Source organism: Candidatus Limousia pullorum (genome assembly GCF_057405065.1).
The window spans coordinates 57672-115342 of record NZ_CM171614.1 but is presented as its reverse complement, the minus strand read 5'-3'; the positions used below and the strand labels follow the sequence as shown (position 1 = coordinate 115342).

The 57671-nt window shown below is 40.0% G+C and carries 35 protein-coding genes (1 of these 35 only partly in view); 21 read left to right on the top strand and 14 right to left on the bottom strand.

What is annotated here, in order from left to right; translation table 11 throughout:
- Positions 1-377 precede the first annotated feature (377 nt).
- Together CGICJO_RS00455 and CGICJO_RS00450 are read left to right on the top strand one after the other, a co-directional pair.
- On the top strand, positions 378-6053 hold the full coding sequence (locus CGICJO_RS00455) for an endo-alpha-N-acetylgalactosaminidase family protein (RefSeq protein ID WP_486499237.1): 5676 nt from the start codon (positions 378-380) through the stop codon (positions 6051-6053).
- Positions 6054-6478: 425 nt separating this feature from the next.
- Positions 6479-6826: a hypothetical protein gene (locus CGICJO_RS00450; RefSeq protein WP_486499236.1), complete on the top strand. Its 348-nt coding sequence runs from the start codon at positions 6479-6481 to the stop codon at positions 6824-6826.
- Between the two features lie 48 nt (positions 6827-6874).
- On the opposite strand, the gene hcp is transcribed toward CGICJO_RS00450, so the two are convergent.
- Genes hcp through CGICJO_RS00435 form a run of 3 tightly spaced genes read right to left on the bottom strand, consistent with a single transcriptional unit; the run spans position 6875 to position 9576 of the window.
- Complete coding sequence (gene hcp / locus CGICJO_RS00445) at positions 6875-8470, bottom strand: hydroxylamine reductase (protein ID WP_486499235.1); 1596 nt, start codon at positions 8468-8470, stop codon at positions 6875-6877.
- A 38-nt stretch (positions 8471-8508) separates the two neighbouring features.
- The gene (locus CGICJO_RS00440) at positions 8509-8850 is read right to left on the bottom strand and encodes a cupin domain-containing protein (RefSeq protein WP_486499234.1); all 342 of its coding nucleotides are present in this window, start codon (positions 8848-8850) and stop codon (positions 8509-8511) included.
- A gap of 12 nt (positions 8851-8862) precedes the next feature.
- Complete coding sequence (locus CGICJO_RS00435; protein WP_087379366.1) at positions 8863-9576, bottom strand: 4Fe-4S dicluster domain-containing protein; 714 nt, start codon at positions 9574-9576, stop codon at positions 8863-8865.
- Positions 9577-9686: 110 nt separating this feature from the next.
- Between CGICJO_RS00435 and CGICJO_RS00430 the strand changes: the two genes are divergently transcribed.
- From CGICJO_RS00430 to CGICJO_RS00380, 11 genes are all read left to right on the top strand, one after another.
- Positions 9687-10346 (top strand): Crp/Fnr family transcriptional regulator, encoded by a 660-nt coding sequence (locus CGICJO_RS00430; RefSeq protein WP_486499233.1) that lies wholly within the window; start codon positions 9687-9689, stop codon positions 10344-10346.
- Positions 10347-10499: 153 nt separating this feature from the next.
- Positions 10500-11375 carry a L,D-transpeptidase family protein gene (locus CGICJO_RS00425; RefSeq protein WP_486499232.1) on the top strand — a complete coding sequence of 292 codons (876 nt, stop codon included), beginning with the start codon at positions 10500-10502 and terminating at the stop codon, positions 11373-11375.
- A gap of 108 nt (positions 11376-11483) precedes the next feature.
- Positions 11484-13379 (top strand): fructose-1,6-bisphosphatase, encoded by a 1896-nt coding sequence (locus tag CGICJO_RS00420; RefSeq protein ID WP_486499231.1) that lies wholly within the window; start codon positions 11484-11486, stop codon positions 13377-13379.
- A 40-nt stretch (positions 13380-13419) separates the two neighbouring features.
- Positions 13420-14037: a hypothetical protein gene (locus CGICJO_RS00415; RefSeq protein WP_486499230.1), complete on the top strand. Its 618-nt coding sequence runs from the start codon at positions 13420-13422 to the stop codon at positions 14035-14037.
- 24 nt (positions 14038-14061) lie between these two features.
- Complete coding sequence (locus CGICJO_RS00410) at positions 14062-14733, top strand: hypothetical protein (RefSeq protein ID WP_486499229.1); 672 nt, start codon at positions 14062-14064, stop codon at positions 14731-14733.
- A 579-nt stretch (positions 14734-15312) separates the two neighbouring features.
- On the top strand, positions 15313-16083 hold the full coding sequence (locus CGICJO_RS00405; RefSeq protein ID WP_087379384.1) for a DeoR/GlpR family DNA-binding transcription regulator: 771 nt from the start codon (positions 15313-15315) through the stop codon (positions 16081-16083).
- Positions 16061-16987, top strand: coding sequence for a 1-phosphofructokinase (gene pfkB, locus CGICJO_RS00400; RefSeq protein WP_087379387.1), 927 nt, complete (start codon positions 16061-16063; stop codon positions 16985-16987). Before CGICJO_RS00405 ends, pfkB begins: the two co-directional genes overlap by 23 nt.
- Positions 16988-17048: 61 nt before the next feature.
- Positions 17049-19070 carry a PTS fructose transporter subunit IIABC gene (locus CGICJO_RS00395; RefSeq protein ID WP_486499228.1) on the top strand — a complete coding sequence of 674 codons (2022 nt, stop codon included), beginning with the start codon at positions 17049-17051 and terminating at the stop codon, positions 19068-19070.
- Positions 19071-19127: 57 nt separating this feature from the next.
- Positions 19128-19385: an HPr family phosphocarrier protein gene (locus CGICJO_RS00390; protein WP_486499227.1), complete on the top strand. Its 258-nt coding sequence runs from the start codon at positions 19128-19130 to the stop codon at positions 19383-19385.
- A 213-nt stretch (positions 19386-19598) separates the two neighbouring features.
- Positions 19599-20996, top strand: coding sequence for an AAA family ATPase (locus CGICJO_RS00385; RefSeq protein WP_486499226.1), 1398 nt, complete (start codon positions 19599-19601; stop codon positions 20994-20996).
- A complete protein-coding gene (locus CGICJO_RS00380) occupies positions 20980-21678 on the top strand; it encodes a hypothetical protein (RefSeq protein WP_087379404.1) in 699 nt (232 codons plus the stop codon). The genes CGICJO_RS00385 and CGICJO_RS00380 overlap by 17 nt, the downstream gene beginning before the upstream one ends.
- A gap of 46 nt (positions 21679-21724) precedes the next feature.
- Here the strand turns inward: CGICJO_RS00380 and CGICJO_RS00375 are convergent, their stop codons facing one another.
- The 7 genes from CGICJO_RS00375 to CGICJO_RS00345 all read right to left on the bottom strand — a co-directional run bounded on the left by CGICJO_RS00375 (position 21725) and on the right by CGICJO_RS00345 (position 28874).
- The gene (locus CGICJO_RS00375) at positions 21725-22525 is read right to left on the bottom strand and encodes an ABC transporter permease (RefSeq protein ID WP_486499225.1); all 801 of its coding nucleotides are present in this window, start codon (positions 22523-22525) and stop codon (positions 21725-21727) included.
- The gene (locus CGICJO_RS00370; protein WP_486499224.1) at positions 22515-23336 is read right to left on the bottom strand and encodes an ABC transporter ATP-binding protein; all 822 of its coding nucleotides are present in this window, start codon (positions 23334-23336) and stop codon (positions 22515-22517) included. The genes CGICJO_RS00375 and CGICJO_RS00370 overlap by 11 nt, the downstream gene beginning before the upstream one ends.
- Before the next feature lie 87 nt (positions 23337-23423).
- Positions 23424-23846 (bottom strand): ACT domain-containing protein, encoded by a 423-nt coding sequence (locus CGICJO_RS00365; RefSeq protein ID WP_087379414.1) that lies wholly within the window; start codon positions 23844-23846, stop codon positions 23424-23426.
- Between the two features lie 55 nt (positions 23847-23901).
- Complete coding sequence (locus CGICJO_RS00360; protein WP_087379417.1) at positions 23902-25200, bottom strand: phenylacetate--CoA ligase family protein; 1299 nt, start codon at positions 25198-25200, stop codon at positions 23902-23904.
- Between the two features lie 44 nt (positions 25201-25244).
- Complete coding sequence (locus tag CGICJO_RS00355; protein ID WP_486499223.1) at positions 25245-25811, bottom strand: indolepyruvate oxidoreductase subunit beta; 567 nt, start codon at positions 25809-25811, stop codon at positions 25245-25247.
- 1 nt (position 25812) lies between these two features.
- The gene (iorA, locus tag CGICJO_RS00350) at positions 25813-27561 is read right to left on the bottom strand and encodes an indolepyruvate ferredoxin oxidoreductase subunit alpha (protein ID WP_486499222.1); all 1749 of its coding nucleotides are present in this window, start codon (positions 27559-27561) and stop codon (positions 25813-25815) included.
- Between the two features lie 2 nt (positions 27562-27563).
- Positions 27564-28874 carry a phenylacetate--CoA ligase family protein gene (locus tag CGICJO_RS00345; RefSeq protein ID WP_486499221.1) on the bottom strand — a complete coding sequence of 437 codons (1311 nt, stop codon included), beginning with the start codon at positions 28872-28874 and terminating at the stop codon, positions 27564-27566.
- A 471-nt stretch (positions 28875-29345) separates the two neighbouring features.
- Between CGICJO_RS00345 and CGICJO_RS00340 the strand changes: the two genes are divergently transcribed.
- Entirely contained in the window at positions 29346-30056 is a 711-nt protein-coding gene (locus tag CGICJO_RS00340) for a hypothetical protein (protein ID WP_486499220.1), read from the top strand.
- A gap of 109 nt (positions 30057-30165) precedes the next feature.
- Here CGICJO_RS00340 and CGICJO_RS00335 read toward each other — a convergent pair whose 3' ends face one another.
- Positions 30166-31347, bottom strand: a complete 1182-nt coding sequence (locus CGICJO_RS00335; protein ID WP_087376648.1) for an IS110 family RNA-guided transposase — start codon at positions 31345-31347, stop codon at positions 30166-30168.
- A 297-nt stretch (positions 31348-31644) separates the two neighbouring features.
- On the opposite strand from CGICJO_RS00335, the gene CGICJO_RS00330 reads away from it, so the two are divergent.
- Genes CGICJO_RS00330 through CGICJO_RS00315 form a run of 4 tightly spaced genes read left to right on the top strand, consistent with a single transcriptional unit; the run spans position 31645 to position 35186 of the window.
- A complete protein-coding gene (locus CGICJO_RS00330) occupies positions 31645-31908 on the top strand; it encodes a PqqD family protein (protein WP_486499219.1) in 264 nt (87 codons plus the stop codon).
- Complete coding sequence (locus tag CGICJO_RS00325) at positions 31905-32348, top strand: S24/S26 family peptidase (RefSeq protein WP_087377777.1); 444 nt, start codon at positions 31905-31907, stop codon at positions 32346-32348. The genes CGICJO_RS00330 and CGICJO_RS00325 overlap by 4 nt, the downstream gene beginning before the upstream one ends.
- A 2-nt stretch (positions 32349-32350) precedes the next feature.
- Positions 32351-34018 (top strand): ABC transporter ATP-binding protein, encoded by a 1668-nt coding sequence (locus CGICJO_RS00320; protein WP_486499218.1) that lies wholly within the window; start codon positions 32351-32353, stop codon positions 34016-34018.
- Positions 34002-35186 carry a nucleotidyltransferase domain-containing protein gene (locus CGICJO_RS00315; protein WP_486499217.1) on the top strand — a complete coding sequence of 395 codons (1185 nt, stop codon included), beginning with the start codon at positions 34002-34004 and terminating at the stop codon, positions 35184-35186. The genes CGICJO_RS00320 and CGICJO_RS00315 overlap by 17 nt, the downstream gene beginning before the upstream one ends.
- A gap of 66 nt (positions 35187-35252) precedes the next feature.
- Here the strand turns inward: CGICJO_RS00315 and CGICJO_RS00310 are convergent, their stop codons facing one another.
- The 3 genes from CGICJO_RS00310 to CGICJO_RS00300 are packed head-to-tail and all read right to left on the bottom strand — an operon-like array spanning position 35253 to position 38333.
- Positions 35253-35852: a hypothetical protein gene (locus tag CGICJO_RS00310; protein ID WP_486499216.1), complete on the bottom strand. Its 600-nt coding sequence runs from the start codon at positions 35850-35852 to the stop codon at positions 35253-35255.
- A gap of 37 nt (positions 35853-35889) precedes the next feature.
- Positions 35890-38145 (bottom strand): autotransporter outer membrane beta-barrel domain-containing protein, encoded by a 2256-nt coding sequence (locus tag CGICJO_RS00305; RefSeq protein ID WP_486499215.1) that lies wholly within the window; start codon positions 38143-38145, stop codon positions 35890-35892.
- A 29-nt stretch (positions 38146-38174) separates the two neighbouring features.
- Entirely contained in the window at positions 38175-38333 is a 159-nt protein-coding gene (locus CGICJO_RS00300) for a hypothetical protein (RefSeq protein ID WP_486499214.1), read from the bottom strand.
- Between the two features lie 690 nt (positions 38334-39023).
- Between CGICJO_RS00300 and CGICJO_RS00295 the strand changes: the two genes are divergently transcribed.
- The 3 genes from CGICJO_RS00295 to CGICJO_RS00285 form a co-directional block, all read left to right on the top strand.
- Positions 39024-42446 carry a discoidin domain-containing protein gene (locus tag CGICJO_RS00295; RefSeq protein ID WP_486499213.1) on the top strand — a complete coding sequence of 1141 codons (3423 nt, stop codon included), beginning with the start codon at positions 39024-39026 and terminating at the stop codon, positions 42444-42446.
- Positions 42447-43026: 580 nt separating this feature from the next.
- On the top strand, positions 43027-55245 hold the full coding sequence (locus CGICJO_RS00290) for a discoidin domain-containing protein (protein ID WP_486499212.1): 12219 nt from the start codon (positions 43027-43029) through the stop codon (positions 55243-55245).
- 205 nt (positions 55246-55450) lie between these two features.
- On the top strand, positions 55451-57671 hold the 5' portion of the coding sequence (locus CGICJO_RS00285; RefSeq protein ID WP_486499211.1) for a discoidin domain-containing protein. 1052 nt of this gene lie beyond the right edge of the window; 2221 of the gene's 3273 nt are visible here — the first part of the coding sequence; the start codon lies at positions 55451-55453; its stop codon lies beyond the right edge, outside the window.

Genomic DNA, 57671 nt, shown 5'->3' with positions numbered 1-57671 from the left:
TAGAATAATCATGCAGGTAGCTTTTAATTATCTTTAAAAAAATCTAAGTTTTTAAAAAGAATAAGAGAAAGATAGATAAATTTTATTATAATAAAAATAAAATAAATGTAAAAAAGAAAGGAATTGAGTTAAAAATGAAAAGCTAAAAAGAAAAAGTAAGCAATATGTGGTTTGAACTTTAAGTGTTTTTATCTGTGTGGACGTTGCTGGTATATTCAAAATGATTTTTTAAAAAACAGTAATCAACTTTTATTTGATTTAAAGGAAGAAACTACATATTTATGCAGACTGTAAAAAGGAGGAGATTTAAAACAAGAAGAAATTTATTTGATTAAAAAAGGAAAAGAAGTATTTTGTTGTATTGGAGGTTAATAAAAATGAAACGAATAGTAAACAGAGGTCTCGCTGTTCTGTTGTCGGTTATTATGCTTGTAGGAATAATCCCTGCCGGTATATCATCGGCAGCTGCGGCAGATACCGGCAAATGGAAATTTGCTGAATGGCCTACAGGAGCTCCTGTAGAAGCTCAGGACGGCTGGATAACACCAGACGAGGACGGAAACGGATTTGTCCTTGATTTTGAAAAAGTTATAGCTGACAGAACTGACGGAGGAGACAGCACAAGCATAGTTTTGTACGACTCTGAAGCAGAGCCTTATAAAAACAGCATATTAGAATTCGACATTACTCAGGAGTCCGAAAAGTGGCCTGACTTTTTCAATGTTGGATTCTTCTCACGTTTTGATATTACAGACAACGTGCTGAACTGCGATGGATTTGCAGTTGATACACCGGAAAAAATTCAGCATAGCGCAGCCACAAACGGTCAAGAGGGATGGGCTAATGTTGATAATCTTGCCGGTTACAATTTTGAAACAGGTAAAACACACCATGTAAGAATTGAAACCTATAACGATACTATAACAGTATATGTAGGAAATGGTGCTGAGCAAAAGAAGCTCACTTCCTTTACATCTTCTTCATCAGTACAGGAAGGCGGATACGGTTTCCGTATTTGGAGAGGAGCAAAAACAATTACTGTTGACAATATCGTAAGAAAAGATTTTTCAAAGTCATACTTGCTTGAAAACGAAGCCAAGATTATGGATTCACAGTGGACAACTGCAAGCGTTGATATTCCGGTTGATCTTAAAGAGGGCGACAATGTGGCATCAATAAATGACGGAACAATGGATTTGACTCCGGGAAGCCACTACAGCATAGCTGATGGAATTATCAATATCACACCTGACTATATGAAAAATTTGGGAACAGTAAGTGAGGTTACTCTTACAGTTAATTTTGAACAGGGTGATAAAGATACATTTAAGCTTATTCGTCAAGGCGAGGATGACGGCGGATGGAAATTCTATCGTCATAATGCTACAGAACCTTTTGAAAGCCAGGAAGGCTGGATAAATGTATTAAACGGCGGAAGCAAAGTAGTTATTGACTACGATAAGCTTATTACAGATACAGGTGAGCAGGGATTGGTTATTCTTAATGAGAGTGCTCCACAGTATCAGGATAGTATACTGGAATATGACCTTACATTTACTAATCCTAATGACGGTACATGGATAACTACTGCCCCTGTTGTAAGAGGATATGACGGTGCAAACTATGAGGGCTTTGCTATAACTCAGGGCACAGGACTTGAACGTACAGGTCGTCTTAACGGAAGCGAAAGCTATGCAGGTATAGACAATAAGCTGGGTATTTCATTTGAGTACAACAAAACCTATCATTTCCGTATAGAAACAATAGGCAACCATATTACAGTTTATCTTACAGTTGACGGCGAAGAGAAAAAACTTACAGAATTTGACAGCCCAATAGGACTTGAAAAGGGTACATATGGTTTCCGTATTTGGCGTGGCGGAAAAACTATCACACTTGATAATATAAAGCGCACAGAGATTATCACATCTAAGTTTGAAAACGGTATTCTTCAGGTTAATAAAGACGACTGGGGAAAAACTGATGTAACAACAAATGTATCCTTTGGTACAGGTGACTCTATTAAGACAATTAAAAACGGTGATACAGTTCTTGAAAACGGCAAGGACTACACAGTTGAAGGCAATGTATTTACTCTTAAGAAGGAATACGTAGCCACACAGTCAGGAAACTTCAGACTTCAGGCAGAGTTTGCTATGGGCAGTAATGTTGCATTATGGGTTATGAAGTTTGACCCTGATAATGCCCAGGAATACACATGGACTCCTGACCAGGGTATGGACATGTGGAAGAAAATGGAGGGCGACGGAACCTTTGAGATGACAGAGGACGGAAAAGCACTTCATATTAAAGGAAACAATCTCCTTGTAAACGAGCTTGCACCAATCGCTGCAAACGGTGAAATTGAAATGACATTTGATATTTTGCAGGACCCGAAAGGTTACGACGCAGGTGCAGTATTCCGTACAGATGATATATTAGGCAACTGGCAGGGTGTTGTCAGCAACGATACTCTCAATGCAGAAGGCCTTTGGGATTTCATGAGTAACGGAAGCGCAACCCGTATAGTTTGGGACGGCGGCAGAAATATGAGCCGTAACGGCATAATAGATATAAAAGTAAAAATCCGTTATGTAGATAATTCCATGACAATTTGGCTTGATGACCAGTTTGCACACACAGCAAAGATGACCCAGTCAGAGCCGGGCGTAGGCGGAATGGGTATATTTGTAGGCGACCAGGGCGATCTTTTGCTCAAGAAAGTTGTATTCCGTGAGGTTGTTCCTTATCAGGAGGCAGAGGGTGAGCGTGAACCTGTAACAATCGAAAACGACGGATTGTCAGTGCGCCTTGACAGCGACTTCCCGCACGTTATTGACTATACTCTCAACGGAAAAGTCATGAACGGCGCAGAGCTTCGCTATAACTATGTAACAATCAATACAACAGATTATAAAGCAACAGCTGAAATCACAGAGCAGACAGAGAATTCTATAACTTACCACGTTACACCTCAGGGTATTGACGTGCCATTTGATGTAGTATTTACAGTTAAGGAAGAACAGATTGTTGAAATGCTTATCAAGAATATTGATGAAAGCAATGTTACAGTAAATTCAATCGGCTTCCCGGTTCAGCCTTTGATTTCTGCAAACAGTGCTCAGGCTGACGCATCTCTTGACGCTGCTTGGGTAAATGAAAACAGCAGAAGCATTGTTGACCTTCACGAAACAATCGGAGATAAAAATGTTTCTACAGTAGCTCCATTCTCTGTAAACACTCCATATATTTCAGCAGACGGACTTTCAGCTTCAATGTTTAACAACTGCTATCTTGGCGGTGAAGAGTTTATTTACCGTGGTTTTGAGCTTCCAAACGGCGAAGAGTCAGTAGGTGTTTGGAATCAGGACTTCATGTACAGAGGCGTTGACGGAGAAAAGATTCTTCCGTTCCCATCAGAGCCTGATGAAAATGATTTGTACTGCCGTATAGTTATCACAGAGGACAACAACGGCGATGGTATTGCTAACTGGCAGGACGGCGCAAATGCACTTAGAAAGCTTACAAAGAATATGGTTCCTGGCAGTGATGACGCAGCAAGAAGCTTCTTCCATGTTGGTTATAACTTCGCCAGCGGCGTACAGCAGCCATTCCTCAAGGTTGCCGACAACATGAAGCGTCTTTCAAACTATATTGACGGATTCAGTCAGCAGCTTATCTTCAAGGGCTATGCAAACGAAGGACATGACTCTGGCCATGCTGACTATTCAGATATAAATGAGCGTGCAGGCGGAGCAGAGGATTTTGCAATTGCTATTGCTGAAGCAGACAAAATAAATTCTAACTTAGGTATTCACATTAACGTTCACGAAGCTTATCCGGAAGCTAAGATGTATGATGATTATGTAATGAGCGATTTGCTTACATGGCACTGGATGGATCAGGCAAAAGCTATCCGACGTTATGTATTTATGCTGACAGGCGGCTTCGATTCAGAAATGGACGGACTCTTTGAGCAGGTTCCTGATTTGGATTTCATATATGTTGACTGCTGGGGCGAAGACCGTTGGGGCGAGAAGAAGCTCATCGGTACACTTCTTGACCACGGCGCAGAAATGTTTGTAAACGAGAATGCTGCTGACTTTATGCGTTTCGGTGCTTGGGTACATTCAACTGCTAACAACAGCCAGATTCATCAGTTTACATACAACTCACAGAAAGACATTTATCCGGGAAGCTCAATTTACTGGGGCGGCTACAGCCGTGCAGCTTCCATGATGTCATGGCAGCACAACAACAATATCAATACTCTTGTTGAGCAGTTCTATACTAACCAGCTTCCACAGAAATACCTTATGTGCCATGAGGTACAGCGTGTAGCTGACGGAGTAGGTTATTTCTCAGACAATATTACATCAGGAAATTACACAATCACAAAGGACGGCAAAAAGCTTACAGACGGTAACGGTAAAATCTTTATTCCTTGGTACGACGAGGATACAAGTGTTGACCGCAACCCGGACGAGGCAGCAAAGATTTATCACTGGAATTCAAACGGCGGCAAGACAACATGGGATCTTCCGGACTCATGGAGCGATGTAACAACAGTTTACCTTTACAGAACAACTCAGACTGGTAAAACAGATGAAACACCTATAAAGGTTGAAAACGGTCAGGTTACAATAGACGCTCAGGCAAAGACACCTTATGTTCTTTATAAGGAACCACAGGAAGCTGACGTAACAGAGTGGAGCGTTGGCAGTCCTCTTAAAGACACAGGATTTAACAGCCGTGATTTCTCAATCTGGCAGAACAGCGGAGACGCTGATATCTACTACGAGGACGACGGAAACGGCGTTTCTATCCTTAACATCAAGGGCTCTGAAGAGGGTCAGGTTAGCCAGACAATGGAAGGCCTTGTTCCTGGACAGAAATACAGAGTTGTAGTTCATGCAGGAGCAGAGAACGGCAAAACTGCACGTCTTACAGTTGACACAGGAACAAACACATATGAAAACTATCTTGAAAAGGTAGGAATGACCAACCAGTACTTTGACAGCTATGTTAAGGGCAAGAACATGCAGAGAATGTGGGTTGACTTTGTTGCAGAAAGCTACACAGCAACAGTTACACTTTCCGGTGACGCATGCGAAAGCGCAGACGGAAAGACCACATTTATGGAAACTCGTATTGTAAAGACAGCAGAGCCCGATCTCCCAGAGGGTTATGTTGCAAATGAAACATTCGAGTATGTTGAGCAGGGCGCTTATGGCATATTCAATCCTGAGCGTTCCGCAGACGGTGTTCCTCACCTTTCAGAAACACACAGACCATATACAAACGATACAATCACAGGTGATTGGTCACTTAAATTGTACGGTCATTATGGTCAGGGCGACGTAACAGTACGTACAAGCCCGGCAACAATGCGTCTCGAGCCTAACACAACATATACAGTTGAGTTTGATACTCTCGGCGACGGTAAAGTATACATTCAGTCCGAAGCAGACGGAAACGATAAGGTTCTTGAAGAATCCTACAGCGCAGGACATCACAAGTATACATTTACAACAGGTGACAAAAATGACTATATCGCACGTATTGAGCGCAGCTCCGTACTTGATAACTTCAAAGTATATCTCACCGATGAGGTTACAGAGGTTACAGGTATAGATATAGAGAATAAAGAAATCGAAATGAGCGTAGGCGATACACTTACACTTAATCCAACAATTCAGCCAGTAGAGGCAAACAACAAGCAGGTTGTATGGAATACAGATGAAAACGATATAGTTTCTGTAGACCAGACAGGAAAGCTCGTTGCAGTTGCAAAGGGAACTACAACAATCACAGGAACAACTGTTGAGGGCGGATACACAGTTACTGTTACAGTTACAGTTACCGATAAAGAATATGCAAAGGGCGACGTAAACCACGACGGAACTCTTAACATCGATGATGCCACATTGATACAGCAGTTCCTGGTAGAGCTTAATCCTGATAACTTTGATCAGACACTTGCAGATATGAATGATGACGGTGTAATCAATATTATTGATGCAACTCTGATACAGCTCGCTATAAAAGCTTAAAAAACTACTTTTAGTTCTAATTATAACTCCTTTTTCTAACAATCAATGGCGGTTACTGAAAAGTAACCGCCATTGGTGTTTTGTGTTTTTATGTTATTAAAAATTTATATTGACTTTTAAATATAAAGTAGTATAATAATAACGTAAACATTTACCAAGTGAAGTTTACGTATAGTATTTTCAAAATTGCATTGAGTTGGCTAAGAAGTTATTCAGTAGCCGGGTCAGTGCGTCATTTTTTAGGTTTTACACTGCGCTCCGGCAACAGGGCGCAGTTTTTTGCGTCTTGGCTGAATTTTCTCAGCCGGGTGGAAACGGCTCAGAGTTTTTCCACAGGGACGCATTGCCGCTGAATACAGTGCGGGACGGTACCCTATAACCGAAAGAAAATGCAAAATGAAAATACTTATCGGAGGTAAATGTTTATGAAAATGAATTATAATGCTGTATCCTGTGAAATCACACTCTCTAACAATTTTTATGCCGTATCCCATGTTCCCTGCGATTACCAGAATGATGTAATCGGTTACGGCGTATGCCGTTTTATTATGAAGTCAAACGATATTCGCAGACACTGCGTGTTTCAGAGCTGGAAGCTCCGTGTGTCAAAAGGAAAGGAACGCAAAAATCGCCGTTTCTTCTATACAATTCCTGCAGTTCTTGCAGAGCTTCCCGGACAGTGGATTCAGATAAGCGGAACTATAGACCCAAACGGAGTGACGCTAAAAAAGGCGGAAATCTTTTCCCAGCATCCCTGTTTTAACAAAAGATAAATCAAGCCGGTTCAATCTGTGTAATGCAGAGAGAACCGGCTTTTTATATTACTTATTTAAAATAGCTTTTAAATCTTCCTCAGGTGTGGTTATAGGGGCGATGTTGTAGTTTTCTACAAGGAAGTTCAAAACATTTGGTGAAACAAAGGCCGGAAGTGTCGGGCCTAAGCGGATGTTTTTAATTCCAAGATAAAGCAGTGTGAGAAGAATACATACAGCCTTCTGCTCGTACCATGAAAGAACAAGTGAGAGAGGAAGTTCGTTTACACCACAGTTAAAGGCTTCTGCAAGGGCAATTGCTACCTTGATTGCGCTGTAGGCGTCGTTGCACTGTCCCATATCCATAATGCGTGGAAGCCCCTCTATTGTGCCGAGGTCAAGGTCGTTAAATCTGTATTTACCGCAGGCCAAGGTGAGAACTACTGTGTCCGCAGGTGTGTTCTTTACAAAATCTGTGTAGTAATTGCGTCCTGTCTTTGCTCCGTCACAGCCTCCCACAAGGAAGAAGTGCTTTATTTTTCCTGCTTTTACTGCCTCGATAACCTTGTCGGCAACAGATAAAACTGTTCCGTGGCCGAAACCGGTCATAACTGTGTTGCCGCCGTTTATTCCGGTAAACTCTCTGTCCTGTGTATATCCGCCAAGCTCAAGGGCTTTTTCAATTACAGGTGTAAAGTCCTTGTCCTCGCCGATGTGTACAAGCTCAGGATATGAAACAACCTCTGTTGTGAAAACTCTGTCCTTGTAGCTGTCCTTAACAGGCATGAGGCAGTTGGTTGTGAAAAGCACAGGAGCCGGAATGTTGTCAAACTCCTTTTGCTGGTTCTGCCATGCTGTGCCGAAGTTTCCCTTTAAGTGGCTGTACTTTTTGAGGAGAGGGTAAGCGTGGGCAGGGAGCATCTCGCCGTGGGTGTAGATGTTTACGCCCTTGCCTTCGGTTTGCTCCAAAAGCTTTTTAAGGTCGTAAAGGTCGTGACCTGAAATTACAATAAACGGACCCTTTTCAACGGTGAGAGGAACAGATGTGGGAACAGGAGTTCCAAAGCTTTCTGTGTTTGCCTTGTCCAAAAGTTCCATGCACTCAAGGTTTACTTCACCGGTTTCCATAACTATTGGGAGAAGCTCATCCATACCGTAGTCCTGGGAAAGACTGAACAGAGCCTTGTAGAAGAAGTTATTTACCTTTTCACTGGTAAAGCCTAAAACATAGGCGTGATAAGCGTATGCCGCCATACCTCTTATTCCGAAGAGGATAAGTGATTTAAGAGAACGGATGTCCTCGTCTGCGTTCCATATATTTGAAAGAGGATAGTCCTCTGTGCTTGCACAGCGTGAAGCGCAGCCGGCACAGCCCGGAGCGGCAAGGTTTTTCTCATTGTGAACCTGATTGATAAGGTCATTAAGTGTTTTTTCGTTAAAGCTTACATTTGTTACTGTTGTGAAAAGTCCCTCTAAAATAAGCCTGTCGGAATTTTCTGTTTTTCCGTTGTTCATGCAGGCTTTGGCAAGACCTATAAGAGCGGCTGTTAAATCGTCCTGAAGATTTGCAACAGGAGCTGATTTTCCGCAGACACCTGCAGAGCCTTTGCAGCCTGTACATCCGGCTGTTTGTTCACACTGAAAGCAAAACATTTTATTAGTCATGATTGTTCTCCTTTTTCTAGTTGATATGTTGATATTTTTTACTTTTCTACGGGAAATATTACAGTTAAAAGCATTTTAAAATCTTCTTGTGAAAAAACCGCATGTGGTTTTTGTGCCGGCATAACCAGTGTTTCGCCTGATGAAACAAAGTATTCCTTGCCGTCAACGGTGAATTTTCCCTGTCCCTCCAAAACAGTTACCATTGCGTCGCCCTTTGACTCGTGGGTGCTTATCTCTTCACCCTTTGAAAATGCGAAAAGTGTTAGGCTTACAAAATTATTTTGTGCAAGAGTTTTGCTGACAATCTGTCCGGGCTGGGCAGATATTTCCTTTGCAAGACTCAAAACCTCTTCGTGATTGATATTTTTAATATAGCTCATAATTTCCTCCTGTTATATGTCCAGTATTCTTCCGTCTGTTGAGATTGTGACAACCTGCCATGGGATAAACTTTCCGCTGTTCTTTAAAGCGGTGACTGCGGCGTGCTCAATTCCTCCGCAGCAGGGAACCTCCATTCTCACAACTGTGACGCTTCTTATGTCGTTGTTTGCAATAATCTGTGTAAGCTTTTCAGAATAGTCAACTGCGTCAAGCTTCGGACATCCTATCAATGTGATTTTTCCTTTTATAAATTCCTCGTGGAAGTTTGCATATGCATAAGCGGTGCAGTCTGCGGCAATAAGAAGCTTTGCTCCGCTGAAATAAGGTGCGTTTATTGGCGCAAGCTTTATCTGTACAGGCCACTGCTGAAGTCTGCTGACAGGTACAGTTTTTGCAGAAAAGCTTTCTGTTTCGGAAATATTTTCTCTGTTAAAAGCTTTTGCCTGACTGCCGGGACATCCGCAGGGAATTTTTGCCTTTTGTGCTTTCTTTTCCATATTGGCTTTTACAGCCTGTTCATCATATGCGGCGGCTTCACGTTCTACAAAGGTTATTGCTCCTGTGGGACAGGTGGGCAGACAGTCGCCCAAACCGTCGCAGTAATCGTCACGCAAAAGCTTTGCCTTTCCGTTTACCATGCCGATAGCACCTTCGTGACAAGCCTTGGCGCAGGCTCCGCATCCGTTGCATTTTTCTTCATCTATATTTATTATTCTTCTAATCATAGTAATCTGCCTCCTGTTTAGTCTTCAATTTTCTGTTGAGTTTATGACTGAATTATAGTACAATCAAAAAATAAAGTCTGTTGTAATTCCAACAAAGGAGATTTTTTAAAATGGAAAAATATTTTGAAGCTATTAAGAGATGTCCAATCTTTGCCGATATATCATCAGAGGAAATAAAAGCAATGCTCAACTGTTTACAGGGCAAAAAAGAAAGCTATGAAAAAGGAAGCTGTATTTTACAGATAGGCGATAAGCTGGAAGCTGTGGGTTTGCTGTTATCGGGAAAAGGAATGATAGTTCAGGAGGATTTCTGGGGAAATAGAAATATCCTTTCGGAGATTTTGCCTGGTCATATTTTCGGCGAGGCTTTTGCCTGCTCGCCGGGCTCGGTTTTAAATGTCAGCGTTTTTGCTGAAAAGGAAAGTGAGGTGCTTTGGCTCAGCGTCGGAAGAATACTTACCACCTGTCCCACCGCCTGCCCTCATCACAGCAGAATGATAAGAAATCTCCTTTCAGATTTGGCAGAAAAAAATCTGCGTTTAAATGAAAAGCTCACCCATATGGGACAGAGAAAGACAAGGGAAAAGCTAATGTCCTATTTGTCGTCCCAGGCTCAAAAGTCCGGAAAATCACAATTTGAAATACCCTTTAACAGACAGCAGCTTGCAGACTATCTTTCAGTGGAGAGAAGCGCCATGTCCCTGGAGCTGAGCAAGCTTAAATCCGAGGGGATAATTGATTTTGATAAAAACAGATTTAAATTATTATGATTATATTGAATGATAAATCTATAATACATTATATAAATTTTATTAGCGGATAGTAAGGAGAAAGGAATGCTGTCCGCTTTTTAATTGTAATTTATATTTTTATGTGATAAAATTAAGTAAAAATAATTGATTATTCAAAAATGAGGAGCAGAAATGAGTAAGAAAGAAAAAATAAAGTTGATTTCCGTATTTGCCGCTTGTTTTATAGTGGTTTTGATAACTCTTATAGTTGTATTTTCTCCAAAATATGACGATGATTTCACATCTGCGCCAACCGCTGACACAAGCGAAGCTAAAGTTACAACAGAGGAGCTTACAACCGAAACATCCACAACCGAAGAGGAAACAACGGAGCCGGAAACAGAGGAGATATCTTCAGAGGAAACATCATCGGAAACAGCGGAAAGCACGGAAGTACAGCAGGTTTCTCAGCCTGAGGAGTTTATAAGACTTATGAGCAAGTGCGGAATTGATATCAACATGGTGGATTGCCGCCAGCTTGTGGTGGTGGAATCCTCGGGAAACGAAGCGGTTGTGTCATTTTATGAAAAACAGGACAGCGGATTGTGGCAGGACACAGGACTTACTGTTTCCGGATGGGTAGGTGTAAACGGAGTTGACGAGAAATCCCAGGAGGGAGATGGAAAAACTCCTTATGGACTTTTTTCAGTTGGAGAGGCTTTTTACATAGGTGAGGAACCTGAAACAGGGCTAAACAGCTTTCAGGTAACGGAAAACACCTACTGGGTGGATGACCCACAATCTGTGTACTACAATCAAAAGGTAGAGGGAACGGAAAATAAGGACTGGAACAGTGCCGAACATATGATAAGCTATTCACAAAGCTATAAATACGGATTTGTTGTAAACTTTAATATGGACCCTATTGTTCCGGGAAAAGGCTCTGCAATATTTTTCCACTGCGGAACTGCGCCCACTGCAGGATGTGTAGCTGTGCCGGAAAGCAGTGTGCTGAGCTATCTTGAAAAGCTGGACAAAAATAAGAATCCATATATATTGCTTATGTAAAAGAGCTTATTTTATAAATAATTATTAAAAATTTCTTAATCTTTTGGCGGAACTCTTGACAGCTATTCCTGGAAATATTTATAATACTTATATAGGAAGGTGATAAATATGGAAAAGGAATGGTCACCGGAAAAAAGATATTATTTAAATCTTTTGGCGGAGAAATACCCGTCCATGCAGAATGTGTGGACAGAAATAATAAATTTACAGGCTATAATGAACCTACCCAAAGGCACAGAGCATTTTATGAGCGATCTACACGGTGAGTACGAAGCATTTACTCAGATACTCAACAACTGTTCGGGGGTTATCAGAGAAAAGGTAAATATGCTTTTTGAAAATACCCTGAGTTCCTTTGAGAGAAACGAGCTTTGCACACTTATCTACTATCCGGAACAGAAGCTTTCACAGCTTCATGAAAGCGGAAAAATTTCCGACGGATGGTATCAGACAACATTGCAGGAGCTTACAGATTTGGCAAAACTTTTGTCCTCAAAGTATACACGTTCCAAGGTGAGAAAGGCAATGCCTCAGTCCTACAGCTATATAATCGACGAGCTTTTGCATGCCCAGCCTGATGAGGACAACAACCAGCTTTTGTATCATCAGAAGATAATAGACACACTTATCCGTGTGGGAAGCGGCGATTCATTTATATGCGCTTTGTCAGACCTTATAAAAAGGCTGGCTGTTGACCTTTTGCACATAGTAGGAGATGTTTTCGACAGAGGCCCAAGACCTGACAGTATTCTTGATATGCTTTTCAAGTACCACAATGTGGATATAGAATGGGGAAACCATGACATACTGTGGATGGGAGCGGCGGCAGGAAACAAAGCCTGTATCGCAACTGTAGTGAGAAACAGTCTTTCCTATGGAAACACCCAGGTGCTTGAAAGCGGCTACGGAATAAGTTTGCGACCCTTGTATCTCTTTGCGGAGCATACTTACCCGGGAGATGTAAACAGTGCCGCAAGAAAGGCGATTTCCGTTATCCTCTTTAAGCTTGAGGGAAATATAATTATGAATCATCCGGAATACTGTATGGATGAACAGCTTTTGCTTCATAAGATGAACTTAAATTCCGGAACAATAGAGATTGACGGAAAAATTTACGAGCTTAACGACACGTTTTTCCCAACGCTTGATTTTGAAAATCCTTACGAGCTTACAGAAGAGGAAAAAGAAATAATAGAGGATTTGAAGCAGTCATTTACCGAAAGCGAAAGACTGAACCGTCATATTGAATTTTTGTATAAAAAGGGAAGCATGTACCGCTGCTGTAACGGAAATCTTCTTTACCACGGCTGTATACCAATTGACAGCGACGGAAACTTTGACAGCATAGAGCTGGAAGGCGGAAGATACTGGGGAAAATCCTATATGGATTACGCAGACAGAGCCGCAAGAAGAGCGTTTTTACAGAAAGATGATGAAAATGCAGTGGATTTCATGTGGTATCTGTGGTGCGGAGAGAAATCCCCCCTTTCTGGAAGAAGAATAAAAACCTTCCAGAGAATGTTTTTAAACGACAAAACAGCATGGGAAGAACCACGCAACCCTTATTACGAGTTTTATAAGGAAGAGGCGGTCTGCAAAATGATTTTGAGGGAGTTCGGACTTTTCGGAGAAAACTGCCACATAATCAACGGACATACGCCTATAAAGGTTTCAAAGGGCGAAAGCCCTATAAAAGCCAACGGCAGGCTTATTGTAATTGACGGAGGTTTCTGCAAGGCTTATCAGAAAACCACCGGCATTGCGGGATATACATTGATATTTAATTCCCACGGTCTTAGACTGATGTCGCACCAGCCGTTCAGCAGTATAGAAAAGGTTTTAAACGACAACGAGGATATAGAATCCCAGTCTGAAATATTTGAAACAGAGAAAAAGAGGGTAATGGTAGGCGACACGGACACGGGAGTTATAATAAAAGAAAAAATTGCCCAGCTTGAGCAGATTTTGGAGCTGTACAGGCAGGGGAAAAGATTCCCTTTATAAAATTTAGGGAAAGAAAAGCTAAGTAAAGGAGGTATGGACAATGAAAAAGATAATTGCGGTTATGCTCTGTGTTTGTGTGCTGGCTTTTGCCGGATGCTCAAATACGGAGAAAACAACGGACAATGACACAGCGGCTCAGGGTGCTAAATACCTTGAAAAAGAGGGCATTGCCCCATATGACCTTTCCGATGGCGAGGAGTATATTCTAAATGTTATGAATATCAAAAAGGATGCATTGCTTGTTTCCTACAACGCCACAGAGAATTCAAAAATGCTCATGGTAAGAGTATACAACCTCAATGACGGTCAATGGGACGAAACAGGAAATCTTGCTTTTGTGATTGCAGATGACAATAAGCAGGGAACAATTTCAATTATGGAAAAGGACAATTATGTTTTGGAGTTGTCCGCAGGCTTCACATCTTCAAAAAGTGAAAAGATTGATGACGAAAACGAGTATATTCGCAGTCAAAAAATTGTTATCAATGATTTTCAGAATATAGAACTAAACAAGGAAATACCGGTTGCCATATATATAAACGACAGCGATACAGCCGGTGTACCCATTGAACTTAGCGAATTTTCCGATACGTCAAACTTTGAGGGAATAGATTTGGTTCGAGCTGTGACCTTTGAGTTTATGGACGAAACGCTCTGATATCAGAGAAAAGAGGTGTCAGCTATGAATAAAAAGATACTTTCATTAGTGTTTTGCATATGCTTGTTTATATCTGTTTTTGCAGGCTGTTCAGATGAAGATACGAAAAAGGAAACTGAAGAAACTACAAATGAAATTACCTCTGAAACAAGCGGAAAAACAGAACCGGTGGTAGAGAGAGGAACCTTAAAATCCTTTGGAATAGTTCCCGATGATTATGTGTCATTTAGCGCAAAGATGTTTGATATTTTGGGACTTGATACAAAAGAGGATATTTATGTATACAATGTACCTCAGGAAGCGAAAGTTATATATATAGAAGCCTATTCCTTTGACGGAAGCGGATGGAAAAATGTTTGGGATTCCGGAGCAGGCATAACAGCCCCGTCACATATGAGCGGAGAAATCGCCATTGAAATAAAAAAGGACTATTCTCTGAAAATATCAGGTGATTACTTTAGTTCAACAACAAAACCCTTAACATTATCTGAAAATATTGAGAACGTCACAGTTTTAAAGCTTGATGATTTTTGGGAGTTTGAGCTGGACAAGGAAGTACCCGTATATATGATTTTAGCGGACGAAGAGAAAAATGAGTTTTCATATAATCTGGAGGATTATCCGAGTACGGAAAATCTTGACGGAGTAGATATTGCCCAGGTTTTAACCATTGAGTTTTCAAGCGAACCACTCTAAAATTTAATAAGTTTTTTACGGAGCAGGCGGAGAAATCCGCTTGCTTTTTTGTTTGTAACGGTGATGTGACTGAAAATGAAAGATAAATTAAATTTTTGACCGTTTTCAAGTGAGGAGATTAAAAGTGTTTAATTATTAGTTGAATTTTTAGAAAATAAAATTATTTATATTTAAAGTGGCGAATATTATATTTTATACAGAAAAAGTTATTAGTTTGACACGCAATAGTTATCTGGAATAAAAGTATATGATATTGCAGAAGTAAAAAGGCAAATTTGCGTCGGTTATGATTGGCGGAAACATTGAAAACGGTCATGAAAATCAAAAACAATCATTATTTTATGCGAAAAAATGACATATACGCTCGAAATAAAGGAGTACAGGTCGTATTTATTAAAAATAAATATGGATAAATAGCTATTTTATTTGATAATGATACATATTTTTATTAAATATGCACAAAAAATCGGGTGAAAGATTGTAACTGATTTTGAACGAACTTGCTTGACTTGAAGATTTTACCGTGCTAAAATATATACAACAACAAGGGAGAACAAAGTACAAAGGAGGCGAGATTTTATGCTGACACAGGAACGGCACGAAGAAATATGCAGAATAGTTAATGATAAAAAGGCAGTAACTGTTACAGAATTGGTGAAATTGCTGGGAAGCAGTGAGTCAACCATAAGACGTGATTTGAATTATCTTCACGATAAGGGAAAAATTAAAAAGGTTCACGGCGGAGCTACAAGCCTTATCAACAATTACACAACCAGAGAAGATACGGTTGATGAAAAAGCTCTTCTTCATATGGAAGAAAAAGAAAAAATCGGACGATATGCGGCAAGTTTGATTGAACCGGGAGAGCTTATATATATAGATGCAGGAACAACAACAGGATGTTTGGTTTCAAATATTAAAGATAAAGATTGTATTTATGTTACAAACGGCATAAGCCATGCAAAGCTGTTAGGACAAATGGGATGCAGAGTTTTTGTAATCCCGGGAACAATAAGAGGATGTACGGAAGCTATTATCGGAGGAGAAGCCAACGACTATTTGATGCGTTATAATTTTACAAAAGGCTTTTTCGGAGTGAACGGCATAAGTCTTGAAAACGGACTTACAACTCCTGACCCGGATGAAGCCCGTACAAAAACGGCGGCAATGTCAAGATGCAAACAGTGTTACGTTTTGGCTGACTCTTCAAAATTCAGAATTGTTACAGCCGTAACATTTGGCCAGCCGGAGGACGCAAGAATTATTACAACTACACTGGAAGAAAAACAATTCAAACTAAAAACTGAAATTGTGGAGGTTGATCAGTATGATTTATACAGTCACATTTAATCCGTCATTGGACTACATAGTAAGAGTTGACGATTGGAATCAAGGAGAGGTTGTAAGAACCGCAGGAGAGCAGATTTTCCCAGGCGGCAAAGGCGTAAATGTTTCCATAGTTATGCAGAACTTAGGTTTTTCCACAAAGGCTTTGGGCTTTAAAGCAGGATTTACCGGCGAAGCTTTGGAGCAGATGCTCAGACAGTACGGCTGCGAAACAATGCTTATACCTATTGATAACGGCTTTACCAGAATCAATGTAAAGCTTAAATGCCCGAACGAGGAGAAAGAAAAGAGAGAAACAGATATAAACGGCCAGGGCCCGAATATCTCCAAGGAACATATAGATAAGCTTTTCTCCGAGCTTGACAAAATAGAAGAGGGCGACGTGCTTGTGCTTGCAGGAAGTATCCCGAACACATTGCCTGAGGATATTTATCAGCAGATAATGGCAAGAATGGTCGGTAAAAACATCAAGATTGCCGTAGACGCTACAAAGGATTTGCTTTTGAATGTTTTACAGTACAATCCTTTCCTTATAAAGCCTAACAACCACGAGCTGGGAGAAATGTTTGGCGTAAAGATTACAAACACAGGGGACATCGTTACCTATGCCAAGAAGCTCCAGGAAATGGGAGCGAGAAACGTGCTTGTTTCAATGGCAGGAGACGGCGCACTGCTTTTAACAGAAGACGGAGATATATATCAGAGCTTGCCGCCTAAGGGCAAGGTTGTAAATTCCGTTGGCGCAGGCGACTCAATGGTAAGCGGATTTATGGCAGGATACCTCAACACAGGGGATTATATGGAGGCTTTGAAAATGGGTCTTTGCACAGGTTCTGCCACAGCTTTCAAGGATTGGCTTGCAACCAAAGAGGATGTAATGAAGATTTACAATGAATTTAATCTTTGATTTTGTATCTTAACAGCGTGACGCTGTTGCAATATATAGAAAAATGAAAAGGAGAATGGTTATGCGTATTACAGATTTACTCTCACCTAAGGGTATTGACCTGAATGCGAAAGTTTCCACAAAAGAACAAGCCATAGATAAGCTTGTATCATTGATGGATGCAACCGGCAAAGTAAACAATGTAGAAGTTTACAAGCAGGCAGTAATCAAAAGAGAAGAGGAAGGAACAACCGCCATGGGCGAAGGAGTTGCAATTCCTCATGCGAAAACATCAGCGGTAAGTGCACCTGGTCTTGCGGCAATGGTAGTACCATCCGGCTGTGATTATGACACACCGGACGGAGAACCGGCAAAGTTGTTTTTCCTTATTGCGGCGCCAAACACAAAAGACAATGTTCATCTTGACGTTTTGGCACAGCTTTCAATCCTTCTTATGGATGACGATTTCAGAACAAACCTTATGAATGCAAAGTCCGTTAAGGAATTTCTTCAGATAATCGACGACGCCGAAAGCGATAAAAAGGCTGAGGTTAAAGAGGAAAGCGCAGACGGATACGCAGTATTGGCAGTTACCGCATGTCCTACAGGTATCGCTCATACATATATGGCTGCCGAGGCTTTGGAGCAGGCAGGAAAGAAGCTGAATGTTGCAATAAAAGTTGAAACAGACGGCTCAGGCGGAGCAAAAAATGTTCTCACAGCCGAAGAAATTAAAAAAGCAAAATGCATCATCCTTGCAACCGATACAAAGGTTCCTACAGCCCGTTTTGAAGGCAAAAAGGTTATTCAGGTAAAGGTTGCCGACGGTATTCATAAAGCGGAAGAGCTTGTAACAAGAGCCAACAACGGCGAAGGTGAAATCTTCCACGAGGCAGGCAGCAGCAAGGCAAAGGCAGAAGAAGAGGAAAAAGGCGGAGTAGGTCACCAGATTTACAAGCACCTTATGAGCGGCGTTAGCCACATGCTTCCTTTCGTTATAGGCGGCGGTATTCTTACAGCTCTTGCATTCCTTGTTGATACAATCTGCGGCTACGGCGGCGCAGCTTCCGGAAGCTTCGGTTCTATCACACCTCTTGCAGCATTCTTTAAGACAGTAGGCGGCCTTGCAATGGGACTTATGGTTCCGGTTTTAGCAGGCTATATCGCATATTCAATCGCTGACCGTCCCGGACTTGCTCCAGGTTTTGTAGGCGGACTTATTGCAGCAAACGGAAACGCAGTTATGAACTTTGAAGGCGCAGAGGGTTTCCAGGGCTTCATCGCTCAGTTTGCTTTCGGAAATACAGGTAACACAGTTTCAGGCTTCCTCGGAGGTCTTGCAGCAGGATTTATCGCAGGCTTTATAGTTTTGGGACTTGAAAAGCTTTGCGCAAAGTTCCCGCCGTCACTTGAAGGTATTAAACCTACACTTATTTATCCTCTTGTAGGAATTTTTGCAATTGGCGTACTTATGTACTTTATCTTTAACCCGATTATTGGTATAATAAATACAGCCCTCAGCAATATGCTTCTTGCAATATCCGGCGCAGGAATGATGGTTGTACTTGGACTTATCCTTGGAGCTATGATGGCTATAGATATGGGTGGTCCTATCAATAAGGCGGCTTATGTATTCGGTACAATGTGCCTCGGTATGGCTGCAACAGCAGACGCAGCTGCTGCAAACGATTATTACATGATTATGGCAGCAATCATGGTAGGAGGTATGGTACCACCGGTAGGTATTGCTCTTGCAACTACATTCTTCCCAAATAGATTTACAAAGGCAGAGAGAAACTCAACAGTTTCCAACTATCTTATGGGTGCATCATTCATCACAGAAGGCGCAATCCCATTTGCAGCATCCGACCCGATTCACGTAATTCCGGCAACAGCAGCAGGCGCAGCAGTAGCAGGTTTCCTTTCAACCCTCTTTGGCTGCACACTTATGGCTCCTCACGGCGGTATATTCGTATTCGCAACAGTCGGCAATCCGCTTATGTACATTGTATCTTGGCTTGTAGGAAGCGTTGTAACAATGCTGCTGCTTGCAGTGCTCAAAAAACCACGTCCTGAGTACGCAGCAGAAAAGGCAGGAAAATAATTTGAGTTCAGAAAAACTGAACAAGCGTAATTCTACAAAGAAAAGGAGTCAATCAAAATGAAAAGTTTTAGCTACGTAATCACAGACGCAGAAGGAATCCACGCTCGCCCAGCAGGACTGCTCGTAAGACAGGCAGCAAAATATCAAAGCGCAATTAAAATTGAAAAAGGCGGAAAATCAGGGGACGCAAAAAGAATTTTTGCAGTAATGGGTCTTGCAGCAAAGCAGGGAGAAACAGTTACAATTTCCGCTGACGGTGCTGACGAGGATACAGCAATCGCTGAGCTCGAGGCATTCATGAAAGAAAATCTGTAATTACCTAATTTCAAGATAATATAAAACCCCAAGGAGACGCTCCGGCATACAAAATGCCGGAGCGTTTTTGCATAGTGATTTTCATAAGCTTAATCAGTCATGTCTTTGATTTTAAAGCCGTTGACACCTGAAAAAATTGAGTATATAATTTAATAAATTGATTATATTTTTATATAAGTGTATGGCGAAGATTTACGACGGGAGATGAAGCAGTTGCAGGGAGATATGAATTGCAGGCTCAGCAAAATCGAGCTTAGAAACTTTAAAAATACGGAATACGGTATTGTGGAGATGCCCTCTTTTGCCAATAAGGAATATTTTTCCCGCAGTGCCGATATTTTGGGAATTTACGGTCAAAACGGTTCGGGAAAAACTGCGGTTGTGGAGTGCATTTCCATACTGAAAAATCTTGTTGAGGGCAAGACCCTTCCGGCAAACGTGAAAAATTATATTGCCCAAACCAGTGAAACCTGCCAGCTGAGAATTTGGTTTACCGTGGAATTTAACGGAGAAAAAAGCCTTTTGGAATATAAGGTGGAGCTGGGAGAAATTTCAAAGGAGCAGACGGGAATAATCACCGAAGAGCTTTTCGCTTCCGAGTACAGCGGCAAAGGCTTTAAAAGAAAAAAGCTTATTATAGGCTACAGCTCCGAAAAGGGAAAATCCTTTGTCACACCGGATAAATTATATAAAGACCTTGTAAAGCTCAGAGAAGAAAGTTCTGTGGATATGATGGTAGCCAGAAGAATTACCCAGCGTGAGGGTGTTTCATTTATTTTCGGCGACGATATGAACCGTGTTTTTGAACTTTCAAAGGATGTTTTAGGTGTGTGCAGCGGAGTTATCAAAGCTTTAAGAGATTACGCCGCCTATGACCTTTTTGTTATTTCAAATGTAAGGGAATCCCACGACCACAATATCTGTCTGATACCTGTGCTGTCGGGAGCTGAGGACAAAAAGGAAGAGAGCAGAAAGTATTTTGTTCCCGTTGACGAGCCCTTTGTTTTGGAAAAAAGCAAGTTTGTATTTTTTGAAAATATACTTAAAAAAATGAACACCGTTATATGTACAATAATTCCAGGCCTTAACATAGACATTCACAGCTTCGGGGAACAGCTTATGGAAAACGGTAAGGAGGGTGTAAAGGTTCAGCTTGTATCAAAAAGGGGAGATGTGACAATTCCCCTTAAATATGAATCGGAGGGTATTATAAAAATAATATCCCTGCTTAACCTGCTTATGTGCGTGTACAACAATCCCTTTATGTGCCTTGTGGCGGACGAGCTGGACGCAGGAATATATGAATATCTGTTGGGAGAGCTTCTCTCTGTTTTCCGCAGAGGGGCAAAGGGTCAGCTTTTGTTTACCTCACACAATCTGAGAGCCTTGGAAATGCTTGATAAAACCAGCGTGATTTTTTCAACAGTAAATCCGGAAAACAGGTATATACGCCTTAAAAATGTGAGAAATTCCAACCTCAGGGACATATATCTGAGAAGCATTATACTTGGCGGACAGGATGAAGAGATTTACGACGAAACCGACGCAATAGAGATGGGAAGAGCTTTCAGAAGCGCAGGAAAGGCGGTGCGCAGTGAAGAACAAAACTAAAAAGGTCATACTTTTCATAGTTGAAGGCCCTACGGATGCGGATACATTAAGTCCGGTTCTGAAAAAAATATTCAAGCCCGGTGATATACATTTTCATGTAGTTCACGGGGATATAACAACAGTAAAAAAATCCTCATACGACGCCGTTATGAAGCGGCTTTCTTCACAGATTACAGAAGAGATGAAGAGATACCGCTTTACCAAAAAGGATGTGGTGAGGATTATACATATAGTTGACACCGACGGCGCTTTTGTGTCCTCGGAAAATGTGGTTTTCAAAGATACTCACCATATTGAATACGGAAAAGACCACATTTATACGGATAATCCGGTGAGTATCATAGGCAGAAACCGTCAGAAATCAATGTCCTTAAGAGAGTTAAGCTATGCTGCAACTGTGGGAGGAATACCCTATTCAGTCCATTATTTTTCAAGGAATATTGAACATGTTATGCACAACCAGCAGGGAAATCTCACCAGCGACCAGAAGATGTATTATGCCGACGAGTTTGTAAAGATTTACGGAAACTCACCGGAAAGGTTCTTAAAGTTTATTTACTCAAAGGATTTTGCGGTTTCGGGAAACTACAGGGAAACCTGGGATTTTATAATGGAGGACTGCAATTCCCTCCACCGACATTCAAACCTGCATTTGATTTTTTCATTTTGCGATATAAAATAAAGCGACCTTTTACGTCAGAAACAAAACTGATGTAAAAGGTCATTTTTTAAATATTCATATCTTTTTTTGTAAAGATGATTACCGAAGCTGCGCTTAGAATAATACATCCGGCAAGAAGAATGAATGGGGCATAAACCGAAAAGCTGTCGCCGGCAATAATTTTTTCCGGTGAAAACAAGGTAAAATAAGTGGTATATTTTATCTTTTCAAGGTTGCCGCCCATGTTTGCCATCATCTGGAGAACATACATCAAAACATTTACTCCTGCGCCCACGCCCAAACTGTATTTTGTATCGTTAAAAATACAGGAGGAGAGAAAGCAAATTGAAGCCATGAAAAGCTGTAAAAACAGCAGTGAGAGATTTAAGTAAATTAAATCAGAGGCTATGTTTTCCTGAGGATACATTATTTTACAGCAGATAAGCTGTAAAACCGTTACGTACAAAATCAGAAAGAATACTCCTGAATACAGCACGGCCATTTGAGTAAAAGCGATTGTTTTTCTTTTTACCGGAGCTGCCATAAGAGCTGACATTGAGCCTCTGTCCACATATTTTGCAATAAGTCCGTTTGCCCTTATAATAGCATAGACCATAGGGAAAATCAGCAAAATCATTCCGTAAAGATAGGAGGACATGAAGCCCAAAAGGGTAGCAGTGTTTCCGTTCATGCCGAAAGCCGCCATCATTTCGGAAAAAAGCTCAGTAAACTCCTTTAGAACCTCTTCCATTTCCGGATTATACATTCCGGTTATCATTGTTACGTATAGTGTAAGTATTGCGATAAAAATCACAATAAGCTTTAGGGAGGACTTTATTTCTCTGAAATATAATGTTTTATTTATCATTTTTTCCGCCTCCGTAATACTGTAGGAATATTTCCTCAAGGGATTGTCTTGCGGTAACCTCAACGGTGTTTCCTTTTTGTATGCCGGAAAAATCCCTTGCAAAATATTCGGCTGTCTTTTCGTTTTCAAGAGTAACTGTGTATTTCTTGACATGTCTGTTGCGCAGTTCTTCCGTCGAGTCGGTTGCAGCCAGTTTTCCGTCTTTTATTATTGAAATTCGGTCGCAGGTTTTTTCTACCTCTTCAAAAATATGGCTGGAAATAAAAATAGTTTTTCCCTTGGACTTTTCCCTTTGAATAAGCTCGATAAATCTTTTCTGCATAATAGGGTCAAGTCCGCTGGTGGGTTCGTCCAGAATAAGCACCTGAGGGTCGTGCATAAAAGCGGAAACAATTCCCACCTTTTGCTTCATGCCTTTGCTCATTTTCTTGATTTTTCCCTTAGGGTCAAGCTCAAACATTTCTAAAAGGGATTTTTTAAGGCTTCCGTTTTTTATTTTGCGGTATTTTTCCATAAAGTTTAAATAATCAATGCCTGTCATGTCGTCGAAAAAATTTATTTCTCCAGGAATATAACCCACAAACTCCTGTATTTTGCATCGCTCATGGAAGCAGTCAAAGCCATTTATACGGCATTTTCCCGAATTAGGCTTAATAAATCCCATCAGGTGTCTTATGGTTGTGGTTTTACCGGCTCCGTTTGGCCCTAAAAAGCCAAAAATTTCGCTTTCCTTAACAGACATAGAAATATCAAAAATTCCCTTGTTGTTTCCGTAGTCGTGGGTTAGACTTTCAATTTCTATAATATTCATAGGCGCACCCTCCTTGCAGATATATTTTTATAAAAATATAAGGTAATTCTGACACTCAGAATTACCTTATTATTTTATGTAATAAAATTATTCGCACATGTCCTCATAGCTGTAAAGCTCAAGACCGCCGGCTGTAATTGCTTTTGCGGCAGCCTCTCCGTCGGAAGCCTTTACAATCATGGCAACTCTGTTAGCAGAAGCCAAAGCGTACATATACTCAATATTAAGGCCTTTGCTGCAAAGAATGTGTGTCATCTTGTGAAGCTCGCCAACCTTGTCCTGAAGCTTAACTGCGATAACGTCTGTAAGCATTGCGGAAAAGCCCTTATCTCTCAGTGCGTCCTTTGCGGTTTCCGGATTGGAAACAATCATTCTCAACATACCGTATTCTGTTGTGTCAGCCATGCTGAGAGAGAGAATGTTTACTTTTTCCTGTACGAGAGCTTCTGTAACCTCTTCCAGTCTGCCCTGACGGTTTTCGATAAATACGGATAACTGTTTAATAAACATAGTTCTACCTGCCTTTCGTAATAGTAATATAAATAAAACTTCTGTTTATATTTTATCAGTTGTACTTTCTGTTGTCAATTACGTGTTGACTCTTGCCCATGCTTCTTTCGATGCTCTTAGGCTCAACAAGCTTAACCTTAACCGCAAGACCGATAGCCTGCTTGATAACCTCTGTAATTTTATTTGTGAGATTTTCAAGCTCTCTGATTTCGTCGGAGAAGAATCTCTCTTCAACCTCAACTCTAACCTCAAGTGTATCGAGATTGTTTACACGGTCAACAATGAGCAGATAGTGAGGTGTAGTGCCGCCCATTTCAAGCAATGCAGCTTCAATCTGGCTTGGGAATACGTTAACGCCTCTGATAATAAGCATGTCGTCGGTTCTGCCTGTAAATCTTGCGATTCTTGCGGTAGTTCTTCCGCACTGACAAGGCTTGTGAGTGATGCTTGTAAGGTCTTTTGTTCTGTAACGGATAAGAGGAATACCCTCTTTTGTAAGGGTTGAAATAACAAGCTCGCCGGTCATGCCGTCACGGAGAGGCTTGAGGGTTTTCTGGTCAACAATTTCAGGAAGGAAGTGGTCTTCATGAATATGAAGTCCTGAATGGAATTGACAGTCTGTTGCAACGCCCGGGCCCATAATTTCGCTCAAGCCGTAAATATCGTGAGCATGAATTCCCAGCATGTTTTCAATCTGAGAACGCATTTTCTCTGTCCAAGGCTCAGCGCCGTTTATTGAAGCTTTAAGCTTTATTTTGTCACGAACACCCATCTCGTTGATTGTTTCAGCGATGTGAAGCAGATATGACGGTGTGCACATAATACCTGTAACGCCGAAGTCAATCATCATGTTGATAAGCTTCTTTGTGTTTCCTGTTGACATTGGTACAACAGTTGCGCCCAGCTTTTCTGCGCCGTAGTGAGCACCCAAACCGCCTGTGAACAAACCGTAGCCGTATGCGATTTGAATAATGTCGTTTTGACCTAATCCTGCCATTGTGATACAGCGGGCAACGCACTCGCTCCATGTTTCGATATCACGTCTTGTGTATCCTACAACAGTTGCTTTTCCTGTTGTGCCGCTGGATGCGTGAATTCTGGTAATCTGTGAATTAGGAACGGCAAATAATCCGAAAGGATAGGTGTCACGCAGGTCGTCCTTTGTGGTAAAAGGCAGTTTGTCCAAGTCTTCGATGCCCTTAATATCGCCCGGTTCAAGTCCCAGAGCCTGCATCTTTTTTCTGTAGTATTCAACGCTGTGATATACTCTGTCAACCAGCTTTCTAAGTCTGGCGCTTTGCAGGTTAGTCATTTCGTCCCTGCTCATACATTCTTTTGTTTCGTTCCAGATCATATGGTCAGCAACCCTTCCTTATAATATTTATGCTTTTATATTTATTAAAGATTATAGCCTATCTCAAAGGCTTTTTTATTTATTTCAATGGTCTTAGGAGGAACTGTGGTTTCAATAACATCAAGCCAATCCTCTTTGTCAAAGCCCATGTATTTTGCGGCGGCGCCCAAAACGATTACGTTAAATGTACGAGGTGCGCCCAGCTTCTTTGCTTCCTCTGTAGCTTCAACAACAATGGTGTTTCTCTTTTCCTTGAGTGTGCGGATTATGTTTTCAGGGTACTGAGCAACACCTGTAACAACTGTAATAGGGTCAATTCTCCAGTCGTTTACAATAACGGAACCGTCCTTTTTAAGGAAATGAATATAGCGGAGAGCCTCCAAACGCTCGAAAGCAATCAAAACATCTGCCTGACCCTCTTCAACGATAGGTTCTGCAACATTGTCGCCGTAGCGTACAAAAGTAACAACGCTTCCGCCTCTCTGTGCCATTCCGTGAACCTCGGAAAGCTTTACGTCATAGCCTGCACATGTTGCAAGCTTGCCTAAAATTCGGCTGGTGAGAAGTGTTCCCTGTCCGCCTACTCCTACTATCATAATATTCTTTGTCATATTATTCACCAACCTTTACCTGCTCTATAGCTGAGAATTTGCAAAGCTGCATGCAAAGTCCGCAGCCGTTGCACATTGTTTCGTCAATGGAGATTGTGCCGTCCTCGTTCTTTGTAAGGGCAGGACAACCTGGTTTTAAACATGCTCCGCACTTTTTACACTTGTCGGAAACAGGTCTGCACTTGAATGGGAACTTAACGCCCTTGAGAAGTGCGCATGGAGCTTTTGTAATGATAACTGATACAGCCTCTCTTGCTGTTTCTCTCTTTACAACCTCTTCAAGCTCTTTTTGATTGAATGCGTCAACCTCGTAAACATTTTCAATACCCAAAGATTTGCAGAGATTGTAAATGTTTATTGCAGGAACAATTTCGCCCTTGAGTGTCTTTCCTGTAGCGGCGTGGTCCTGATGACCGGTCATTCCTGTTGTGGAGTTGTCAAGGATAATAACTGTGCCTGTGGACTGGTTGTAAACCATGTTTACAAGGGAGTTGATACCTGTGTGCATAAAGGTGGAGTCACCGATAACTGCAACCCAGTTGCGGATGTAATCCTTGCCCTTTGCCTTTTCCATACCGTGGAGTGTGCTGATACTTGCGCCCATGCATATTGTTGTGTCGATAACGGAAAGAGGAGCAACTGCGCCCAATGTGTAACATCCGATGTCGCCTGCGCCGTGGATTTTAAGCTTTTTAAGCACGGTGAACACACTTCTGTGTGGACATCCCGGACATAGGATTGGAGGTCTTGGAGGAACCTGTGCAGGCTTGTCTGCGTCTGTAGGCTCGCCTAAAACCTTTTCTCTTATCATTTCTGCGTTGTACTCGCCCTGGACAGTGAATATCTCTTTGCCCACTGCCTTTGAAATTCCCCATGCCTTTACCTGCTCTTCAATAACAGGCTCAAGCTCTTCAAATATGTAAAGCTTATCAACCTTAGAAGCGAACTCCTCAATAAGCTTTTTAGGAAGAGGATTTACAAGACCAAGCTTCAAAACAGAAGCGTTTGGCATTGCCTCTTTTACGTACTGATATGGTATACCGCTTGTGATAAAGCCAACTGAAAGGTCGTTGTATTCAACCTTGTTTATTGGCATTGTGTTGGCGTCCTCAGCCATTCTTTTAAGTCTGTCCTCAACAAACAGATGACGCTTAATAGCGTTGCCCGGCATCATAACAAACTTTGCAGCGTCACGCTCGTAAGCGATATCCTCAGGCTCTACACGCTCCTGAAGCTCTACAAGACCCTGTGAGTGGGAAAGTCTTGTGGTAGTTCTCAAAATAATAGGTGTGTCATATTTTTCGCTGAGGTCATAAGCATATTTCATGAACTCCTTTGCTTCTGCGCTGTCGGAAGGCTCTACAACAGGAACCATAGCGGCTCTTGCCACCATACGGCTGTCCTGCTCGTTCTGAGAGCTGTACATTCCCGGGTCGTCGGCGGCAACAAGAACAAGTCCGCCTTTAACGCCTGTATATGCGGCTGTGTAAAGTGGGTCAGCCGCTACGTTTACGCCAACGTGCTTCATTGCGCACATGGAGCGAACACCTGCAATAGATGCGCCCAGAGCAACTTCCATTGCAACCTTTTCGTTTGGAGCCCATTCTGCGTAAACCTCATCATATTTAACTACATTTTCGCTTACCTCTGTGCTTGGTGTTCCCGGATATGCGGAAGATACCTTTACACCTGCTTCGTAAGCGCCTCTTGCTATGGCTTCATTGCCAAGTAAAATTCTCTTTTCAGCCACTTTTATATTCCATCCTTTCGTAAATCAGTTACTCTCTTTGCTTTTCCTTCAAATCTTTGCAGTGTATTCGGTGATACAAGCTGGATTTTACAGTCAAGACCCAGCGTCATGTGAAGTTTCTTCTTGATCTTATCTTCAAGCTCTTCCAAAGCGGCATAGGAGTCCATCATGCCCTCTGCGGCAACCTCAACCTTAACGGTGAGTATGTCGGAGTGGTCTTTTCTTTCAACTACAATTTCGTAGTTTGGTCCTATTCCGTCTGTATTTATCAAAACTTCCTCAATCTGGCTTGGGAATACGTTAACGCCTCTTATCTTCAGCATGTCGTCTGTACGTCCTGAGAGATTTTCCATTCTTGCAGTGGTTCTTCCGCAGGCACATGGCTCGTACATAAGTCTTGTGATATCTCTTGTGCGGTAACGGATAAGTGGCAGAGCTTCCTTTGTGATACATGTAACAACAAGCTCACCCTTTTCACCCGGTGCTAAAACCTCTCCGGTATTTGGATCTATAACCTCGGCGATGAAGTGGTCCTCGTTAATGTGCATACCGTTGAGCTCAAGACATTCTCCGGAAACGCCGGGACCTATAAGCTCGCTCATGCCGTAGTTCTGGGTAAGGTTTACATCCTCGCCCCAAACCTTGTAAAGCTCTTTTCTCATGGCCTCTGTCATAAGCTCAGAGCCCAAAAGCAGAGTTTTAATCTGTAAATCTTTCTTTATATCTATGCCTATCTGTTGAGCAACCTCGGCAATTCTCATGGCGTATGATGGAGTTGCAACCAAAAGAGTGGTGCCGAAATCCTTCATGTACATAAGCTGTTTCTCTGTGTTTCCTGTTGAAGAGGGGACAATGGCTGCGCCCACCTTCTCAAGACCGTTGTGAAGACCCAAAGCGCCGGTGAACATTCCGTAGCCGAAGCAAATCTGAGCTACGTCCTCATCAGTAGCGCCGCCGGCAACGGCAAGTCTTGCCACACATTCCTTCCATATATCAAGGTCGTGGTCTGTATAACCTACAACCGTGGGCTTTCCTGTTGTGCCGCTGGATGCATGAATTCTTCTGAGTTCCTTTTTAGGCACTGTAAACAGACCATAAGGATAATTATCTCTCATGTCCTGCTTTGTGGTAAAAGGCAGTTTTTGAATATCATTAAGTGTTACGATGTCATCAGGTGTAACACCTGCCGCTTCCATTTTGGCACGGTAAGCAGGAACTTTTTCGTAAACACGCTTTACTGTTTCTTTAAGTCGTTCCAGCTGGATTTTTTCAATCTCATCTCTGGACAGGGTTTCTTCTTTTGCCCATATCATAATAATTTTACCTCCTCGTTACTGCGTTTATATAAGGAAAAGCTCTCTTTGTTCCTTTAAAGCGGTATCAAACCGTCGCAGTACAGTGCATGAAGCTATTATATCACTTTTTTCCCACTTTGTCTTGTGTTTTTTAGATAATTTTACAAAAAAATTCTGAAATCTTCGTTTTTTTTGATATATGAAAGAATTTTGATTTATTGAATTTTCTTTAATATATATTTTATTCTGATATTAGTAATTTTATAGGATTTAGCGAAAATATCACGCTTAATATTTATACCGAGAAAGCAAAGTATACCCATATAAAATTACTTAATTTGATATTATATCGTTTACAGCGGTGTGTTTTTCTGCTATATTTAGTATACAAATATATAAGTAAAGTTTTGCCATGAGTTTGCTCATAAGGCATCTTTGATTATGATATAATAAGGATATTCACGTTTTTGTGATTGGAGAACAGAAAATATGAAAAGCTTTTCCATTAAAATTGCCGACACAGTCATAAAAATAACACCGGTATATTCTCAGATTTTTGAGATGTGCAGGGATTATTTGACAGATGAAGAACCTCTTTTTGAGGTTGAAACAAATGAAAAGGACTTTGAAAGAGAAAAAGCTATGGCTGACGGAGAATACAGACTAAGCTACCTTGAAACACTGGCGGTGTACCGTAAAATTGTCACAAGGCTTGTTTTTTCCGATATACTGTTGGTTCACGGCTCCGCTATAGCAGTGGACGGAAAAGCCTATCTTTTCACAGCTCCAAGCGGCACGGGAAAATCAACCCATACAAGAATGTGGCGTGAATATTTTAAGGAAAGAGCCGTAATGGTCAACGACGATAAGCCCCTTGTACGATTTAAAGATGAGGGCGTATTTATTTACGGAACGCCTTGGAACGGAAAGCACAGACTTGGAAACAACATCTGCGTACCCTTAAAAGGCGTGTGTATCCTTGAAAGGGCAAAGGAAAACAGCATTTCGAGGATAAGCAAAAAAGAAGCCTATCCCACATTGCTTTCCCAGATTTACAGACCCATTGAAAACGGTGAAGCCATGATAAAGACCTTACAGCTTGCAGATAAATTTATGGAGCTTCCTCTCTACCGCTTGGGATGCAACATATCCCAGGATGCGGCAATAACAGCCTATGAGGGGATGAAAGACCAACTATAAAAAGTCAATAGGAAAAATAAAAAAATAACGAATAAGGGATGAAAAAATATGCAAGACAAAAAGACCTGAACAAAAAGTCCAAGTCGATGGATAAGTGGGTATAAAAAGATTATTTAAATTGAGGGACGTAAGCGGTATTGTATTTCAAAACAGCAAAAATGGTGTTACAAAGCTTTCTGGCAACAGCACCAACAGCAGTAAGATGATGCTTGCCCTCGGATCGCTTTTTTTGATAAAAAGCCGAGAAAACCGGATCATGAAAGGCTGCAATCAAGGCAGCCTGAAACAGAGCTTTGCGCAAATAGGGAGAGCCACGCTTACTCATTTTGTTATTGGTGGATTGGTATTCACCGGATTGGCTGACAGAAGCGTCTATACCTGCATAAGCAGCAAGCTTGGAAGCGTTTGAAAAGCGAGAGATATCACCGATCTCTCCTAAAATAACAGCGGCGTTAATATTGCCTACACCCGGTACAGTCATAATAGGAGAATTAATTTTATCAAGGATAACTTTGATTTCTGCTTCCACATCACATACCTGAGCGTCAATAAATTTAATCTGCTCAATTAAAAGCCGAAGCTGTAAAGAGAAGCTATCCTGACAGAACTTCAGTCCGAAAGAACTTGCTGCGAGCTCTGAAATCTGAGTGATTTTGTTTTTGGCAAAACCCTTAAAAGAGACCTTTTTGAGCACGTTTTCAAGCTGTTCAGAAGAGATGTTTTCAAAATCATCCGCAGTCTGAAAGTGCGAAAGAAGTTCTTTAGAGGTTTCGCCGAAAACATCTGAAAAAGCAGTGTGATATTCTGGGAACACCTGGTCAAGAACACAGATTACCTTGCGCTTCAAGTCTGAAATGGACGAAACAAGATAAGTGCGAAAGCGTGACAGATTACGCAGTGACATTGTGTCTTCATCTGACAGTGAGGTTTCAACAAAATCACCGTAGCGTATCAAATCAGCAATGAGAACAGAATCGATGAAATCTGTTTTACGCTTTCTGATTTCAGTCCCTTTTCGCCAGCCGTCAGTTTGAATAGGATTAACGACATGAACAACAAATCCATTTTCAACAAGAAATGAGTAAATCGAAAGCCAATAATGACCGGTAGCCTCCATTCCTATTTCAACTTCTGATTGATTATTGATATGTACTGATAATTTTTCAATCAGGCTGTTTGCGCCTTCGGTTGTGTTTGAAAACGAGAATGCTTTGAATAATGGTTTTGCCGTTTCATCAATAAGAGAAGCAACATGAGTATTTTTGCCGATATCAATTCCGAGATAAAGCATAACATTCACCTAAATAAACAGATTTTAGATAGTTCCTCTTATCTGATAAACGTTACTGCCTTGTTCTATATTCGAAGTACGGCAATCAGCCGTCAACATCCAACTTATTCGTAATCTGTTTATCAGAAAGAGGTGTCAGTCTTTCCAGTACGGAGTAGCTTTTGGCTCCCCAAGGAGAATACGACATCCTCTATCTAATAACTACAATTATACAACATTATGTTGAATAATTATACAGTTGATTTTGGGAGATAGGCTCCCTTATCAACCTAAATTTATTATACAAGGAGAATAAAAATGAAATTAAAAGACGGATTTATAACATACAATACAGGAGATGAAAATCTGCTGGTAGCTACAGGCGAAGCGGGAAAAAGCTTCAACGGAATAGTGAGAAACAATGAAACAGCCGCATTTATTGCAGAGCTTTTGAAAAACGAAATTACAGAGGACGAAATTGTAAATAAAATCCTTGAAGAATACGACGTTGACGAAAAGACCGCAAGAAAAGACGTTAAAAAGCTTTTGGATACATTTAAAAGAGAAGGATTTCTGGAATGAGCGAGTATTCAACCATAGAAGCAGAAATCGAGAAGCACGGCACAGGAATTTTCACCAATGTGGGCGACAGTATGATGCCCCTGCTCAGACAAAGGCGTGATATAATCCACATATCTAAGGTTGAGGGCAGATTGAAAAAATACGATGTTCCCCTTTACAAGCGTGACAACGGACAATATGTTCTTCACAGAATTTTAAAGGTCAGGGAAAACGATTATGTAATCTGCGGCGACAACCGCACAGGAATGGAAGAGGGAATAACCGACAGACACATAATCGGAGTTATGACAGGGGTAAGCCGTGACGGAAAATTCCTTTCTGTAAATGATAAAAAATATAAGCTGTACGTTATGCTTTGGGGCGGAAGAAAATCCTACAGAATTTTTCTTCTACGTGTGAAAAGCGTAATGAAAAGACTTATTAAAGGAAAGGGTCGGTGAGTGTGAAGCTTAGAAAAGAAAGCGACCGGAAAACCCTTTTGTGGATTTACGGAAAAACAAAAAAACGATTGTGGTATATAGCAGTCCTTGCAGTTGCCAATATTGTAATTGCCGCCCTTGCAACCGTATTTGCCTTGCAGTGCAGAAGCGTAATAGACAGTGCAGTTGCAGGAAATTTTCAGGGACTTGTGTACTCGGGAATAATTCTCGGCGTGATTTCCCTTGTGCAGTATTCATTGAAAATCCTAATCGACAGTGTGTACGAGGTGGTTTCCGCCAGAGTTTCAATGGATTTAAGGCAGGACATAATAGGAAATCTTATGAAAAAGGATTTCAGCCAGACCTCAAAATATCACAGCGGAGAGATGCTCAACAGGATATTTTCAGATGTGACGGTTGTAACCGACGGAGTGGTGGGAATACTTCCCTCACTTTTAAATATGGTTACACGCCTTGTGTGCGCCGCCGCAGTTTTAATAATACTTGACGTGACCTTTGCCCTTGTGTTTCTTGTTTCGGGAATACTGCTTTTCATTGTAACAAGAATGTTTCGTGGAAAGCTCAAAAGCCTCCACAAGGAGGTTCAGCAGAAAGAGGGCAAAATGCGCTCCTATATGCAGGAAACCGTTGAAAACATACTTTTGATAAAGCTTTTTGGAGTGAGAAAAAAATCGGAGAAAAAGACAGCGGAATTACAGCAGGAGCATTTCAAAGCCAGAATGAAACGCCGTTCCTTTACAATAGGGGCAAATGCTGGAATAGGCCTGGTTTTCAGAATAGGCTATCTTTACGCCCTTATAAGGGGAGCCTTTGCAATAATGGACAGAACCATGAGCTACGGAACTTTAAGCGCAATTTTACAGCTTGTGGGACAGCTTCAGGCGCCGTTTGCAAACCTTTCGGGATTTCTCCCCAGGATGTATTCCGCAATAGCCAGCGCAGAAAGAATAATTGAAATAGAAAATCTTCCCGAGGAAAAAGAGCCGGAAAAAAAGCTTTCATACAAGGATTTTGACAGACTTGAAATAAAGAATCTTTCATTTTCATATGGTGAAAACCACGTGCTCAATGATGTTTCCTTTACCTTAAATAAAAGGGATTTTCTTTCCCTCACAGGAATTTCAGGTGGCGGAAAAACCACGCTGTTTAACCTGATTATGGGAGCATACAAAACTGACAAAGACGAAATAATATTTTACGATACAAAAGGAAACAGCTACACTCCCACCGAGGCAAGGGGAATTATAGGTTATGTGCCCCAGGGAAACAGCCTGTTTTCCGGTACGGTTTTTGAAAATATAGGCTTTATGAAAGAAAATTCCACAATGGAAGAGATTGAAAACGCCGCAAAAATCGCCTGCGCCCACGAGTTTATAAAGGATTTCCCAATGGGTTACAATACAATGCTTGGAGAAAACGGCTTCGGAATTTCCCAGGGACAGGCTCAGAGAATAGCGGTTGCCCGTGCGGTTTTAAGCGGAACAGGTGTTTTGCTTTTTGATGAAGCCACCTCGGCGCTGGATGAAATGACCCAGGTTAGAATGCTTGAAAATCTTTCAAAGCTTCGTGATAAAACCGTTATTATAGTAACCCACAGAAAGGCGGCTCTTGCAATCTGCAACCGTCATCTTAATATGGAGAACGGAGAAATATATGAGAAAGAGTCTTAATGAAAACGAAAAATATTTGATTTCCCTTTTAAAGTCTGTGCTTCACGGCTTGCCGGTGGAGGAAGTACCGAAAAACGTGAATATGGAAACGGTTTTCAGAATAGCTCATTTCCACAGCGTGGCAAATATGGCTTATTATGCCGTTAAAAATATGAAAAACCTCTCTCCTGAGCTTTTGAAAAAGTGGAAAGAGGAATACGACAAGGCACAGCTTAAAGACGTGGTACAAAGGATAGAACTTAATCTCATAAGCAAGACCTTTGAGCAGGAGGGAATAGACCACCTGCCGGTTAAAGGTTTTGTGTTAAAGGAGCTGTACCCAAAAAGCGATATGCGAGCTATGAGCGACCTTGATATTTTGATACCGCCGGATAAAGCCGAAAATGCCAGAGACGCAATGGTAAAAATAGGCTACACAGTGGAGCATTACGACGGGGGAGTGCAGGACGTTTATTTCAAGCCCCCTGTTATGAATGTGGAGATACACAATAACCTTTTTATGGAAGCTATGAAGAACTCCGTTGACTATTATAAGGAGTTTGCAAAAAAGCTTTTTTCAGAAAACAGCAAAACCCGCCGAAGACATATAAGCGACGAGGAGGCATATGCCTACGTGATAGCTCACACCTCAAAGCACTATAGGGGCGGCGGTACAGGAATACGCTCGGTCCTTGACATTTATGTGCTGTGCGAGAAAAAGCCTGAGCTTGTTTCCTCTGAAAGATTTTTGAATATCCTTAAAGAACAAAAGCTGGATGAATTTTTCAAACACATTTCAAACCTTTCAAAGGTTTGGTTCGGCGATATGGAGTCAACGCCCCTTTATGATGAGATGGGAGCTTATGTAATGATAAGCGGAACATACGGAACAAGAACAGGAGAGATACTCAATAGAGTTTCGGAAGACTATAAGGGAAGCCTTGCAAAGAGTAAGGTTTCAAACGTAATGAAAAGATGTTTTCCGCCCCTTTATATAATGAAAACCCAGTATAGATGGCTTAAAAAATATCCTTGGCTACTGCCAGTGTCCTACCCCATGAGATTCGGCGCAGTCCTTGTTCATAGAAGAAAAAACCTTGACGTGTTTTCAAACACAGCCAATGTCAGCGAGGAAGAAGCCAAACAAATAAATACCCTCCATAAAAACACAGGAATTTTCACAGATTAGAAAGGTAAAAAAATAACACCATGCAGTATTATAAAAAATCTGCATGGTGTTTAGTTTTGTCAGTTATCAGTCAGCAGGTATAAATGGAAGTTCGTAGTCACCGTCGCCACCTTGAGAATTATTTCCGGAATCACCGTCGCCGTTGTTGCCGCCGTCCGGATTGTCCGGAATAATCTCACTTGTGTTGTCTTCATTTGAATCACCGTTTCCACTGTCTCCGCTTCCGTTGTTTCCGCTGTTACCGGAATTATCGGAAGAGTTTGAACCGCCGGAATTATTGTTGTTTCCGGAATTACCGTTGCTTCCTGAATTTTGAGAATTGTCGGAGCTGCTGTTGTTTGAGTCAGAACCATTGCCTTGATTAGAATCAACCCCTGAACCGGAACCCCCGTTGTCAGAAGAAGAGCTTCCGCCGTCAGAATTTGTGTTAGAGCCGTCATTGTTCTGATTTTCCATTACATCCTCGTCAAGGAGAATTTCCATGGTAGCGTCCCTTGTTTCCTCCTGATTTTCAGAAGCGTTCTCACTGCTCTGAGCTGTGGAAGATGGGTCGGTGTTGTCCCCGTTTCCGGTCTTAGGCAAAGCGAAAAATACAATAGCGATAACGGCAATTATAATAACCAAAGCTGAACATATTAAAACTATGTTCTTTTTCTTTTTAAACAATTAAGTCACTCCTTATAGGGTTTGAAAATTTTTATTATTATTCTGTTGCTGCTGATGCTGCATCAAAATAAGCCTTTGCAGCCTCACTGTAATGATAGAGAGCCTGTGTTAATTTATAAGCAACATCTTCTTGCTTACCAGCATTTTCATACTGCTTTAAGAGATTTCTAATATATGTATAGGGTGAGTAGTATTTTGTTTTGGTGATTTGAGTATAATTTTCTTCGTTCTTAGTTCCAAATGAAACTTGGAATTTTACTGAACCAAGAAGAGATACAGGTATTTTTTCTGTAATAGCATAAATTCTATCACCTGATTTACTTACTTTAACATCAACATTTTGTCCCAAATCAATATATGGAGTTTGGTTGGTGGTATCATTAATATCTAAAACACTATATCTCATATAAATATTATCTATATTTACTTCTGTTGTGTTTGCATAGAAAACACCGCCAATTTCATATAAATGTTGTAATGAAGAAGCTGCATGTGTTATAGAATCATCTGTATCATTTCCATCATAAGTGAGATTGTATTTTGCACCGCTAATAGAGCTACCATTAGCGCTTAAATTAAACATTGGGACTGAAGTTTCATAGGAAGAATAGTTTTTAAAGTATTCATTTGCGTAATAGCCATAAGTTGACATTGTTTGAGCAAGTGTTTTTAATTCAGATGTATTTTTTGAACCTGGATTTGTGTATAATGAATTCAAATATTTATTAATATTATATGCATCACTTTCCACGGTAATTGTTCCATTATTGTATTGCAAAGACAGTGTAGCAATAATATTCATATTCATTTGATCTGAGTTTAATTTTACGGTTGATACATATCTGTTATATCCTTCTTTAAGTCCAGAAGTCAAATTTGGATCAGTCACTTGTTTTATAGAATTATCACTTGTTCCCTTATCAAAGCTAACAATTAATGTTTTTGCGGTTATACCGCTGAGAACATCAAAATAGTAGTTAAGACCGATTGAACCGTTAAGAGTTACATTGTAGCCTGATACTTTTGCGATGACAGTTCCACATACAGTACAAGCACCGTTTACTATATTTTCTGAGTGTGTGCAATCATTAGGTTGTGTGTTTGTGTAGCCATTGTTAGCAGGATAAACCGTATTGTTAGTTCCTGCACCTATAACAGGTAAGTTTGTTTCTGTAGAAAGATCTTGTCCCCAAACAGGATTGGCTGAGCTATTGCCATTAAGCATATATGTAACTGCACCGTTATTGAGGTCGTCTTGGCTAACACCCTTTATGCCTTCTACCTCTTCAGTAGTTGTTACTGCTTTATAGTAGCAATTTGTCACAATTCCCTCTGTTTCTTCTTTAGTTGTAAGTCCATTTGAACCATATACATTTCCTTTATCATTTGTGTTCAAAGAATTACTGATTGTAGAAGTTGAACCCGTTTCTGAGTTTGTGAAAAGATTGCCTGCAATACCGCCTACATAATCAGCAGCTGCATCATTTGAAACAGTTCCTTTATTAAGGCAGTTGTCAATAACTCCGTCGTTATTTCCTACAATACCGCCTGTGTAACCATGACTGTCGTTGTTTTCGATATTTCCTGTATTTGTACTCTTTTTAACAGTGCCGTTATAGTTGAAAGCGACAATACCACCGGCTGATGCTTCGTGGTTTGTAATATCACCTGTAGCTGTGTCAGAAACTCGAACGGAAACATTACCGCTGTTAGTACAAGTTTCAATTGTACCATACTGCATAACGCCAGCAATACCGCCGGCATATGAGTTTTCACCTGTAGTACTTATTGCTACGCTGTTTGTACAGTTTGTGATTGTACCTCTGTTAAGACCGGCAACACCGCCAACAAAAGCTTTTGCAGTAGATGAAGATATATTACCTGCGACAGTAACATTTTTAATTGTACCTTCATTGACACCAAAAAGACCTACATAGCCATTATCAACAGTTATATTGCTAAAAGTAATTGTTTCACCGTTTCCGTCAAATACACCGGTAAATTTATTATCTGCATTTCCGATTGGTGTCCAAGCAGATGTTATTTCGCCACTAAAGTTATCTGAGAGTTTTGCGCACGCATCTGTATCACCACCATTTACCAGAGTGGCAAATGCTGTTAAATCGGCCACATCGTCGATAATATATGGGTCACTTGCTGTACCTGTACCGCCGCCATAAGAGCCACTAGTTGCGCTTGCCGTAAAATTAAAGGAAACAAGAGTGGCAAGCAGAGAAAAGGTCAGCACAAAGGCAAGAGCTTTATGTAAAAGCTTATTTTTACTCTTCAACATAATTTTTCTCCTTTACATCATATTTTTTATTATGAATTTGGTAAAAGTGCATTGCTTTCAGGATCATTATAATCCGTGTTATCTTCGTCACTTGGACCGATGTAATTCGACGTCGTAATAATATCCGCTGTGAACCTTACGACTTCGGTTTCTGGGGAAAGATACGTTCTTTTCTCGTTTTTCTTCATAAAAAAATCCTCCTTAAATTCTCGTCAAAAAAACCGCATAGTTTCCGAGTATTAAGAAGGTTGTTGTATACATATATTATACCTTATTATAGAGAAAAATCAAGAGTTTTTTCTTTAATTATTTAGAAAAAATCGAGAATAATTATTGGAAAAAATATATTCGTTTTATTGTAATAAATTCATTTTGAAGTTTATTTAATTATTTATATACAAATTATTCGTTCTTTTAATATTTTGATTTGATTATTAAATAAAAAGTTAGGGTTATAGCAAAAAAATCTTGAATTTTATTTGTTTCTATGGTAGAATGTATATTAAAGAACTTCATATTGTGTGATAATATTAGGTTAAAATGCATTATATATGTGATTTAACAATGAGATTTGGAAAATAAAGCAGATTTTAAGGCGAGTTTCCGGGTTGTTTGAGTTGGTTGTTGTATATGTATTTCTAAAATATGTTTTGTTTTCTGTTTTTTGTTATTTTTGTAATTATATATGATGTATTATTTGATTTAGTCTAATTTAAATATCGCTTTAGCTTTAATAAATACATATGAAGTGCTTGTATGTATGAAGTTATAAAAAATATTTTATCTTAAAAAATTTCCTGTTTAAAATTTTGATAATGCCTTTTAAAACGAAATGTGACTTAAATTCAGGAAATTAAAAAAGAAAAGGAGTAAAAAGCATGAAAAAATTGCGAAATAAAATATTATCAGCAGTGCTTGTCCTGTCTTTATTGCTGACCTCATCATCTTTCGCTTTTGCCGTGGGGGATTCAGGAACAGAGAGTTCAGAACTGATTACAAATGCCGAAATAATATCAACAGTACCTTCTTCGGTGCAGTCTGGATTTGAAATTACAAAAGCTTTCAATAATAATACTAGCGATTATTGGCATACAAACTGGACTCAATCAAACGATACAACAGATAATACCGGCTTAGTAAGATCTGTTATGATTACTTTTGATGATATTAAACCTATATCCAAGATAGCATATACGCCAAGATCTGGTAATGATACTTCTTCTGGTGAAACAAACGGCAGATTTGAGGATTGTGTAGTTTATGCTGATAAAGATAATGATGGTAATATAGATGTCGGAGAAAATAGTACAGATATTGTTGGTACATGGCATTTTGACAATAATGATGATGAAAAAATTATGTCTTTTGAGACACCTGTAATGACCAATAAACTGATAATTCATGCTGAGCATACATATGGTAATAATGGTAGTCATGATGATAGATTCGCTAATGCTGCAGAAATAAAAATATATAAAGATATGAATATGTTTCCTAATATTATAAAGCAGCCCAAGTCGTCTATTAGTGATAGTGAAGTTACTTTAAGCGTTGAAGCAACAGCAAGTGATGGTACTTCTGGACTTACATATCAGTGGTATAGTTATACTGATGATATAAGTAGAGCTACAGAAGTTAGTGGAGGAACAAGTGCTTCCATTACAGTTAATCCTACGGCAACTCTGACATATTACTTTGTAAAAGTAACACAAAATGTTGATGGAAATACTATTTCTGTAAACAGCAATCCGGCTTATGTAAAATTGTCGGATGCTTCAAGTGGATTAACTCAAATTAATACAGATAATGGTTTGTCCATAATAGGTTATTCTTCTGAGGCACCTGTTCAACCGCATAATATGGCGATAGATGGACAAAAAATTCATCAAAAAGATGTTTTTAATTTTTGGGAAACCAACTGGGATATTGTTGATAATGAACGATATATGACTTTTGATCTTGGTTCATTGTATAATCTTTCAAAAGTTACATACTATTATGCACGTGGAGATGAAAGCAACGGAAATGGTGTTCCAGTTGATTTAGAAGTTTGGACAAGTACCGATAATAACGATTGGGTTTTATCTGAGGTTCAGCATATTGACAGAAGTAGCAATGGTGTTTATGACATTGCCATATCCTTAGAACCATCTGTAAATGCAAGATATGTTAAACTCCATCCAAAAGATAATGTGGTTCATACTGGAGCAACTTTTGCTATCGGCGAGGCGGAATTCTTTGTTGATTTATCAAGTGAAACACTTATAACTCAGCAGCCTGTTTTTGATGAGAATGGACAGATTACAATAGGTACTGCCAGTGACGCTTCTATACAATGGTATAAAAATTCAACTGCATCATATGAAGGTGCTGTTGAATTACAGGATGAGACACGTACGTATTTAACACCGTCAAAGGAAGAAAGTGTATACTATTTCGCTAAAGTAACAAAGGGAGAAAATAATTCTGTATTTAGTGAAATGGTTTACGTTCAGTCTGAAGAAGCCATGATTGAAAGAGAGGGCGGAAATTATTATGGTTCTCTTTCTGATGCAATTACAGAGGCTGCTTCTGATGAGACAATTCAAGTTTTAAGAAATATTGATTTGAATTCATCTTTGAATATTGATAAAGAGCTGACGATAAAAAGTGCTGGTGAAACACCTTTTATAATAAAAAGAGCTTCAGGCTGCACAAATAGTATGTTTAATGTCAATTCAAATAGCAATCTTACTTTTGATAATGTTGTTGTGGACGGCGGTGCTGTTTGGAAATTAGAGGGTGAAGACAGTACGCCTGCTGCTGGAGCTGCAAATGATACTGCCAATGGAGGTATTAGAGCTTCGGGTAACATAGTAAATGTTGCTGCAAATTCAACATTTACAGTAGAAGCGGGAGCAACATTGCAGAATAACGATGCTGCCGCCAGTGCTATTGTTTTTGCTCCAAACTCCACAGTAAATATTAAGGGAAAGATTTTAAATAACAGAAATGATAATAATGACACAGCGAATCCCGATGGCTTCAATGGCGGAGCTGCATGTGGTCAGGGAACAATGAATGTTTCAGGAAATGCAGAAATTGCAGGAAACTATGCAAAGAGCAGAGGAGGCGCCATAACAATTTGGGGAACTGCTCCGACTCTGAACATAAATGGCAATGCACAGATACATGATAATAAATGCGGAGGAAGTAATAATTCCGGAGCTAATGCCCGCGGCGGCGGTGCAATTTGTGTAGACGCAGGTACATTAAATATAGGAACTGAAGCTGAATCAGCTGTTAAGATTTATAATAATGAATCTTATAAAGGCGGCGGTGCTGTTGCAATAGAAAATGGCACAATAAATATTTACGATTGCGAAATATATGGAAATCATAACACACAGGGAAGCAATGGCGGCGTAATATTTATAAACGCAGCAGGCACAGTAAATTTGAATGGCGGAACTATCCGAAATAATGAAGGATACGGCAACGGCGGCGTAATATTTATAAACGCAGCAGGCACAGTAAATTTGAATGGCGGAACTATCCAAGATAATGAAGGAAAAGGCAATGGAGTAATTTATCTTGCTGGAACAAATTCAAAAGTAAATGTAGGCGATGTAACTATGAGCGGAAATACTGTTGCTGATAGTGAAACTGTCGGTGGCATAAAAGTAGGAACTGGTATTAATTATTTCCATGGCATAGTTACTATAACAGGTAATCCAAAATTCTCTGATGATACAAATATATATATGCAATCAAATCAAACTGATAGCATATACCTTCGTTTTTCAGAAACTTGTGATTTAGAGAATGATATTAATGTTATTGTTCAGGGTGCAGATAAGAATGAACATAAGATTGGTGTAGCAAATAATGAAACACAGGCTTCTAATATAATTTCACATATTAAAGTTCCTAAACCAGATAACAGAGTTGTATATCATTCAGGTACAGAAATCAAATATGGTACTGCTGCTAATTATACGACTAATCTTCCTACAAACGAAACCGTGATTGCAGATCAAACAGGAAAAGTAAGCGTCAGTCTGTCTGTTGAAACAACAGGTACTGATGTTACTTATAAGTGGTATTCATGCAATGCGGATGGTGAAAATCCTCAATTGTTAAAAAATACTACAAATACATTAGAACTTAATAGTCTTACAATAGGTTCTACATATTACTACTGTGTAATTGACAACGGTGATGAGAGTACAGCTGGACCTAAAACTTCAAAAACCTGCGAAGTAAAGGTTTCTGACTTCTATCCATGCTCAAAGGCTATTGATAAGTTTAAAAATATTTGATTATTAATATCAATCTATAGTTATTAAGAACCGGGAGAATTTCTCTCGGTTCTTTCTTTGTGCAATGTCACAAAATAATCCTGTTAAATTAAGGAAAAATTTTCAAAAGAGGAAACGGTAATTTTTGTGACTGATTTACCAATAAAATTTAAATTTATTGATTTTTTTAAAGGTTTCTACAATAACGTAAAAAACAAGTAAATAGATATAAAAAATGGATATATTTATCATTTAATTGTACTTGCAATAAAAAATCTGTTATGATATACTCTATCAGAAAAGAGCGAAAAGGTATTTTATTTGCCTTATGACGATATTCTTTTCAACAGCGGTTTTTACGCTATTGTTAGTATATTTGTTAACCTGAAAGGCTGTTTTATTTCGAATACGGAAATTACTTTTGCTTTGAGATTTTTCTGAGTAAATGGGTTGTTGTATATTTTAATCTCGCAGTGATTGTGGTTTCCTTTTTATTGGGAATAAATACCTATTATTCTTGTAGGAAAATAGGAAAAGCTTGGCAGGCAGGTTTTATGCGGTGTACCGAAACACTGTAAATAAAAGGAAATGGAGTAAAAAATTGAGCAACTGGAAAAAGAAAATTTTATCCGGAATTTTGGCGGTAACAATGCTTTCAACATCAATTCCGGCATTTTCTGTGTCTGCGGAAGAAGCCTCTGAAACTGTGACAACCGAAACATCTCAAGAGCAGTCAACACAGTCCCAGACTCAGGAGACGACTGCAGAAGAGACAACTCAGGCGGCTTCCGAAGAGGTAAATTCTCTTGAATCGTCTCAGATAGATGAATACTCCGCTGAAGAAACTACTGAGGTTGAAGAAGCTGTAGAAATAATCAGCGGCAAAATCGACAGTAACCGAATTCAAGTTACAGGAGCTTCTTCAGAAGCAAACGGAAGCTCCGGTCAGGCTATAGGTTATGGCGGAGAAAAAGAAAACGTACTTGACGGCGATTTAAACACAATGTGGCATACTGCGTGGAATATAAATGACCAGGAAAAGTATATTACATTTGAGTTTAACGACGTTGTTAAGCTTACAAAAATCAAATATGTCCGTCGTGCTTATGACGAGGATAACGGAACATTCCTTAACTATACAGTTTACACTAAAAACACGGAAGCTGAGGAATGGGCAGAGGCTGCAAGTGGCGCTTGGACCTGGTCAAATCCGAACAGAGAGCAGATTATTGAGTTTATAACTACTGTTGAAGCTAAATATGTTAAGCTTGTTGCCAACAAAACTGTAAAGGACAATAACTTTGCATCAGCTTCTGAAATAGAGTTTTACGAGAATATAGCTACAAGACCTGAAATCACTTCACAGCCTAAGGGCGGATACAGTGACAGTAACATTACTCTCAGTGTTACGGCAACTTCTGACGGCGCTGAATTAAATTATCAGTGGTACGAAAATAATGAAAATTCACTTTTCGGAGCTACTGAAATTGCCGAAGCAACATCAAGCAGTTATGTTGTTAACCTTGAACATGGTCAGAAGAAGTACTATTTTGTAAAGGTTACAAACGCTGAAACAGGTGTAAGCATTATAAGTGATATAGTTATGGCAGGTCACGGAACAGACGCAGCAATGGTTAACGGTACAGCTTACGAAGACTTGGCTTCTGCAATTCAAGCGGCAACATCAGGCAGTGTTGTATATGTTCTGAGAGATCAGGAGATTTCATCAACAATACTTATTAGCAAAAATATTACCATTGAAGCCGAAGCAGGAACAACAGTTGTTCTCAAAAGAAGCCAGAGCTTTACAGGGGACTTTATGTTTAAGGTTCAAAGCGGAGCGAATTTCAATGTTTCCAGAACAGCCAGCGGTAAGGTTATTATTGATGGTGGAAACATAGCTTCTGCATACGGTGCTGTAAAAGTAGAAAACGGTAGATTTTATCTGAACAGCAATGGTGTTATCAGAAATAATAACTCGAAAAATAGCGGTGCTGCTGTTTATACAAGTGCCGGAGGCAACTCACAGATACACATTTATGGTACCATAAAAGGAAACCATACCGATGTGGACGGCGGTGCTATATGCAGCAACGGTTTTACTTATGTATATGCAAGCTCTGAAATTTCCGACAATAGCGCAGGCAGAAATGGCGGCGGTATCTATAACTACGGCGGCGGTGTTGCATCCATAAGCGGAGGTAATCACTCTGGAAATACAGCTGTAGGAAACGGCGGATTTTTCTGGGCAGACGGCAAAACCACCATAAGCGGCGGTACAATCACCGGAAACAGCGCAGCTTACGGCGGTGGTATTTATGGAGAAAATAGTCCTAATACTGTTGCCAGAATTTTGGAATTAACAGGCGGTACAATTACCGGAAATACTGCAACAACTTCCGGAAACGATATATACACAAGCACAAACCACGTAAGCTTTAGAGGTAACATAACAGTAGGGGATATATATATTCCAAGTGGAGTTTCCCTTATAGTAAACGGAGCTATTACAGGTTCAGTTGGTTTTAGCTACGGCGGAGAACCTGCAACTGATGGAACAACCGTGTTCACAGGTTCAGGATACACAATTAAGGCAACTGATGCAGAAAAGATAAAGTCTGTTGACGAAAAAATGGTATCTGAGTTTGTAAATTCAAAGGTTGTTGTAAAGTACGCACCTGTAAAAATCAACACTCAGCCCCAGTCAATAGAGAAAGTAAGCATGAATGAACCGGCATCCTTGTCAATTGAAGCTGAATCTTTGACAGGAACTGAGGTTCATTATCAGTGGTATAAATGCGACGACGCTGAGGGAAGTAACCCAACAGCGATTGAGGGCGCAACAGAGAAACAATACAATCCTGATACAAACGTCGAGGGTACTTTCTATTATTACTGTGAAGTTTCTGCCGATAAGGCTCAGAATTCAATTTCTGACATTGTTGCTGTTAGAGTTGTAAACGACAGCTTGTCAGAAATTCCTATGATAGTTTCACAGCCTCAGGGCGGAACCTATGATATCAGACAGCAGGCTGCTCTTTCCGTTGAAGCAAAGGTTACAGATAATGGAACACTTTCATATCAGTGGTATGTTGCTAAAGACGGTGAGTCAGAAGGCGAATTGCTCACAGGAAAGAATACCGCGATAATCTCAGTTGACAATGAGGTTTCAGGTACATATTACTACTACTGCGTTGTTACAAATAAAAACGGCGATAAAGAAGCACGTTCAATTGAGTCAGACAGAGCAGAAATAGTTGTTACAGACGCTGTTGCTGCTTTTGACGGTGTTAAGTACTCAAACTTCTCAGAGGCGATAACTGCTTTGAAGGCAGCAAGCTATGACGGAACTCTGGAAATCTACAAGGACGTAACACTTACAGAAACAATAAATGTTAACAGCGGTGTTAATCTTACTGTTACAGCAACTCCGGTTGACGGCGTTGTTCCAAGAATTGTTTTGGCAAATAATTTCGGAAATGAAGCGTTTGTTGTAAACGGTGGTAATCTCATTGTAAATAATGTTGCAATTGACGGCGGTGCAATCTGGGTAAAGAACGGTATGTATTATGAAGAATATCTCGGCAGAGGTTCAAGAAATACAGGAAGAAGCTCAAGCAAGCCTCTTGTTACCATAAGCAACGGTGGTACTGTAACATTAGACGGAAGCGCATCTCTCCAGAATAACGTTGCAAACGGTATAAGCGGCGGTGCTGTTTTAATGTCAAACGGTACATTTAATATGAATGACAACAGCCAGATTAAAGATAACTATGCAAGTTCACACGGTGGTGCATTGTATTCATCATCTTCAAACAGTAGAATCAATATCACCGGAAACAGTGTAGTAAGCGGAAACCAGGGCGGTACATCAACAGGCGGTATCTGTGCAGATACAGGCACAATTCTTACAATCAGCGGCGGTGTTATTGAAAATAACTTTACCGCAGGACGTGCCGGCGGTGTATTTATAAATGGTACGCTGAACATGACAGACGGAGAAATCAGAAATAACTATTCCGGAACAAACGGCGGCGGTATGATTATAAACGGCGGAACAATAAATATTTCCGGCGGTTCTATTAACAACAATACATCCGGAACATTTGGCGGTGGTATTTATTCACTTGCCGGAATGGTTACAATTTCTGATAATGCCGTTATTTCAAACAACTATGCCGGAACAAACGGCGGTGGTATTGCCGCTACAGGCGGAAATCTTGTTGTAAACGGCGGAAGATTTTCAGGTAACAGTGCTGTAGGAAACGGCGGTGCTATCTACAGAAGCACAGATAACGGCACAGGCAGAATAGACGCAGACTTTACAAAGATAACTTTTGAAAACAATAAGAGTGTAGTTACAGGAGAAAATGGCGGAACTTTAAGTAATGTTTATGTTACAAGAAGCACCAACCTGGGAAATATCATTGCTAATGCAACAAATGATGAAGCATTTTACAACGCAATTTATTTTGAGCACACTTTTGTTGTAACTTTGCATACAGGAATTGACGGTGAAACAGTAGCCGAAAGCGTTCGTTTTATGGGACAGTACGATTTACCGGAACTCCAAAGAAACGGATACAAGTTCCTCGGTTGGTTTGACGCTGCTGAAGGCGGAAATAAGGTTGAGGACGGCTCTTGTGTTGTAACAAAGTCAAACCATAATCTTTATGCACATTGGGAAAGAACAGCAACAGATACAATTACAATTACACAGCAGCCAACAGGCGGAGTAATGTATAAAGAAGATGAAAATGTTCTTTCAGTAACAGCTGAAATAGCTTCTGATAATGATGGTATTATTATTGATGAAATTCTTAATTATCAGTGGTATGAAATAAACAGCTCTACAAATAAGGCTGAAAAGATTGAGGGTGCAACTTCATCATCAATCACATTGAATACAAATGACAGAGAACTTGGCATTTACAACTTCTTCTGTATTGTAAGCGGCGGTAATGCGGCTGATGTAAAATCAGAAACTGCAAGAGTTGAATTGATTTCTAAGGATGTTGCCGCTACACCTACATTTAACACACAGCCAAACAATGTTGACTGCTTTGTAGGCGACGACGCAGTATTTACTGCAAATGCAACAACAGTTGACTTGGGTACAGTTACTTATCAGTGGTACAGAAGTACAGATAATGTGGTAAGCCCTGAAACCGATGAAGCTATTGCAGGAGCAACAGAAGCGAGCTACTGCGAAAACACTTCAAAGGCAGGAACATACTATTATTATGTAATTGCTACAAATACAATTACCGATACAAAGGGAGAGACAGTTACATCAAATGCGGTAAGTAATGTTGCGAAGCTTGTTTGCCATAATAGAATAACTGTTTCAACAGTTGGTTCCAATGATGTTGTTATGACACCTGCATATTGGGATAAATATGCGGTTGGTTATAAAACAACTAGTAGCGCAGACGGTTATATCGGAAATGTAGCAAGCTGCTATGGAAGCTATGGAAATAATACAGTTGAAAAAGCTTTTGACGGAAACTGGAATACTTTCTGGGAAACAAACAGAGGCGGAGTTAACAACTACCTTGAATTTACTTTTGTTGATTCCGTAAAGGTAGACAGAATACTTTATGCAACACGTCAGGACGGCTATAAGGGCAGAGGTTATCCGACAACCCTTACAATTTATATGGCTGAGGACGAACAGAACTATGTTGAAGTAGGTGTTGCAAAATCCTCAGAAAATTCAGGCTATATTATGTTTACATTCCCTGAAACAATTGAATTCAAAGGCAAAATGAGATTTGAATTCACATCATCTACATTTGGCAACTGGGCAAGTGCATCTGAACTTATTCTTTTGAGAGATGAGAGCACTGTTCTTGACGGAAGAGCTGATATTTCAGGTAATGCTGTTCCGGGACAGGAACTCAGTGTGAATGTGTATGATTCAAATGCCGAAGAATTTACATATCAGTGGCAGTACAGCGAAGACGGTACAACATTTGCAAATATCGAAGGCGCAACAGCAAGTACTTATAGAATAAGAGAAGAGGATAAAAACGGTTACCTGAGAGTTGTTTTGAGAGATAAATCAAAAACATATTCAGGAACAATCATATCAAGCTCATATAAGGGACTGTTTGAAGCTCACCTGGACGGACAGGGCGTAATAGGCACTACCCTTACAGCTAAGACAAACTATACTGCGGAAAATGCTTCATTTAAGTATGTATGGCAGAGAAAAAGCGCAGAAGGCGATTATGTCAACATAGAATTCCAGGATTACTCATCCACATACAATATAAGTGTATTTGATATCAACAGCTACATAAGAGTTGGTATTAAATATGATGATTCATCAAATGCAAAAAATGATGTGACTGACTTAAGCGGTTATGTATTCTCAGAGCCTGTTTTTGTTGATGTTCAGGCTATCATGACAGGTGTTCCACAGGTAGGCAGTGTTCTGACAGCATCCCTCAGCGGATATAAAGAGTCTGTACACTATCAGTGGCAGGTAGGCGATACCGAAGATGGAGAATTCACAGACATTGCCGGAGCTGCATATTCAGAGTTTACAATAACAGAAGAACACCTTAATAAATATATAAGAGTAGCTATCACTGTAACAGAGTCATCAAGAGAATTGGTTTCAGTTGCATGGCAGGTAGCAGAAGCAGGAACCTATCCTGAAGCAAGTGGTGATCATATCTATGTTACAGATATGCCGAAAGCTAACTTGATAACTTCAAGCGTAGGCTACGGCGGTTCAGTAAAATATGATACAAATATATCTGGTGGCACTATTTCTCTTAAGGTTGACGGAGAGAGAAAGTACTTCATGAAGGGACTTGGCGCACACGCAGCTGCCAATATGGTTTATGATGTATCTGATTATGTAAAGTATTACCATTACAACAGATTTATCGCATACCTTGGTTTGGACTTTTCACAGGGTTCTAACGGCGACGGTGTTATTTTCAAAATATACACAGCCGAAACATATGACGGCAATAATACAGTTTGGAAGAATGTAAAGACCACAGGAGTGCTCAAGGGTACATCTGAGGCTGTATATGTTGACCTGGATTTGACAGGAGTAAACTATATCAAAATTGAAATAGGAGCTAACTGGAATAATGCTTCCGACCATTCAGTTGTAGCTGATGCAATGCTTGCAACAGTTGACTATGAGCCGATTGATACAAGCGAGTTTATAAACAGAGTAGAGTACTACGATGAAAAGCTGAAGGCTTATGAAGCAGAGCATCCTGGAACATCCTATACAGAGCTTTTGAAGGACGAAGAATATGAACTTCTTCTTCTCCAGAGAACTTTCGTAAGCAATGCTACATACGCAGTATTGAGCTCATTCCTTTATAATGAGGAAAACATCGAAACACTTCAGTGGTTCATGAATGATATTGAGGCATTGCGCCTTTATATCGGCGGAGGTAAGCCGGACGGTTCATATACCAGATCACTTAATGTTTTGAAGAATTTGTATACAAAACATAAGGCGGATTTGGCAGACCCTGTAAACGGTTCTCTCTATAAAAAGATGATGATTACATTGTCTTTGACACATTCTGCTGATGTTTATTTCTGGCAGGATAGTTCACAGAAATCAGACCCAGTAAGAAGATACGAAATTTATAAGAAACTCTATGATAACGAGCTGCTTATAACAGACGTATTTAAAAACCTTGAAGTAGAAGAGATGCGCTGGGTTATGAACAACATAATCAGTGACGACCAGATTGAATGGCTTAACTATTATGTAAGATATCATACCAATATAGGTAATAAACAGATAAATAAAAACAACTATACACCTGGTCCTTATTACTTCATAACATATACAATGGGCTTTAACTATAATCAGCCGAGATTCTACTCTGCTGAAAACCAGGTTTCTTGGGAAGAAAAGTGGAAGCTTGATAATCAGTATCTTGGAACAGGCATTTCATCAAGCAATGTTCAGGATAAGAGAAAGATAGACGTATACGATATAGACGTTGAGTACGGAAAGGTTAAGCTTTGGGTTGTATTTGAAGCCGGCGCAGTTTGCGGTGGTATTTCAAAGACAGGTTCAAACCTCAATACTGTTTTCGGTATCCCAAGCGTTGTTATCGGTCAGCCTGGACACGCAGCATACTTGCAGTTTGCCACAACTTCTGACAATACAACCGGTACATGGGGAATTCACAACGATATTTCCGGTTGGACTGGTTCAGAAAAGGGCGAAAGAATGCTCAACGGCTGGGGCAGCTACAGCTGGGACAGCGCATATCAGGTAAGCTATGTTCTTCTTGCACAGGCAGCTTTGAACCAGCCTGACAAGTATTATGAAGCTGAAAAGCTCATTAAGATAGCTGATATGTATAAGGATGACCCTGAAAAGAGAATTGAAATTTACAGAGAGGCTTTGAATGTTCAGAATATCAACCTTGATGCTTGGATAGCTCTTATTGATGCTTACAAGCAGGCTGGAAAGAGTCCAAGTGAGTTCTCACAGCTTGCAGTTGAAATTTCTGATGCTCTTACTTACTTCCCGCTTCCAATGTGGGACGTACTTGAAAGACTTATAAAGCCAAATGTAGGCTCAAGCGAACTTTATCGTGGTGAGGTTTCAAGCTGTCAGACAATGGCTCTTACAAGAGCTAAAAATGCTACAAGCGCAAATACACTCCAGGATACTGCATGCCGTACAATGGCTAACCACCTTTTGGGCAACAATAACTTTAAGATGGCTACATTCTCATTTGACGGTGACAAGGCAAATACACTTGTACTTAATGAGATGTATTCAGGCGGAAATGAAGTTTTGATTTTCCTTAATGGTAATCCAGGTGATTCATCATCAGCAAGCTGGATAAATCTCGGCACAGGTAAAGAGTTTAAGCTCACAGACGAGCAGCTTGCAATGATAACTCCTGAAAAAGACATTCACGTAAGACTTCAGGGTACAACAAGTTACTATACAATAGATATCACAGCAGGTTCACTGCCGAGCGGATTGTATAGAAACGACAATGAAAACAGAATTACAGGTAATACAGCTAATCTGGAATATAAAATATCAGGCGAAACAGAATGGCATGATATGACAAGTGACGTTAGATTTAACGGTGACGTTACAATTTCTGTAAGAAAGAAAGCAGCAGGAACATCCTTGCAGAGTGGTGAAACAGAGTTTACATTTACTTATGACAAGGATTCTGACAACAGAAAATATATTCCTTTAAACAGAGTTGAATATATTGGATGTTCTTCCGAACAGGTAGACAAGAGCGGAAGCGCTAAAAATGCTCTTGACGGTAATATAAACACATACTGGCATACCTGGTGGGCAGGCGGCGACAATGATAGATATATTATTGTAAAGCTTGACGAGCCGGTTTACCTTACAGGTTTTGATTACACACCTGTTCAGTCTGGTAACGGAAACGGACGATTCCAGACATGCGAAATTTATACAAGCCTTACCGGTGAGGACGGCTCATGGACATTGTCCGGACGTGCTACAGGCTGGGGTAATAATGCAAACAAAAAATCTCTTGAGCTTTATAACCCGGTATATACTCAGTATATAAAGGTAAGAGGCGCTCAGGCAGTAGGAAACTTCGGTTCAGCATCAATGCTTGAGTTCTTCGAAGATACTACTGTTGAGAATAAGGCAATAGCAAGCATTGCAATTACAACAAAGCCTGACAGAACAGAATACGTTGTTGGTGATGAGCTGGATACAACAGGTCTTGAGGTTATGGCTACCTTTGACGACGGAACACAAAGTATCATAAGCAACTCACTCCTCAAGTTTAGTCCTACTATTTTCGATTCAGAGGGAGAGCAAACAATAACCGTAACATCCTCACAGAACAGTGAGGCAACTGCGGAGTTTACTGTAACTGTTTCGGAGAATACAAAAAAAGTAAGTGATATTTTTGTAGACCATCTTCCTGAAAAGACACGTTACTTTGTTGGAGATAATATTGTAACCGATGGTCTTGTTGTAAAAGCAAACTATACAGACGGTTCACAGGGATATCTCTTTGATAATCAGTATACTGTTGCTCCGAACACATTTACTGAAAACGGCAGTGAAATTCCGGTAACAGTTACCTACACAGCTGATGAAACAAAGACTGCAACATTTAATGTTGAGGTTACAAAAAATGTTAAAAACATAATAGTTTCTCAGGTGCCTGAAAAGGCTATATATTATCTCGGAGATGCACTGGATACAACAGGTATAGCTGTATCAGTAGAATATACCGACGGCACAGTTGAAGAGCTTGAGTCATACGATTATATTGTTAAGTCTTCAGGATTTAGCAATACCTCAGGTACAAAGAAGATTACAGTTGAATATCAGAGACTTGCTGATATTTCCACAACATTCTCAGTACTTGTTTATCCTTATATCACATACAACGGTCTGCGCTATGAGTCTGTTGATAATGAGTATAAGTGTTATGTAAGCGGCGTAGCAGATGAATTAGAGCCTAATTCAGTTGTTACAGTTCCGTCAACTGTAAAGGTTGGTGACCTTGAATTTACCGTAATAGGTATAAGCAAAGACAGTGCAAATGCAACAGGCGCATTTGAAAATCAAACTGACATTATAGGAATAAACCTTCCTGCTACAGTTACAGACATAAAGGCAGACGCGTTTAAGGGTTGTACAAACCTTAAAGAAATCTACCTCAACGAGCATACAGATTTTGCAAACCTCGTTGTTGAAAACGGAGCTTTTGCAAATGATGAAAACAACAGAGGAAAGATTTATGTTGCTACAGACGCCTATGCAACAGAGCTCAATAGATTGATTGCAGCAGGCGGCAAGGTTGAGGGACTTAAGTACTTTACAGCAGAATCGGTTACAAATAATATTGTATCAATCAATGTTACACTTCCTGAGAAGCTTGACTATCATCTTGGTGAAAGCCTTGACCTTACAGGTATGAAGGTTATCGGTGTAACAACAGATGGACAGGAAATTGAGCTGGCAGATTCACTGTACACTGTTTCAGACTTAGACAGCACAACAGCAGGAAATAAAAATATTACAGTTACACTCAATAATACTGTAATTGAATATACATTCCCGGTAAGAGTAATTCCGGCAACACCTGAAATTACAAAACAGCCTGTAGGTAATGTTTATGCAACGGGCGCTGAAAAAGATGCTCTTACAGTAGAAGCAACAATCAGCGATGAGGGAACTCTCAGCTATCAGTGGTATTTAAACACTACTGATTCAACACAAGGAGCTCAAAAGATTGACGGAGCTACTGCATCAACATATAAGCCTACAAACGATGTAAAAACATTCTACTATGTAGTTGTTTCAAACAATGACAGCAACGGAAACGAAAATACAGCGATTTCCGTAACAAGTGACATTGTATGCGTTGACGTTGGAAATTACACTGCAAAAATTGACGGCGTAGGTTATAGTACCTTGCATGAGGCTGTAACCGCAGCTGAGGACGGAGATAGAATTGAAATACTCAAGAATATCAACCTTGATTCTTCTATCACAATCAACAAGAGCATAACACTTTCAGGAATGCAGGTAAAACGTACATCAAATACAAGAAATGTACCATTGTTCCAAATTACAGCAGGAAATGTGGTATTTGAAAATATTACAATCGACGGCGGTGCTATTTGGGATTTAAATTACGATGGTGTCTTGGAAAGAAATGTACACAACGGAGGAATATCCTCTCAGGAAACAATGGTTCTTGTAACCGGTGGTTCACTTACACTTTCCGACAATGCTGTACTTCAGAATAACTGCAATGATAATTATAGCAATTCATTCGGCAGTGCAATGAGAATAAGCAACGACAATACAAAGGTTATTATTGACGGCGGCGCAATTATAAATAACTATGAAAAACGTTTTGGCGGCGCTATTTATATGAATAACATATCATACTTGACTATGAATGACGGAAGAATTTCCGGAAACCAGTCAGGTGATGTTGGTGGAGCAATTTGTGTTGATAATAGCTCAGTATTCGTTATGAACGGCGGTTCAATAAACAATAACAACGGACAGAGCAACGGCGGCGTTGTTTGGCTTTCAAACGGAAGCGCAACTTTCAATGGTGGAACTGTAAAGAATAATAAGACAAACGGAACCGGAAATGTTTATATGAACGGTTCAGGTACAGTTAATATCGGCAATGTTACAATGTCCGGAAATATTGCAAACGGCGGAACAGCTGTTCACAATAATAACGGTACAGTAAAGATTACCGGCAAACCATCATTGTCTGATAATACAATCTACCTTCCAAGCGGAAAGGCTATTTCCGTACAGGCAAACCTTGCAGGTGCAGATAAGATTTCCGTTACAGGTGCAAACATGACAGCCGGAAGAGTTATTGCTAATGTTTCCAATACCGAATTTGTTAAGGCTGCGGCTGAAACTTTGACAGTATCAGGATATACATCCTATGCTGAGGGCAATAACGTAAAAATCGGTAATGTTGTGAACCTTTCTTGGTCAAAGAATCTTCCGATAAATAAGACAATCTTTGCCGGAACACAGCTTGAGCTTGAAGTTGAGGCAACAGGAGCTGATAATATTACCTATACATGGTATATCTGCGACGACGCTTCGGGAACAAACCCGATAGAAATTTCTAACAATGCAGACGCAGGTAACAAATTTGTATCAGGCGACTGTGACGAGGGAGTTTGCTACTTCTACTGTGTAGCTTCTGTAAACGACGGAGTTTCAGAGGATATTAAGTCTGACATTGTTACAGTAAATGTAGTGAAGTTTGTGCCTTGCTCACAGGCTATTGAGAAATTCTTAAGTGTTTAAATTTAATAATAAACTTCTATACTTCATGAAGATGTATAGATAAATGAAAAAATCCTTGGTGTAAAAGCCAAGGATTTTTTATTAGAACAATTAAGTGAAATTTATGAATTTTTTTATGCTTGTTAAGTCTATTTATGTATGATATACTTGTTAAAGAAGATATATTACAGCAAATATTAAAAAAATCACAGATAGGAGTATTGGTATGAAAAAACTGCACAGAAAAATTTTGTCTGTTATACTTTCTGTTCTTATGACGGTTTCTGTTGTAACATCTGTTTCGGCACAGAGTTATACACATGATACAGAAACAGCAAGCATAACAGAGCTTAATGTAAGCAACGAGGAAGTGTTTTTGTCGGATATTTCAGGTACTGCGCTTATAAAATCAAGCGTTGGTTACGGTAATCTGATGTTTGATAAAAACATAGAGGGAGATCAGATTTCCCTGAAGGTAAACGGTAAAAGGTTCTATTTTGACAAGGGATTGGGAGCACATGCACCGTCCATACTTGTTTACGATTTGGGTGATTATGTAGAAAATCAGGATATGACCAGATTTACCGCATATCTCGGAGTTGATTTTTCCAGATGGGACAGCGGAGACGGTGTGACCTTTAAGGTTTCCGTATCCTCCGACAATTCAGTATGGGAAACAGTTGTTGAAACAGGAACATTAAAAGGAACCAGCGAGTCTGTATTTGTGGATATTGACTTGACCGGAAAAAGATATTTGAAAATAGAATCATTTGAAAACGAAAACGACGGTGCAGACCATTCAGTTATTGCAGATGCAAAGCTTATAAAGGATGACTATGTTCCGGAGGCTTCAAAGGTTATAAAAACTCTTGATGAGTACGACGCAATGATAAAAGATGTAGTTAACCAAAATCCTGGTAAATCCTTTGAACAGCTTGTTGAGGAAAACCAGGAGCTTCAAAATCTTCTGCTTAAAAGAAATTTTGTTGATATGGCAGGATATTCTGTTTTGAATTATTACTGCAAAACAGAGGAAAATGCAGAGTTTTTAAAGCAGGTTATGGAAGACTATGAATTGCTGGAGCTTTATATGCAGGGAGGAGATTCAATAGCTTCTTATGATAAAGTCCTTGATGTTCTAAAGGCACTTTTCAGCTCTCATGGAGAGGATTTGCAGGATATTGAACACGGCGAGCTTTACAGACAGATGATGGTGACATTGTCTTTGACACACTCTATAAATGTTCCTTTCTGGGAGGACGGAAATCAGATTTCAGACCCTGTTAAAAGATATGAAATTTATAAGAAGCTTTATGATAATGAGCTTCTTATAAATGATGTTTTTGAGGATTTAAACATAGAGGAAATGCGCTGGGTAATGAACAATCTCATCAGCGACGACCAGATAGAGTGGCTCAATTACTATGTAAGATTCCATACAGACAGAAAAGATATGGGAGAACTGACAATTGATAACTTTACACCGGGCCCATATTATTTTATTACATATCAGTTCGGATACGATTACCTCAAGCCTGAATATTATTCAGAAGAGAATAAAGAGGCATGGCAGGAAAAGTGGAAGCTTACAAACGAATATAAGCTTTCCGATGAAGAAACAAACGGAAAAGCCAGCGTCTATGATATAAATGTGGCTTATGAGGATGGACATCCAAAGCTTTGGATAGTTTTTGAAGAGGGCTCAGTCTGCGGAGGAATTGCAAAGACCGGAACAAACCTTTTGGCAGCTTTCGGAGTTCCGGGAGTTGTTGTTGGACAGCCCGGACACGCCGCATATCTCCAGATGGAAAGAAATGAAGACGGCAAATATGTATGGAGCATAGGAAACGATGTTTCGGGATGGAGTCAGTCCAGAAGAGAAGAGGACCCAACAAGAGAGGACAGAAGAATGCTTTTAGGCTGGGGAAATCAGGAATGGGCAAGCTACTACTATGCAAGCTATGTGCTTTTGGCTCAGGAGGTTCTCAACAACGAGGAAACATATTATAAATCCAATAAGCTCAACAAGCTCGCCAAGGTTTATTCAGATGACCCTAAAACCCAGATTGAGATTTATGAAGAAGCCCTTGCAATAGAAAATAAAAATCTGGATTCCTGGGAAGGACTTATAAAGGCCTATGGAAATGCCAATAAGAGCGAGAGTGAATTTTTAAAGCTTGCAGAGAGAATTTCTGAAAATCTTAAATATTATCCATTGCCAATGAGTGATATACTTTCAAACCTGCTTTCATCATATGTTGAAAGTGAAGTTGCACTTTCACAGATTGACAACTATATTCAGGCTTCCTTAAACGATGCCGCAAACGCCACAGCAGATGATGTTTTACAGCCAAACGATACTAAAACAATGGCAAATTATCTGCTGGGAAATACAGAGCCTATGGCAACATTCTCCTTTGACGGTGAAAATGCCGGAAAAATAGTTT

Coding starts and splice junctions, on each gene's coding strand:
- CGICJO_RS00455 (WP_486499237.1), top strand. CDS start 378: ATGAAACGAATAGTAAACAGAGGTCTCGCTGTTCTGTTGTCGGTTATT.
- CGICJO_RS00450 (WP_486499236.1), top strand. CDS start 6,479: ATGAAAATGAATTATAATGCTGTATCCTGTGAAATCACACTCTCTAAC.
- hcp (WP_486499235.1), bottom strand. CDS start 8,470: ATGACTAATAAAATGTTTTGCTTTCAGTGTGAACAAACAGCCGGATGT.
- CGICJO_RS00440 (WP_486499234.1), bottom strand. CDS start 8,850: ATGAGCTATATTAAAAATATCAATCACGAAGAGGTTTTGAGTCTTGCA.
- CGICJO_RS00435 (WP_087379366.1), bottom strand. CDS start 9,576: ATGATTAGAAGAATAATAAATATAGATGAAGAAAAATGCAACGGATGC.
- CGICJO_RS00430 (WP_486499233.1), top strand. CDS start 9,687: ATGGAAAAATATTTTGAAGCTATTAAGAGATGTCCAATCTTTGCCGAT.
- CGICJO_RS00425 (WP_486499232.1), top strand. CDS start 10,500: ATGAGTAAGAAAGAAAAAATAAAGTTGATTTCCGTATTTGCCGCTTGT.
- CGICJO_RS00420 (WP_486499231.1), top strand. CDS start 11,484: ATGGAAAAGGAATGGTCACCGGAAAAAAGATATTATTTAAATCTTTTG.
- CGICJO_RS00415 (WP_486499230.1), top strand. CDS start 13,420: ATGAAAAAGATAATTGCGGTTATGCTCTGTGTTTGTGTGCTGGCTTTT.
- CGICJO_RS00410 (WP_486499229.1), top strand. CDS start 14,062: ATGAATAAAAAGATACTTTCATTAGTGTTTTGCATATGCTTGTTTATA.
- CGICJO_RS00405 (WP_087379384.1), top strand. CDS start 15,313: ATGCTGACACAGGAACGGCACGAAGAAATATGCAGAATAGTTAATGAT.
- pfkB (WP_087379387.1), top strand. CDS start 16,061: ATGATTTATACAGTCACATTTAATCCGTCATTGGACTACATAGTAAGA.
- CGICJO_RS00395 (WP_486499228.1), top strand. CDS start 17,049: ATGCGTATTACAGATTTACTCTCACCTAAGGGTATTGACCTGAATGCG.
- CGICJO_RS00390 (WP_486499227.1), top strand. CDS start 19,128: ATGAAAAGTTTTAGCTACGTAATCACAGACGCAGAAGGAATCCACGCT.
- CGICJO_RS00375 (WP_486499225.1), bottom strand. CDS start 22,525: ATGATAAATAAAACATTATATTTCAGAGAAATAAAGTCCTCCCTAAAG.
- CGICJO_RS00370 (WP_486499224.1), bottom strand. CDS start 23,336: ATGAATATTATAGAAATTGAAAGTCTAACCCACGACTACGGAAACAAC.
- CGICJO_RS00365 (WP_087379414.1), bottom strand. CDS start 23,846: ATGTTTATTAAACAGTTATCCGTATTTATCGAAAACCGTCAGGGCAGA.
- CGICJO_RS00360 (WP_087379417.1), bottom strand. CDS start 25,200: ATGATCTGGAACGAAACAAAAGAATGTATGAGCAGGGACGAAATGACT.
- CGICJO_RS00355 (WP_486499223.1), bottom strand. CDS start 25,811: ATGACAAAGAATATTATGATAGTAGGAGTAGGCGGACAGGGAACACTT.
- CGICJO_RS00345 (WP_486499221.1), bottom strand. CDS start 28,874: ATGATATGGGCAAAAGAAGAAACCCTGTCCAGAGATGAGATTGAAAAA.
- CGICJO_RS00340 (WP_486499220.1), top strand. CDS start 29,346: ATGAAAAGCTTTTCCATTAAAATTGCCGACACAGTCATAAAAATAACA.
- CGICJO_RS00335 (WP_087376648.1), bottom strand. CDS start 31,347: ATGCTTTATCTCGGAATTGATATCGGCAAAAATACTCATGTTGCTTCT.
- CGICJO_RS00330 (WP_486499219.1), top strand. CDS start 31,645: ATGAAATTAAAAGACGGATTTATAACATACAATACAGGAGATGAAAAT.
- CGICJO_RS00325 (WP_087377777.1), top strand. CDS start 31,905: ATGAGCGAGTATTCAACCATAGAAGCAGAAATCGAGAAGCACGGCACA.
- CGICJO_RS00315 (WP_486499217.1), top strand. CDS start 34,002: ATGAGAAAGAGTCTTAATGAAAACGAAAAATATTTGATTTCCCTTTTA.
- CGICJO_RS00305 (WP_486499215.1), bottom strand. CDS start 38,145: ATGTTGAAGAGTAAAAATAAGCTTTTACATAAAGCTCTTGCCTTTGTG.
- CGICJO_RS00300 (WP_486499214.1), bottom strand. CDS start 38,333: ATGAAGAAAAACGAGAAAAGAACGTATCTTTCCCCAGAAACCGAAGTC.
- CGICJO_RS00295 (WP_486499213.1), top strand. CDS start 39,024: ATGAAAAAATTGCGAAATAAAATATTATCAGCAGTGCTTGTCCTGTCT.